At 75.1% G+C, this 46,242-nt stretch carries 25 protein-coding genes; 15 read left to right on the forward strand and 10 right to left on the reverse strand.

What is annotated here, in order from left to right; all coding sequences use genetic code 11:
- Positions 1 to 89 precede the first annotated feature (89 nt).
- Both B5D80_RS25000 and B5D80_RS25005 read left to right on the forward strand, forming a co-directional pair.
- Entirely contained in the window at positions 90 to 884 is a 795-nt protein-coding gene (locus tag B5D80_RS25000) for a dienelactone hydrolase family protein (protein WP_088646391.1), read from the forward strand.
- A gap of 102 nt (positions 885 to 986) precedes the next feature.
- Positions 987 to 1,256 carry a GlsB/YeaQ/YmgE family stress response membrane protein gene (locus tag B5D80_RS25005; protein ID WP_088646392.1) on the forward strand — a complete coding sequence of 90 codons (270 nt, stop codon included), beginning with the start codon at positions 987 to 989 and terminating at the stop codon, positions 1,254 to 1,256.
- Between the two features lie 68 nt (positions 1,257 to 1,324).
- Here the strand turns inward: B5D80_RS25005 and B5D80_RS25010 are convergent, their stop codons facing one another.
- The 3 genes from B5D80_RS25010 to B5D80_RS25020 all read right to left on the reverse strand — a co-directional run bounded on the left by B5D80_RS25010 (position 1,325) and on the right by B5D80_RS25020 (position 7,896).
- Positions 1,325 to 6,118, reverse strand: a complete 4,794-nt coding sequence (locus tag B5D80_RS25010; RefSeq protein WP_088646393.1) for a caspase family protein — start codon at positions 6,116 to 6,118, stop codon at positions 1,325 to 1,327.
- Positions 6,115 to 6,474 carry an effector-associated constant component EACC1 gene (locus tag B5D80_RS25015; protein WP_088646394.1) on the reverse strand — a complete coding sequence of 120 codons (360 nt, stop codon included), beginning with the start codon at positions 6,472 to 6,474 and terminating at the stop codon, positions 6,115 to 6,117. Before B5D80_RS25015 ends, B5D80_RS25010 begins: the two co-directional genes overlap by 4 nt.
- 180 nt (positions 6,475 to 6,654) lie before the next feature.
- Positions 6,655 to 7,896 carry an RsbRD N-terminal domain-containing protein gene (locus B5D80_RS25020; RefSeq protein ID WP_088646395.1) on the reverse strand — a complete coding sequence of 414 codons (1,242 nt, stop codon included), beginning with the start codon at positions 7,894 to 7,896 and terminating at the stop codon, positions 6,655 to 6,657.
- Positions 7,897 to 7,979: 83 nt separating this feature from the next.
- Here B5D80_RS25020 and B5D80_RS25025 point away from each other — a divergent pair, with 83 nt between their 5' ends.
- Positions 7,980 to 9,071: a ferredoxin reductase gene (locus B5D80_RS25025; RefSeq protein ID WP_088646396.1), complete on the forward strand. Its 1,092-nt coding sequence runs from the start codon at positions 7,980 to 7,982 to the stop codon at positions 9,069 to 9,071.
- Between the two features lie 14 nt (positions 9,072 to 9,085).
- Positions 9,086 to 10,231: a fatty acid desaturase family protein gene (locus tag B5D80_RS25030; RefSeq protein WP_088646397.1), complete on the forward strand. Its 1,146-nt coding sequence runs from the start codon at positions 9,086 to 9,088 to the stop codon at positions 10,229 to 10,231.
- A gap of 46 nt (positions 10,232 to 10,277) precedes the next feature.
- On the opposite strand, the gene B5D80_RS25035 is transcribed toward B5D80_RS25030, so the two are convergent.
- Both B5D80_RS25035 and B5D80_RS25040 read right to left on the reverse strand, forming a co-directional pair.
- Positions 10,278 to 11,282, reverse strand: coding sequence for an Acg family FMN-binding oxidoreductase (locus tag B5D80_RS25035; protein ID WP_088646398.1), 1,005 nt, complete (start codon positions 11,280 to 11,282; stop codon positions 10,278 to 10,280).
- 94 nt (positions 11,283 to 11,376) lie between these two features.
- Complete coding sequence (locus B5D80_RS25040; RefSeq protein ID WP_088646399.1) at positions 11,377 to 12,387, reverse strand: hypothetical protein; 1,011 nt, start codon at positions 12,385 to 12,387, stop codon at positions 11,377 to 11,379.
- Positions 12,388 to 12,676: 289 nt separating this feature from the next.
- Here B5D80_RS25040 and B5D80_RS25045 point away from each other — a divergent pair, with 289 nt between their 5' ends.
- Positions 12,677 to 12,997, forward strand: coding sequence for a DMT family transporter (locus B5D80_RS25045; protein WP_088646400.1), 321 nt, complete (start codon positions 12,677 to 12,679; stop codon positions 12,995 to 12,997).
- 44 nt (positions 12,998 to 13,041) lie between these two features.
- Here the strand turns inward: B5D80_RS25045 and B5D80_RS25050 are convergent, their stop codons facing one another.
- Positions 13,042 to 13,221 (reverse strand): hypothetical protein, encoded by a 180-nt coding sequence (locus B5D80_RS25050; RefSeq protein WP_088646401.1) that lies wholly within the window; start codon positions 13,219 to 13,221, stop codon positions 13,042 to 13,044.
- Positions 13,222 to 13,302: 81 nt separating this feature from the next.
- Positions 13,303 to 14,031 (reverse strand): polyamine aminopropyltransferase, encoded by a 729-nt coding sequence (locus tag B5D80_RS25055; protein WP_088646402.1) that lies wholly within the window; start codon positions 14,029 to 14,031, stop codon positions 13,303 to 13,305.
- A 202-nt stretch (positions 14,032 to 14,233) separates the two neighbouring features.
- On the opposite strand from B5D80_RS25055, the gene eccB reads away from it, so the two are divergent.
- A complete protein-coding gene (gene eccB / locus B5D80_RS25060) occupies positions 14,234 to 15,616 on the forward strand; it encodes a type VII secretion protein EccB (RefSeq protein WP_088646403.1) in 1,383 nt (460 codons plus the stop codon).
- A 35-nt stretch (positions 15,617 to 15,651) separates the two neighbouring features.
- On the opposite strand, the gene B5D80_RS25065 is transcribed toward eccB, so the two are convergent.
- The 3 genes from B5D80_RS25065 to B5D80_RS25075 all read right to left on the reverse strand — a co-directional run bounded on the left by B5D80_RS25065 (position 15,652) and on the right by B5D80_RS25075 (position 17,962).
- Positions 15,652 to 16,257: a class I SAM-dependent methyltransferase gene (locus B5D80_RS25065; RefSeq protein WP_088646404.1), complete on the reverse strand. Its 606-nt coding sequence runs from the start codon at positions 16,255 to 16,257 to the stop codon at positions 15,652 to 15,654.
- A gap of 107 nt (positions 16,258 to 16,364) precedes the next feature.
- Positions 16,365 to 16,979: a methyltransferase domain-containing protein gene (locus B5D80_RS25070; RefSeq protein WP_088646405.1), complete on the reverse strand. Its 615-nt coding sequence runs from the start codon at positions 16,977 to 16,979 to the stop codon at positions 16,365 to 16,367.
- A gap of 278 nt (positions 16,980 to 17,257) precedes the next feature.
- Positions 17,258 to 17,962 carry a CBS domain-containing protein gene (locus tag B5D80_RS25075; protein WP_088646406.1) on the reverse strand — a complete coding sequence of 235 codons (705 nt, stop codon included), beginning with the start codon at positions 17,960 to 17,962 and terminating at the stop codon, positions 17,258 to 17,260.
- A 449-nt stretch (positions 17,963 to 18,411) separates the two neighbouring features.
- On the opposite strand from B5D80_RS25075, the gene B5D80_RS25080 reads away from it, so the two are divergent.
- The 9 genes from B5D80_RS25080 to B5D80_RS25120 all read left to right on the forward strand — a co-directional run.
- Positions 18,412 to 21,915 (forward strand): AMP-binding protein, encoded by a 3,504-nt coding sequence (locus B5D80_RS25080; RefSeq protein ID WP_088646407.1) that lies wholly within the window; start codon positions 18,412 to 18,414, stop codon positions 21,913 to 21,915.
- Entirely contained in the window at positions 21,912 to 25,076 is a 3,165-nt protein-coding gene (locus B5D80_RS25085; RefSeq protein ID WP_088646408.1) for a thioesterase domain-containing protein, read from the forward strand. The genes B5D80_RS25080 and B5D80_RS25085 overlap by 4 nt, the downstream gene beginning before the upstream one ends.
- Positions 25,073 to 27,421 carry a lantibiotic dehydratase gene (locus B5D80_RS25090; RefSeq protein ID WP_088646409.1) on the forward strand — a complete coding sequence of 783 codons (2,349 nt, stop codon included), beginning with the start codon at positions 25,073 to 25,075 and terminating at the stop codon, positions 27,419 to 27,421. The genes B5D80_RS25085 and B5D80_RS25090 overlap by 4 nt, the downstream gene beginning before the upstream one ends.
- A complete protein-coding gene (locus tag B5D80_RS25095) occupies positions 27,418 to 30,963 on the forward strand; it encodes a non-ribosomal peptide synthetase (RefSeq protein ID WP_088646410.1) in 3,546 nt (1,181 codons plus the stop codon). The genes B5D80_RS25090 and B5D80_RS25095 overlap by 4 nt, the downstream gene beginning before the upstream one ends.
- A 56-nt stretch (positions 30,964 to 31,019) precedes the next feature.
- Positions 31,020 to 36,494 carry a type I polyketide synthase gene (locus tag B5D80_RS25100; RefSeq protein ID WP_088646411.1) on the forward strand — a complete coding sequence of 1,825 codons (5,475 nt, stop codon included), beginning with the start codon at positions 31,020 to 31,022 and terminating at the stop codon, positions 36,492 to 36,494.
- Positions 36,495 to 36,519: 25 nt separating this feature from the next.
- Positions 36,520 to 37,473, forward strand: a complete 954-nt coding sequence (locus tag B5D80_RS25105) for a TauD/TfdA family dioxygenase (protein WP_088646412.1) — start codon at positions 36,520 to 36,522, stop codon at positions 37,471 to 37,473.
- Positions 37,473 to 37,661 (forward strand): MbtH family protein, encoded by a 189-nt coding sequence (locus B5D80_RS25110; protein WP_088646413.1) that lies wholly within the window; start codon positions 37,473 to 37,475, stop codon positions 37,659 to 37,661. Before B5D80_RS25105 ends, B5D80_RS25110 begins: the two co-directional genes overlap by 1 nt.
- The gene (locus tag B5D80_RS25115) at positions 37,658 to 40,783 is read left to right on the forward strand and encodes a non-ribosomal peptide synthetase (protein ID WP_088646414.1); all 3,126 of its coding nucleotides are present in this window, start codon (positions 37,658 to 37,660) and stop codon (positions 40,781 to 40,783) included. Before B5D80_RS25110 ends, B5D80_RS25115 begins: the two co-directional genes overlap by 4 nt.
- A partial coding sequence (locus B5D80_RS25120; protein ID WP_088646415.1) for a non-ribosomal peptide synthetase/MFS transporter occupies positions 40,780 to 46,242 on the forward strand: 5,463 nt, incomplete at its 3' end. The genes B5D80_RS25115 and B5D80_RS25120, both read left to right, overlap by 4 nt.

A 46,242-nucleotide genomic window follows, 5' to 3' on the forward strand; every position in this document is an offset into this window, starting at 1 on the left:
CGGGACGCGCCTGTCACGGCCCACCGGCGGCCGCGGCAGCGGGTAGCGTTCCCGCGGTGGGTGCGCCGGCACCCGGGTGAGGAGACACCATGGCGGGCACGACGACGGTGGAGGTTCCGACCAGCGACGGCGCGGCGGATGCGTACCTGGCCCGGCCGGACGGGGACGGGCCGTTCCCGGCGGTGCTGTTCTTCATGGACGCCTTCGGGCTGCGTCCCCGGCTCGCCGAGATGGCCGAGCGGATCGCCGCGCAGGGTTACCTGGTGCTGGTGCCGAACCTGTTCCACCGCACCGGCCCGATGCCGCGCGTCGACGTCGCCGACCTGGCCGACCCGCAGCGGCGCGGCGAGCTGTTCGGCCGGATCGTGCCGTTGATCACCGCGCTCACCCCGGAGCTGGTGGCCCGCGACGCCGGGGCCTATCTGGACTTCCTCGCCGCCCGCGACGACGTCACGGACGGGCCGGTGGCGATCGTGGGGTACTGCATGGGCGGCACCAACGCGCTGCGCGCGATCGAGGCGCACCCGGACCGGATCGCGGCGCTGGCCAGCTTCCACGCCGGCCGGGTCGTCACCGACGAGCCGGACAGCCCGCACCGGGGCGTCGGCGCGGTCACCGGCGAGCTGTACTTCGCCCACGCCGACCGGGACGAGTCGATGACCGCCGACCAGATCGCCACGTTGGAGGGGGCGCTCGACGCCGCCGGGGTCACCTACCGCTCCGAGGTGTACGCCGGCGCCCCGCACGGCTTCACGATGGCCGACACCGCCATGTACGACGAGGGGGCCACCGAGCGGCACTGGGCGGCGCTGTTCGACCTGTTGGAGCGGACCCTGCGGGGCGCGGAGCGGCGGTCGGATGACGGTCCCCACGCGAGGTCATGACAGTCGCGTGACATTTGGCCCGCAGCGTCCCGCCGTGGTTTCACCGCCCGCCCACCCGGGGCAGAGTCCAGATCGACAGCGACTCGTGGAGGGACGACACACGTGGAAGTACAGGGCTTCTTCACCGCCATCATCATCGGTCTGATCATCGGTGCCCTGGGTCGCCTCGTGGTGCCCGGGAAGCAGAAGATCTCGATCCTGCTCACCCTGGCCATCGGCGTGGTGGCCGCGATCCTCGGCACCCTGCTCGCCGGCGCGCTCGGGGTGGACGACACCCCGGGCATCGACTGGATCGAGCTGTTCCTCCAGGTGGCCTTCGCGGCCGTCGGCGTCGCGCTCCTCGCCGGCACGTACGGCCGACGTCGGCACTGACCCGCACCCCCTCGCGTCGGCCCGCCCTCTCCCCGGGGCGGGCCGACGCGGCCGTTACGGGGCGTCGGTCACCGGGGGCGGCGCAGGTTACGCATCTTCTCCATGCCCTGCCGGACCCGGACCGCACGCAGCAGGGTGCTGGTCTCCTTGCGGAAGTGGCTGCACTGTTTGCCGAACTCGCCCACCGACTCGTCCTTGCTCGACTGGAGGAGCCGTTCGGCGTACTCCAGCCAGCTGCGGCCCTCCCACGGGCACGGCCCGGTGATCGGGTCGGCCGAGAAGGTCAGCTCGGCGGCCAGCAGGATCGCCCGGGCCATCAGGAAGTTGGTGACCGGGGTGACCCGGCCGCCCAGGTGGACCTGCTGGAACACCCGGCACCCGTCGAAGAAGTGGAACGCCCGCACCGCCTGGGCGGGGTCCCGGCGCAGCTCCGCCATCCGCAGGTAGACCGCGCCGAGGCCACGCAGGAGCTGCACCTCGGTGAAGTTCTCGCGGAGGAAGTCGGCGATCGTCGAGTGGGACTCGTCGGTCACCTCCCGGTCGGCCGGCGGACGCACCCGGGGCGTGCTGCCGAAGAACCTGTTGAGCTGCTCGGCGAACTCGCTGTTCTCGGGGATCCGCCACACCCCCGGGTCGGCCAGGCTGGTGACCACGGCGTCGCCGCTCCACCGCCGGTTGAGCATCGCCGCGACACCCTCGGTGTAGCCGCCGTCGCTCATGATCTCGGTGGCGACCCGCTCGACGTCGCTCCAGGCGATCTCCCGGTTCAGCTCCAGGTCGACCCGGGTCCGCAGGATCACCGACTGCTCCAGCAGTGGACCCTCCCGCTCCTCGGCGGCGAGCAGCTCGCCCGCCTCCAGCAGCAGCGGACGCGGATCGGGGTCGTTACGCGGCCAGGCGAACTGGGCGTACCCGACGACGGCCTCGACCATGGCCAGCCCGTGCCGCAACCGTCCCCGACCGTCCGACGCGGTCACGATCAGCCGCCGGTACGTCTCGATCGCCTGCCGGTACTCCCAGATGTAGCGGTGGAACTCCGCCCTGACCTCCAGCACCCCCGGATGGTCCGGCCAGCGCTGCTCGGCGGCCCGGATCAGCTCCCAGACCGCGCTGTTGTCGACGTCGTGACGCCGGTTCACCCCCTGCTCGTCCCGGTACGTCTCCAGCACCCCCAGCCAGCGCCGGTACTGCCGCTCCAGCCCCACCTCCATCTGGAGCAGCTCGATCGAGTGGCTGAACCGGCGCAGGTGCCCGTCGAGCTTGTCCCGGCGGACCCGGTAGAGCCGACGGATGTTGACCAGCCGTTCCGGCGGCGGCACGGTGCTGCTCTCCCGCCCCTCGGGGGTGGAGGCGGTCAGCAGGTTGCCCTCGCTGCTCCACCGGGCCCGGTGGCACCACAGGTCGAGTACCGCATGGTGCCAGGTGGTGTGCTCCTGCTCGGCCAGCCAGTTCTGCACCTCCCTGATCCGGCGCAGCAGTTTCTGGTCCCGTGGCCGGGCCCGGGGCGTCTCGCCGGCGCGCGGGGGCGCGTCGACCTCGGCCCGCCAGCCGCCCAGCTCCCGCTGGATGCGCAGCTCCCGCAGCAGCGACTGGGCGCCCGGACGGTCCTCGTGGGCCCGTTTCGCGCACTCCAGCGCGACCTCGGCCTCGGTCGTCGCCTCGGCGAACTGGTTGTTGCGGCGCAGGCAGTGCGCGACGAACAGGTGCACCTCCGCCTCGATCCCCGGGAACAGCGGGAACTCGCCGTCGGTCAGCACCAGGGTCATCGTCCGCCGGGCGGCGTCCAGTTGGCTGACCACGTCCGGGTCGCCCCGGTGGACGGCGTGCAGCAGCCGCCACACGTACATCCGGGTGTCGCCCGGCCACCGGGCCGGCGAACCCCAGGCCGCCGTCAGCTCCTCGACCACCCGCCGGCCCGTCGCCGCCTGGTCGGCGAAGGTCGGCTGCTCGGCGACGAGCAGCGTCGCCACCCCGCACAGCCGCATGCTCCACAGGCCACGGTCGCTGTCCGACCCGGACAGGGCCAACCCCTCGCTGACCGCCGCCGTCGCCTCGGACAGCGTCGCCACCCGTTCCGCCAGGGTGCGCTGCCCCCGGGCGCGACCGCACAGCAGCCGGTGGCGCATCTGCAACACCGCGAACCGGTCCCGCAGGGTGACCGGCTCGGGCATCAGGTCGAACAGTTCGAACGCGGTGCCGAGCGCGGCCCGCGCTTCGGGGACGCGGCCCGAGGTGAGTTGGAGGTCGACGGTGTTCAGCAGCCAGGAGATCGCGACGGTGATCAGGTCCGGGCGGCTGCCGCCGGCCACCCGGGCGTAGTCGGCCAGCACCGGCGCGGCCCGCTCCCGGGCCGGCAGCAGGCTCGTGCCCGCCCGCAGCCGGCGGCCACCGATGAACAGCGCGGTGTCGATCGACTTCAGCAGCCGGTGCGACAGCGCGTCCCGGTCGGCCTGCCCGATCGCCTCCGCCACGGCGTCGGCGGCGGCCACGAACGCCTCGCGTACCTGCTGGCTCTGCCCGGTGGCCCGCATCGCCTGGTTGAGCCGGGCGGCGCCCGCGACCACCGGGTAGCCGGTGGCCCGGACCGGCCGGCCGGCGGGGACGTCGACGACCGGTGGCCCGGCCTCGCCCGGCGTCGTGACCGGATCGGCGTCCGACGGCGTGGCCGTGGCCTCCAGCCGCACCGGGCTGAACGCCGCGTCGCCGGAGAACGCGGCGGCGAGCTTGGTCAGCGTTTCCCGCAGCCGGGGATACCCGCCCGCCACCGCCTCGTCGAGGCAGCCGATCGCCCGGTCGATGCCCTTCATGACGTGCCGGTCGGCGTTGTCGGGGTGCCGTTGCCGCTGCCGCAGCATCGCCGTGACCAGGGCGAACATCGCCTCGGCGACCGGCTCGTCGAGCTGGTCGGGGGTGAGTTCGGCACCGTCGACGAGGGCCCGGCCGTAGACGTTGTCGCCGCCGCTGCCGCGCAGGGTGGCGGTCAACGCGTTGCTCAGCGCGTGCCGGGTCGACCGGCCCAGGTCGTGCCAGAGGGTGCCGTCGTGCTCCTGCTGGGTGAGGATGCGCGCCTCGACCAGATGGTGGGTGGCCTGCGGGGTGAGCCCGCAGCCCATCGATTCGAGCAGCTCGGTGGACATCCACAGCCCGTCGGTGATCGCCCAGGCGGTCAGCACGGCCAGCGCGCCGGGTCGGTCCCGGTCGCCGTCGACGCCGGTCCACAGCGCGAAGCAGTCCACGTCCCGCAACCCCGCGCCGACCGTGGCGGCCGAGCGGCGCAGCAGCGCGTCGACGAGGTGTTCGACGCCCGGCTGCTCGATCCGCTTGTTCAACACGTCGTTGGCGAGTTCGTCGACCCCGTTGTGCAGCACCCCGGGCAGCCGGACGAGCTTGTCGTCCAGCTCCGTCCAGAGCCTGCCCTCGGCGAGCCCGGTGATGGTCAGGCCGCCGCCGTACACCGGGTCGGAGAGCACCTGGTCGACCAGCGTGGTGGCCTCGTCCTCGCTGAGTTCCCGCAGTTGGACCACCGGCAGGTAACGCAGCCGGTTGTCGCCGCTGACGTGGACCTCCGCCCGGGTGGCGATGATGACCAGCGCCCGGTCGAACACCGACAGCTCCAGCAGCCGGTCGAGCTGCGCCCGGACCGCCTCCGGTCGGGTGCCCAACCGGGAACCCTCGACGAACAGGATCAGCCGCCGGCGGTGCAACTGCCGCTGCAACTCCTCGACCAGGGTCGTCCGGACCGCCTCGGCGTAGTCCATGCCGTAGTCGGTGACGTCGTCGATGGTGACGTCGAGCTCCCTGGCGAGCACCCCGAGCACCGGCTCGGGTGCGCTGCTGTTCGGGATGTCCAGCCGCAGCAGCGCCACCTCGTCGAGCTGCCCGGCCTCCTCGGCGAAGCGGGCCAGCACCTCGTCGACGAAGTACCGCTTGCCGGCGTGCCGGGGCCCGACGACCGGCAGCACCGCCCCCTGCGGCAGGCGCAGGCTGGCCCCGCCCCGGGCCAGCTCCGGGACCCGGCCGGCGAACGGCACCTGCCGGGCCGGCCAGGCGCTCTCGAAGCCGGACCGTTCGCCCTGTTCGGTGGGGGAGCCGGCCGGCCGGCGGGGGAACGGCACCGCACGTCGCTGCGGCGGACGCCACGCCGGGTTACGCACCCAGCCCCGGTCGAACTCGACCGGGCTGTGGGCCGGCGCGGGATAGCCTTCGCCGGTCAGCAGTTCGCCGGCCTCCCGCAGCACGTCCGTCGGGCTCAGCCACTCGGGCGCGTCCGCCCGGCCGTGCTTGAAGACCTCCAGCAGGGCCCGGGTGAACGGGGTGTGCAGCTCGTCCGGGCCCGCGTCGCGCGCCGGCCCGCTGCGGACGGCCGCCATCAGTTGCCAGCCACGGTCCTCGTCGACGTGCAGCGCCTCCGACGGCAGGACCAGACTGGCGTTTCCCGCGTGACAGCAGTCGAGGATCAGCAGGCACCGCCGGGCGTCCCTGCCCCTGGCCGCCGCCACGAACCGCTCCACCGGGAACTCGGTGCCGGAGGTGTCCGGGGCCTCGCGGGGGAGCAGCCGCAGTGACCGGCCCACCAGGACCGCGTGACCGGCGAAGTAGACCACCAGCATGCCGTCCGGGCCGACCGAGTTGGCGGCGTTACGGACCCGTCCCTCCATCTCGGCGGAGGTGGGATCGTGCGCGCTCTGGATGCTCCAGCCCGGCAGACCCCAGACCTCGCGGGCGGCGAGGGCCGTGCCGAGAGCTTCGACGTTGTCGCGGGCGGCGGGGACGGTCAGCCCCAGATGGTCGTAGGTGCTGACCCCCAGCAGGACGGCCTGGGACTGGGCCGGGTCGAACCGTGGCTGGTGCGCAGCGGTCACCGCAGGCCCTGCTGGAGCACCGCGATGACGTCCTCGGCCGAGCCGCTGGCCTCGATCTTCACCTCCCGGGTGCCGTCCGGGCTGTCGGTGAGGGTGACCGTGACGGTGGTGTCGCCGCCCCGGCGGGCGCCGCGCCGGGCCTGGAACCAGTCGTACACCGCCTGGATCACCACTGGCAGCAGCACGTCCTGGCCGACGAACTCCAGCACCTCGGCGGCCCCGAGGGTGCCCGGCTCGGGTGCGCGGTGGACCACCCGGACCCGGGCGTCGCGCAGCTCCGGATCGGCCGCCAGCTCGTCGCGAAGGTCGTGCACCGGCGACTCGTCGGAGTCCGAGACCGAGAAGATCAGACGCATGCCGCCATCATGGCCCATGCCGTCACGCGGTGTCAGCCGCCGGACGCTCTCCTGTCGTCCTGTCGACACAGTCCCGCCGACCGTCCATGTCGGACCACCGCCCGACCGAGTCCGGTGGGAATTGCGCGGCCGGTGGACCGTCCGATGTGGGGGAGGGCTCGGTGGTGACGGAGTGCCGGCTCAGGAGCCGGCGGGCCCGGTGTCGTCGGCGGGTGGGAACGCGAGCGCCACGGTCAGGTCGAGCACCGTGCCGGGCTCGTTGAGCCGGTCGCCGTACAGCTCCCGCAGCCGGCCCATCCGGTACCGGACCGTCTGCGGGTGCACGAACAGGTCGGCGGCGACGTCGTCGCGGCGGCCCTGGTGCAGCAGCCAGGACCGCATCGTCTCGGCCAGCCGCGCGGCGGTCGCCGCCGGGAGCGTGGCCAGCGGCGCGAGCACCTGGGCGCGCAGGTCGGCCAGCGCCTCCGGATCGGTGTGCAGCACCAGCCGGGCAAGGTGCTGCTCGGTGTCCCACGCGGCGGCGTCCGCCGGTGACGGCAGGCCGAGGGCGAGCGCCTTCAGCACCCGCTCGTACGACCGGGCCACCGCGACCCACGGCCGGGCCGGGCCGAGCACCGCGTGGTGCCCGTGCAGCGCCGTGGCGAGCTGCCGCCGCCGCCCACCGTGCATGTCCGGTACGAGCAGCAGCGCCCCCTCCTCGGCCCACTGCGCCCCGGGCAGCTCCTCGCCGCTTTCCAGGGTGTGCCCCGGGAGCACGGCGAGCACGCCGCGCAGGCTGCTGCGGGGCAGCACCACCACGGTCAGGGTCTGCGGCGGGGGCCACTCGGCCCGTTCGGCACTGCGCCGCAGCACCTCCTCCGGTTCCCCGGCGAGCAGTTGGTGGGTGAGCCGGTCCAGGTCGCGCCGGCGGGCCCGGCCGACGTTGGCCAGCTCGTCGGAGTGGCCGGCGACGCTGGCGGCGGAGAGTTCGTCGATGTAGGCGAACATCAGCTCGGCGAACTCGGCGATCGTCTCGGCGGACAGCCCGCTGCGTACCGTGGTGGTGGAGACCTCCCGCCAGGCCACCCGGGCCCCCACCCGGTACGCGGCCAGCAGCGCGTCCATGCTCCGCCCCACCCGCGCCTCCCCGGCGCCCAGCGCGTACGCGGCCTCCAGCGCCCGGGCCAGCGGGGTGCTCGGGTCGGCCGCCGCGCCGGCCCGCTCGATGAGCTGGAGGAAGGTGCCCAACGCGATCCGTACCGCGTTCTCGATCTTCTCGCGCATCTGGCCGGTGAGGGTGCCGGAGTAGGCGGGGACCTCGGCGGTGATGGTGGTGACGGTGTGTGCGGCGACCATCGGCAGCCGGGCGCGTAACCGGGCGGCCACCGGCGCGTCGAGTTCCAGTCGACCACCCAGGTGACCGGTCGCCCCCGATTCCGACATGTTGTTCCCTTCGAACAAGTTCCCACCTCCGATTCACCTTCCCCGGTCAAGATGTTATGCGAAAGTGCGAGGACCCTGGGTTCATGACCACCACCGTCCCGCACCCTGCGGCGAAGACCACCGTCCGGGACCGGCTCCTGCGGTTGGCCGAGACGGTCACCACCCCGCTGCTGCCGGAGGACTACCTCGACCTGGTCGCGCCGCTGCGCGCCGGGGCCGCCCTGCGCGGGCGGATCGTCGCCGTCGAACCCGAGACCCGGGACGCGGCGACCCTCACCATCCGGCCCGGCCGCGACTGGCGCGGCCACACCCCCGGCCAGTACGTCCGCCTCGGCGTCGACGTCGACGGGGTACGCCAGTGGCGGGCCTACTCGCTGACCTCCGCCCCCGACCGCCCCGACCGTCTGATCAGCGTCACCGTCAAGGCCATTCCTGACGGCCGGGTCAGCAACCACCTGGTCCGGCGGACCCGGGTGGGCACCGTCGTCCAGCTCGACCAGGCGCTCGGTGACTTCGTCCTGCCCGACCCGGTCCCCGCCCGGGTGCTGTTCCTCACCGCCGGCAGCGGCATCACCCCCGTGATGGGCATGCTCCGCGCCGGCGTGCACACCCGCGCCGACGTGGTCGTGGTGCACTCCGCGCCGACCCCCGACGACGTCGTGTTCGGCGCTCACCTGCGGGCGCTGGCCGCGCAGGGCGGCATCCGCCTGGTCGAGCGGCACACCGACCGCGACGGCCTGCTCGGCGTCGCCGAGCTGGCCACCCTGGTCCCCGACCACCTCGACCGCCAGACCTGGGCGTGCGGCCCGGTCGGCCTGCTCGACGCCGCCGAGCAGCACTGGACGGCGGCCGGCGTCGCCGACCGGCTGCACACCGAACGGTTCCGGCCGACGGTGATCGCGCCCGGCGAGGGCGGCAGCGTCACCTTCACCCGGACCGGCCTCACCCTCGCCGCCGACGGCGGCACCCCGATCCTCGACGCCGGTGAGGCCGCCGGCGCGCTGATGCCGTCCGGCTGCCGGATGGGCATCTGCTACGGCTGCGTCCTGCCGCTGCGCCAGGGCGCGGTGCGGGACCTGCGCACCGGGGAACTCACCACCGCCGTCCCCGGTGACGGCGTGCTCATCCAGACCTGCGTGTCGGCGGCGGCCGGTACCTGCGACATCGATCTCTGACCAGGAGGCCGGACGTGACCGTCATCCAGCACAAGCCCGTCAACCCGATCGCCCACCTGAGCGCCGAGGACATCGAGACGCTCGGCAAGGAACTCGACGCCATCCGGGACCGGGTGCTCGCCGAGCGCGGCGCGAGCGACGCGGCCTACATCCGCAAGGTGATCAAGACGCAGCGGACCCTGGAGATGAGCAGCCGCGCGGTGCTGCTCTTCTCGCTGTTCCCGCCGGCCTGGGTGGTCGGCACCGCCGGCCTGGCGGTGGCCAAGATCCTGGAGAACATGGAGATCGGCCACAACATCCTGCACGGCCAGTACGACTTCATGCGCGACCCGAAGATCCACTCCACCACCTGGGAGTGGGACCACGTCTCCCCGGCCGACCAGTGGAAGCACTCGCACAACCAGCTGCACCACACGTACACCAACGTGCTGGGCAAGGACAACGACCTCGGGTACGGCATCATGCGCGTCGACGAGGACCAGAAGTGGTACCCGATGCATCTCGGCCAGCCGCTGTGGAACTTCGTCAACGCCTGCTTCTTCGAGTACGGCATCGCCGCGTACGACCTGGAGCTGGGCCGCAACCTGCGCAAGGGCCGGCACAAGGCCCCCGAGTTCCGGGCCCGGCTGCGCGCGGTCGGCCGCAAGATCCGTCGCCAGGTGCTCAAGGACTACGTCATCCACCCGCTGCTGTCCGGCCCGTCCTTCCTCACCACCCTGGCCGCCACCTTCACCGCGAACCTGATCCGCAACCTGTGGAGCCACTCGGTGATCATGTGCGGCCACTTCCCCAGCGGGGTGGAGACGTTCTCCAAGACCTCGATCGAGGGCGAGACCCGGGGCGAGTGGTACCTGCGGCAGATGCTCGGCTCGGCCAACATCAGCGGCAGCCGGCTGCTGCACATCATGACCGGCAACCTGTCCTTCCAGATCGAGCACCACCTCTTCCCCGACCTGCCCAGCAAGCGCTACCAGGAGATCGCCCCCCAGGTGCGGGCGCTGTTCGACAGGTACGGACTGACCTACACCACGGGCCCGCTGCCCAAGCAGGTCGCCTCCGCCTGGTGGAAGGTCATCCGGCTCTCCCTGCCCAACCGGGAGACCGCCCGGCCGGCCGCCGACGAACCCCCGGCCCGGGTGCTCGCCACCTCCGGCGTCTGAGCACCGCCCCGGTCCCGACGCCGGCCCTGCGGCCGGCGTCGGGCGGTCAGCCGTCCGGGTCGACCTGGACCACCTCGGCCACCGGGCGGCGCGGCACCGCCGGCAGCTCCGCCGCCGGTGGCCCCCACCCCACCCGGACCACCAGGTACGGCTCACCCACGTCGGCGAGCAGCTCCCGCATCATCCGGCGCGGCCAGGCCAGCTCGATGGTGTCGCTGATCGGGGCGGTGGACAGCCCCGCCGCGGTCGCGGTGAGCAGCAGCGCCGACAGCGCCTCGCCGCCGCGCAGCCACCCCGCCGGGTCGTCCCGGTCGCCGAACAGGATCACGTACGCCGCACCCCGGTCGAAGTCCGTGCCGGCGGCCAACCCGGCGGCACCGCCAGGCGCGTAGTCGCGCAGCGGCACCCGGCGCGGCGCCGGCCGTACCGCAGTGGCCGCCGGCACCCCGTCACCGCTGCCGGCCGGCCGGTGGGTCCACCGGTGCAGCTCCGCCCGGTAGCCGGGGTCGGCCAGTTCGGCGTCGGCCGCCCGGCCCGTCGACACCGCCAGCATCGGCATCTGGTCGGCCCGGACCACGTGCAGGTGCGCGCCCTCGGCCTCGACCGCCGCCCGCAACCCGGTCAGCACCTCGTCGGGCACCGGCCGGTCGCCGAAGGCCCGCCGGTCGGTACGCCGGCGGGGGATCGCCTCGGTCAACCGGGCGGCGCTCAGGTCCAGCCCGCCCGGCCCGGTGGCCCGCAGCCGGGCCAGCAGCCCCGGGTCGGCCGGGTCGGGCAGCCGGTCGACGTCGACCCGCCAGCCCGCGGCGGCCAGCGCCACCCGGGCGTGGTGCAGCACCGCGCCGCAGCTCAGCACGAGCAGCCGCCCGTCCGGGTCGGTGCCGGTCAGCTGCCGCGTCGGGTCGGCGTGCAGCTCCAACAGGCCCCGGGTGACCCGCCAGCGCCACGGTTGGGTGTTGAACACCGACGGGGCGTACCGGGACAGCTCGGCGGCGGCGGTCAGTTCGCGTACGGTCGGCACCGGGTCCGGACGGGTGGACGGCGAGGTCATCGCGGACACCTCCTGGTAGCTCTGCCCCCACCCTGCGCCGCCCGGCCGGACGCGACCAGGGCCGGACGACCCGACCGGGCGGGCCGGTGGCCCGTCAGCAGCCGGTCCAGCGCACCGGGGTGAGCCGGTCGGTGGTGGTCCAGCCGACCGCCGTGCCGGTGTCGGTGACCGCCCGCGCCTGCACGTCGGGGAACCCGGCGACCGCCCCCGGCAGCGGTGTCACCCCGTCGGCGTGCCACACCGCCCGCAGGCCGAGCAGCACCCCACCGGCGGTGACGTCCTGCACCGGTTCCACCGCCGGGTCGACGACGGTGGCCTTCCCGGTGTCCAGCCCCCACCGCACCGGGCTGCGGTCCCCGTCCGGGTCGTCGCCCGTGGTGCCGGCCGCCCACCCGCCCCGGGCCGCGAGCACCCAGGCGTTCGGCCTGCCGGGCACGGTGAGCCGGACGACCTGCCCGCCGGGGCGGCGTACCCAACCGGCGTAGGAGGACGAACCCGCCGACACCCGGGCGTTGCCGACCACGGTGCCGTCGTCCAGCACCGCGAGGGCGGCCCCGTCGGGCGGGGTGTCGATCGTCTCGACCGTGCCCGGCCGGTCCGCCGGCCAGCGCAACGCGATCGAGCTCCCGGTCGCCTCCACCGCGCCGTGCCCCACGATGTCCCCGCGCCCGTTGATGCCGGCGACCCAGGCGCCCGAGACGTTGCCCGGGACGGGCAGGTCGGTCAGCCGGCCGTCCTGGTAGCGCCACGGCCGCTGCATCGCGGTGACGTAGGCGTTGCCGATCACCACGCCGGCGCTGTTGACGCCCACGACGTCCTCGGCCAGCGCGGTGTCCACGGCGGTGACCCGGGCCCCCTGCCAGAGCAGCAGCACCGGCTCCCACACCCCGTCGGTGATCCGGGTGCCGATGCCGGCGACGTACCGGCCGGTCGGGTCGACGGCCGTGGCCCGGCCGTGGGTCACCCCGGCGGGCAGGGGCAGCGGATGCAGCGCGCACAGGCGCAGGCCGTCCCGGCGTGGTCCGGCGGGCGCGGTGCCGGGCAGGGCCGCTACGGCGGTCAGCAGGCCGACGGCGGCTGCGGCGAGCAGGCGGTGACGGATCATGATGGCTCCCATCGGACGTGGTGGTGGGGGACCGCGCCCCGGCCCGCCGTGTCCGGCCCGCCGGTGGGTGGGCGCGGGCAGGTCGTGCGGTGCGGCGGACCGGGCGTCGGTGACGCCTGTATGACGGTCGAGCCGGGCACCGGGTTACGCGCTGTCCGGAACGCGACCGCCCCGACGCCGCGCCGCCCGCGCCCCGGCATCCCGGCTGCGGATCGCGAGCGTGCCGGCCGGGACGACGGCGGGTGGCCCGCCCGTGCGGGATCATGGGGGACCCGGCGGAGGGAGTGCGATGGCCTACCTGTTCCTGCTGACCGCGATCGGTGCCGAGGTGGCCGGCACCAGCCTGCTCAAGGCGACGCAGGGGTTCACCCGGCTCTGGCCCACGGTCGGGCTGGCCGTGGCCTACCTGACGGCCTTCGGCATGCTGGCGCTGGCGGTCCGGGACATCCCGGTGGGGGTGGCGTACGCGGTGTGGTCCGGGCTCGGCACCGCCGCGATCGTCGCCGTCGGCGCGGCCTTCCTCGGTGAGCCGCTGAGCCTGACGAAGGTGGTCGGGGTGGGCCTGATCATCGGGGGAGTGGTCGTGCTCAACCTCGGTGGGGCGCACTGAGCCGGCCGCCCCGTCGCGGGGGGCGGCCGGCTGTGGCGCGGCTGCTAGCGGCGGCCGGCGGAATGCCTGTGCATCACCTGCCGCCCCCGTACGAACGCCAGCACGATCACCGCCAGCAGCGCGACGAGGCCGATGATGGCCAGCCAACGGACCGCCTCCAGCAGCAGCCCGAGCAGGATGAGCGCGCCGCCGACGACACCGACGACCCAGAGCATGGCCCGCATGTCCACCTCCCGTGACTCACTGACCGGGCAGCCTTCCCGTTCCGGGCCGCCGTATGCCCCCCAAGGTCACGGGGAGCGGGGTCAGTGCGGGTCGGGCCGCCGGTGGGCGACGTAGACGGTGTTGGCGGACTCCCCGCCGGTCAGCGGGTTGGCGAACGGGACGACGTGCGCCTGCCAGGTGGTGAACACCTCGGCCAGGACCCGGCCGAACGCGTCGTCCGGCGGATCGTCCGACCAGAGCGCGAACACCCCGTCGGGCAGCAGCAGGTCGGCCAGCCGGCGCAGTCCCTCGGGCGTGTAGAAGGCGGCGTGGCTGGGGTGCAGCACGTTACGCGGTGAGTGGTCGACGTCGAGCAGCACCGCGTGGAACCGGCGGCCCGGCTGGTCCGGGTCGAAACCGCTGCCGTCGGCGACCGCGGCGAAGAAGTCCGCCCGGACGAACCGGGTCCGGGGGTCCGGGGCGAGACCGGCGGCGAAGGGCAGCAACTGCCGGCGGTGCCAGTCGATGACGTCCTCGATCGTCTCCACCACCAGCACCGAACGCACCCGGGTGTCCTCCAGCGCGGTACGGGCCGTGTAGCCGAGGCCGAGACCGCCCACCACCACGTCGAGCGGCCCGTCGCCCAACGGGGCCAGCCCCAGCCGGGCCAGTTCGATCTCGGCGACCGGGAAGAGGCTGGACATCAGGTACTCGTCGTCGAGCTTCACCTCGTAGACGTCGACGTCGAGCGCGGGTTCCCGCCGCCGGCGCAGGCTGATGGCGCCGATCGGGGTCTCCCGCCAGGCCAGTTCCTCGAATCGCACGCCCACCCGGCCGTCCCTCCACCGTCGTCGTGCCGGGATGCTACCGGGACGACCGGTTCGCCCGCGGTAGCGGCACGCGGCGGCACGGGTCGGACGGCACGGGAAGGCGTCGCGGGGCGGTGGCGGCCCCCGGCGGGCCACCACGCAGGGCCACGGGACGTCGACGCAGCGCATATCCTGTCCGCCGAGGACTCGCGGAAGGGACGCCATGCCGTCGCGGCAGGACCAGCTCCACTCCTACCAGTTCACCGTGCAGCGGGCCGTCGCCGCCCTGGTCATGCGGGAGACCGACCCGGCACGGTCGCCGTTTCGCCGACTGGCGGGTGCCGGGCTGGCCAGCGTCCTGGTGGCGGCGATCGGGCTGGGCGGCTCCGCCCTCTACGGCCTGTTCGTCGGCGGCGGGTCGACGTGGCGCGACACCGGCGCGGTGATCGTCGAGAAGGAGTCCGGGGCCCGGTTCGTCTACCGCGACGGCCGGCTGCACCCGGTGCTCAACTACGCCTCCGCGCTGCTGATCGTCGGCGCGGACCGGTCCCGGACGGTGCTGGTGTCCCGCCGCTCCATCGAGGGGGTGCCGCGCGGGCTGCCGCTGGGCATCGCCGACGCCCCGGACTCGCTGCCGGCCGCCGGGCGGCTGTCCACCGCGCCGTGGACGGTCTGTTCGCGGGAGCCGGCCGACGCGGCGCGCGCAGTACCCCGTTCGGCGCTGCTGATCGGCCGGGAGGCGACCGGCGGGCGACGGCTCACCGAGGAGGCGGTGCTGGTCCGGCACCCCGACGGCGGACTGCACCTGATCTGGCACCAGCGTCGGCACCTGCTACGCGACACCGCCCGGGTGCTCGCCGCGCTGGCGACCACCCGGGAACGCGCGGTCCCCGCCGCCCCGGCCCTGCTCAACGCCCTGCCCGCGGGCGTCGACCTGGCCCCGCCGGCGCTGGCCGGGCTGGGCGAGCCGTCGTCCGGGGTCGCCGACGCCACGGTCGGCGACGTCTTCCTGGTCCGCAACTCCGGCGGCGGCCGGCAGTACGCGGTCGCCGGGCGCGACGGCCTGGCCGGCATCACCGAACTCCAGGCGGCCCTGCTGATGGCCCGCACCGGTCAGGACGAGCCGACCCCGATCAGCCTGGGCAGGTTCGCCGCCTCGCCCAAGCTGCCCGACCTGGTCCCGACCGGGCCGACCGCGCCGCCACCGGCCCCGCCCCGCCTGGCCGGCGTCGACGGCGGCGCGCTCTGCGCCCGGATCGGCGACGACGGCACGGTCGGCGAGGTACGCGTCGACCCGGTCGTGCCGGATCTCACCGCCGCCCGCAGCACCGACGCCGCGGGTGGGGTACGCGCCGACCAGGTGCTGGTGGAGCCGGGGCGCGGTGCGGTGGTCGAGTCGGTGGCCGCGCCGGGCGCCGACGGTGGGGCGGTGTCGGTGGTGACCGACCTGGGCCGGCGCTACGTGCTCGCCGACGAGGGGGTGCTCGGCATGCTCGGCTACCAGGGGGTCACCCCGGTCCGGCTCCCCGCCGGCCTGGTCAGCCTCGTTCCCGCCGGCAGCACCCTCGATCCGGCCGCCGCGCGGGCGGTCGCCGCCCCGTCCTGACCGGCACCGTCCGGCCCGCTCCCCGGGGAGGTGGGTCAGTCGGTGGGGCGGCGCAGCAGGCTGACGGCGAAGTCCGCCTCGTCCCGCCAGGGGCGCAGGTCCCAGGTGGCGAAGCGCTGTTCGAGCCGCAGGCCGGCGGCGGCCAGGTCGCTGTCGAAGTGGTCGAGCCGGTAGCCCCGGTCGAGGCCGAAACCGACAAGCACCACCCCGTCGGGGCGCAGGTGGGCGGCGATCCGGGTCAGCACGGCGGGTTCGGTGCCGGCGGCGACGAAGGCCATCACGTTGCCGGCCACCACGGCGGCGTCGAACGGCTCCGCCTCGCCGTCGGCGGCGAGGTCGAGCGTGGCGAGGTCGGCGACCAGCCAGCGGGGCCCGGGATGGTCGGTGCGGGCCGCCTCGACCAGGGCGGGGTCGGCGTCGACCCCGACCACCCGGTGTCCGCGCGCGGCGAGCGCGGCACCGACCCGTCCGGTGCCGCAGCCGGCGTCCAGGATGCGCGAGCCGGGGGCCACGACCGCGTCGACCAGGCGGGCCTCACCGGCCAGGTCGGCCCCCTCGGCGGCGAGCCGCCGGAACCGGTCGATGTACCACTGGGAGTGCTCGGGGCCGGTCTCGGTCGCCCACCGGGTCGGGTTGGTCATGCCGCCACCGTAACCGGCCGGCCCGGCGTGCCGCGGCGTCCCACGGCAGCGCCCACCGTGCCGTGCCCGGGGACCCGGAGCGGGACGCGGGCCGGTCGCGGCGGGGCTCAGGGCAGCCGGGCCACCGTGACGAACTCGTTGTAGGTGAAGACCTTGCCCATCGACCGGGGGAACGGGAAGGAGTACTGCCTGACCACCGTCATGCCGAGATCCCGGGCGGCCTGCGCGGCCTCGTCGAACCCGACGAACCGGACGTGGGTCGCGTCGCTGGCGTACCCCCGCTCCTGCGGGGTGATGAAGACCGCCGTGCCCCCGGAGCGCAGGAACGGCAGGTAGCTGGAGATGACCTCCAGGGCCGCCTCGGCGGGCAGGTGCTCCAGCAGGTGGGCGGCGAGCAGCGCGTCGAAGGCGCCGGGCCGGGCGTGCGGGGACTGGTGGAACTCCTCGATCGTGTACGCCTCCAGCCCGGCGGCCCGCGCGTGCGCCACGGAGGTGGGGTTGTGGTCCACCCCGACCGCGCCCTCGCCCAGGTTGGCCAGGTTACGGCCGAGGCCGCAGCCGACGTCGAGGGTGCGGCCCAGGTCGAGTCGCTGGAGGTTCCACCGGTAGGGCGCCTGCACGTCGAGCACCTGCTTCCAGCGCGCGCCACCGAGGCGTTGCAACCGCTGGGTGTAGTCCTCGCCCTCGGTGCCCGCCGCGGTGTCCTGCTCTGCTCGACTCATCGCCGGCCTCTCTGCCCGTCGCGGAAACGTCGCCACCCGGCGCGCGTGCGGAGGCACGCCGCCGGCCGTCGGGTGTCCGCGCCGACGCGGACACCCGACAGATGCTACGGACCCGGGCGGACATCGTCAGCCCCCACGGGCGGCGGGTCGGCCCTGGTGACACAGGGTGGTACAGGTGTCGACCCTGGGTGCCCGCCGGGGTCGGGAGGGCCCGTCGGCGGCGTCGGCGTGGCCCCCGGGCCGGGCGACGCCGGCCGGGGTGACGCCGTTGCCGGAGGTCAGGCGACGCCGGCCCGGGTGACGCCGCCGGCCCGCAGCGCGGCCAGCGGTGCGTCGTCGACCGCGTAGCCGAGCGCGTCGACCACCTCGACCACCCCGCTGACCTGGGCGCTGAGGCGCAGCGCCAGGTGCACGGTGGACCAGCGGTCGAGCTGGCCGGTGAGGGTGACCACACCGCCGTGCACGGTCACGTCGACCGTGCCGTCGGGCACCCCGAGCACCCGGCGCAGCACGTCGGTGACGACGTCGCGGCGGATGTCGGCGTCCGGCCGCAGGTGGACCCGCAGCAGGTCGCCCCGGGTGACGATGCCGACGAGGCGGCCCAGGTCGTCGACGACGGGCAGCCGCTTGACGCCCCGCCGGTCCATGGTCCGGGCGGCCTGTGCCAGGGTCGCGCCGGGGGAGACGGTGACCGCCGGTGCGGTCATCAGGTCCCCGGCCAGGGTCGCGGCGGCCTTGGCCCAGGCGGTGCGGGTCCGGCGACCGGGGAGGATCCGCCGCTCGTGCGGCTGCCCGAGCCGTTCCACCTTGTGCAGCAGGTCGGCCTGGGAGACCACGCCGAGCACCCGCCGGGCGTCGTCGACCACCGGCACCGCCGTGACGTGCCGGGCGGTGAGCAGGTCCACCACCGTCCGGTAGCCGGTGTCCTCGTCCACCGTGAGCACGTCGACCGTCATCACGTCCTGCACCTGCCACGTCCGCATGGCGTCCTCCTCGGTCCCGCCTGCGACGCTAGGCGGCGGGCGGGGCGCGGGGCAGGGGCGCAGGACCGGATCGGGGCGGGCCGGAGGTCCCGGGTCGTCGGGCGACCCTAGAATGGCGGGGGCGTACGGCTGCGGCAACCCACCTGACCTGGCGTTAAGGTGCCGTCCATGATGGAAAAAAGCCGGTTTGCAAGCCCTTTCACCGCAAAATTACTTGTCGGTAGACACTTAGGCTGAAACTCCTTTTCGCGCTAGGGGGATGATCGGCCGATTTTCGCCGTCCGATCTTCAGGGGGTGGTGGGCCCTTCGGTCCGACTCCGATCGATGATCTTTCCTCGGCCGGATGTCGTCCTATTCTGCTTCCATTGTGAAGTCCTGGGGGGGATCATGATCACAATTGGCTGTTCCTGCGCGGCTGCCCACAGTGGAGCCGAGCCGATCCGCTGACATGGCGCAACCGACGATCATCCAACAGTTCGCCGAGGTCTCGGCCACCCGTACCGACCACCCGGCGATCCTCGGCGAGACCCACGAGGTCAGCTACGCCGCCCTGGCCGCCACCGCCGGCGGGCACGCCGTCGCGCTCGTCGCGGCCGGCGTCCGCCCCGGCGACCGGGTCGCCCTGCTCACCGGGCACGGCACCGCCACCATCGCCGCCGTCCTCGGCACCCTCGCCGCCGGTGGCGTGTACGTGCCGCTGGACCCCGGCTTCCCGGCCGACCGGCTCCGGCACATGCTCGCCGCCGCCGACGTGCGCGTCGTCGCCTGCGTCCCCGACCACCGCGACCTCGCCGACGCCCTGTGCGCCACCCGACCCGGCACCGCCGTGGTGGTCCTCGACCCGACCGCCACCGCCGCGCTGCGCCCCCTCCCGGTCGACCCCGACAGCCCGGCCTACGTGCTGTTCACCTCCGGCTCCACCGGCACCCCCAAGGCCGTCGCGCAGACCCACCGCAACCTGCGGCACGTCGTCGACAACCAGATCCGCACCCTGGCGATCGGCCCGGCCGACCGGCTCAGCCTGCTCGCCTCGTTCAGCTTCGACGCGGCCATCCCCGACCTCTACCCGGCGCTGCTCACCGGGGCCGCCGTCGTCCCGGTCGACCTGCGGCGGCACGGCCTGGCGTACGCCGTCGGGCAGCTCGCCCGGCACCGGGTCACCGTCTACCACTCCACCCCGACGGTCTACCGGTTCCTGCTCGACACCCTCGGCGAGCGGCGGCTGGACAGCATCCGGGTGGTGCTGCTCGGCGGCGAGCAGGCCACCCACGCCGACGCCGCCCGGGGCCGGGACCGGTTCGCCCCGGGATGCGTGCTGGTCAACGGCTACGGCGCCACCGAGATGACGTTCGCCGCCCGGTACGCGCTGCCGCTGGCCGACGCCGACCCGACCCGCACCGGCCCGCTGCCGGTCGGCACGGCGCTGCCCGGCTACACGCTGCGGCTCACCGACTCCGGTGAGATCGTGGTGCGCAGCCCGCACCTCGCCCCCGGCTACCTCGGCCAGCACAGCGACCGGTTCGGCGTCGACCCCGACGGGACGCCCACCTACGCCACCGGCGACCTGGGCGCGTGGCTGCCCGGCGGGGACCTGGTCTGCCTCGGCCGGCTCGACCGCCAGGTCAAGGTCCGTGGATTCCGGGTCGAGCTGACCGAGGTCGAGGCCGTACTCGCCGCGCAGCCAGGCGTCGCCGCCGTCCGCGCCATCGCCCGCGACGGGGCACTGCTCGCGTACGCCGTGCCGGCCGACGGCGACCTCGACCCGGCGGCGCTGCGTGCCGCCCTCGCCCGACAGCTGCCCGACTATGCGCTGCCCCGCGCCGTGCTGGTTCTCGACGCGTTCCCGCTCACCGTCACCGGCAAGATCGACGAACTGGCGCTGCCCGACCCGCCCTGGGCGGTACCCGCCGGACAGGAGCCGGCCACCGACACCGAGCGGGCCGTGCACGACATCTGGTGCGCGGTGCTCGGCCGCGACGCCGTCGGCCGGCAGGAGAGCTTCTTCGACGCCGGTGGGCAGTCCCTCCTGCTCGGCCAGGTGCAGCAGCGCATCGCCGACCGGTTCGGCACGACGCTGCCCATGGTGCGGCTGTTCGCCCATCCGACGATCGCCGCCCAGGCCCGGCTGCTCGACCCGGGCGTCGACGGCCCGCCGGCCGGGACGACGCGCACCGGGCCGCTCCCCGCGCCGACACTGCCCACCCCGACCGCGCCGCCGGTCGCCGCCCGCGAGTACACCGGCGACGAGATCGTGGTGGTGGGGCTCGCCGGCCGGTTCCCCGGCGCACCCGACGCCGCCACCTTCTGGTGGAACGTCTGCGCCGGCGTCGACTCGGTGCACGACCACTCCGACGCCGAGCTGACCGCCCTGGGCATCGGGCCCCGGCTGCGCGCCGACCCCCGGCACGTGCGGGCCACCGGCCGGCTCGACGGGGTCACCGACTTCGACGCCGAGTTCTTCGCCATGGGCGACGAGGAGGCCGCCCGCACCGACCCCCAGCACCGGCTCTTCCTGGAGACCGCGTGGGAGGCGCTGGAGGACGCCGGGCACGACCCGACCCGCTTCCCCGGCCTGGTCGGCGTCTACTCCGCCACCTCCGCCAACCGCTACTTCCTGTTCCACCTGATGGACAACCCGGCAGTGGTCGGTGACGTCGACCCGGACGACTGGGAGGCCAGGCTGATCGGCCGGCAGGCCACCGACCACCTGCCCGGTCAGGTGGCGTACCGGCTCGGGTTGACCGGGCCGGCGGTGGCCGTGCAGAGCGCCTGCTCCAGCTCCCTGGTCGCGGTCTGCGTCGCCGCCCAGAGCCTCGCCGACTACCAGTGCGACATCGCCCTCGCCGGCGGGGTCAACGTCACCTGGCCCCGCTACCGGGCCACCCCCGGCGGGCTGGCCTCCCCCGACGGCCGCTGCCGTGCCTTCGACGAGGCCGCCGAGGGTTCCGGCTTCGGCTCCGGGGTCGGCGTGGTCGCGCTGCGCCGGCTCGCCGACGCCCAGGCCGACGGGGACCGGATCTACGCCGTCCTGCCCGGCTGGGCGGTCACCAACGACGGCCCCGACCGGGCCGGCTTCGCGGTGCCCGGCCCCGCCGGCCAGGCCGCCGCCGTCGCGAACGCCCTGGCCGCCGCCGAGGTCGCCCCCGGCGAGGTCCGCTTCATCGAGGCCCACGGCAGCGGTACGCCGCTGGGCGACGCCATCGAGGTCGCCGCCCTGCACGAGGTGTACGGCGGGGCCGCCCCCGCCGAGTCCTGCGCGCTCGGCGCGGTCAAGACCAACATCGGTCACCTCGACGCCGGTGCCGGCATCGCCGGGCTGATCAAGACGGTGCTCGCCGTCCAGCACGGGGTGATCCCGCCGAACCTGCACTTCACCCGCCCGCACCCGGAGATCGACCTGGCCGGCGGCCCGTTCTACGTGCCCACCAAGGCGCGGGACTGGCCGGACGCGCCCCGCCGGGTGGCCGGGGTCAGCGCGTTCGGGCTCGGCGGCACCAACGCGCACGTGGTCGTGGAGCAGCCGCCACCTGCCGTACCGGCCGAGCCGTCGCCCCCACGGGCCTGGTTGCTGCCGGTGTCGGCGCGTACCCCGCAGGCGTTGCGGGCGGCGTTGGCCCGGCTGCGGCACCACCTGGCCGGCGTCGGACCGGCGCTGCCCGAGGTGGCCGCCACTCTGGCGCTGGGCCGGCGGTCCTTCGCCCGGCGGGCCGCCGTCGTCGCGTCCGACCTGGCCGGGGCGGTCGCCGGACTGGACGAACTGCTCGCCACCGACGCCACCGTGGCCGGTGCGCCGGGGGCGCTGCGTGACCTGGCCGTCGGCTGGGTGGCCGGCCGCGACGTCGACTGGGCCGCGCTGCACCCCGAGGGCGCCGTCCGGCGCACCGGACTGCCCGGCTACCCCTTCCAGCGCCGGCGGCACTGGATCGACCCACCGCAGAGAGGCGCACGGTGAACTGGTTCGTCTCGCCCGGAAGCCGACCCCAGGCACCGGCGCAGTTGTTCTGCCTGCCGTACGCCGGGGGCGGAGCCAGCGCGTTCCGCCGCTGGCAGGCAGCGGCCGGCCCGGACGTGGAGGTGCTGCCGGTGCAGCTGCCCGGCCGGGAGAACCGGATCGGCGACGACCCGGACTTCACCGTCGCGGAACTGGCCACCGTCATCGCCGACCGGGCCGACCGCCCGTACGCGGTCTACGGGCACTCGATGGGCGGCCGGCTCGGCTTCGAGGTGGTGCGGGAGCTGCGCCGGACCGGCCGGGAACTGCCGGTGCGGCTGTACGTCGGCGGCGCGCGCGCCCCGCACGTCACCGCCGCGAGCTTCTTCGACGGGCTGTCCCGGGTGGACGACGACGAACTGCTGCGCCGGCTCGCCGCCGGCGGGGGCCTGCCCGACGGCCTGCTGGACCACCCGGAACTGGTGGAACTGCTGCTGCCGTTGCTGCGCGCCGACTTCGGCCGGGTCGACAGCTACCGGTACCTGCCCGAGGCGCCGCTGCCGGTGCCGGTGGTGGCGTTCGCCGGGCGGGACGACCGGGCGGTCAGCCGGGAGCAGAGCGCCGCCTGGGCCGAGCACACCGCCGCCGGCTTCACCCTGCACGAACTCGACGGCGGCCACTTCTTCCTGCACGACCGGCTGCCCGAGCTGCTGCGGCTGATCCGTGCCGACCTGACCGCCGCCGTCGACAGCCGCATCCCCGCCGACGCGGCCCCCGCCCCTGCCTGCGCCGACGCGGCCCCGGCCGCCGACCGGGCCTCGGCTGTCGACCCGGCTCCGGCTGTCGACCCGGCTCCGGCCGGGACCGGCGGACACCGGGTGCCGCTGGGCGACACCGGCTGGTCGGTGTGGCGCGACGCGATCCTGCGCGGCACCGGCTTCCCCGCCGACGGGCTGACCCGCTTCGCCGCGCCGCAGGTCGCCGCGGCCGCCGACGACCTGCTCGACGGCGACGCCCCAGCGGACCGGTTCGACAAGGAGTTCACCGAGGCCGTCCGCGCCGCCGCGCACCGGTGCAGCGAACTGGCCGCCGACCCGCTGCTGCGGGAGGCGGTCACCTGGCAGAACCGGGGCGCGCTGGTCGCCCTGGACGGGCTGGCCCGCAGCGGCGGCGACGCGGCCCGCAACGTGCGTCGCCGCGACCGCGAGCGGGCGCTGCTCAAGTACTGGCAGCGCTACGCCGGCAAGAACGAGACGGTCGGCTTCTTCGGACCGAGCTGCTGGGTCACCGTCGACCCGCGACAGCCGGAGGTGGCCCGGGTCGAGCACGGCGCGGCGCTGACCCGTCGCCGGTGGGTCTGGTTCGAGTCGTGGGCGCTGTCGGCCTACGCCGACCGGATCGGCACCGACCCGGCGGTCCGCCGCTGGTGGCCGCCCCGGCTCTGCGCCCAGCTCAGCGTCCGGGACCGGGAGGTGTGGCGGCCCGGCCGGCCGCCGGTCCCGCTGTCCCCGGTGGAGGCCGCGCTGCTCGCCGCCGTCGACGGCCACCGGCCGGCGTACGACCTGGTGGCCGACCCGGCCGTCGGGCTGCGCCGGCCCGAGGACGGCTACGCCCTGCTGGACCGCCTGGTGGCCCGGGAACTGCTCACCTGGGACGCCGCCCTGCCGGTCAGCCCCGACGCCGAGGCGGTGCTCTCCACCCGGATCGCCGCGATCGGTGACGAACCCGCCCGGCTGGCCGCACAGGCCGGCTGGGACCGGCTGCGGGCGGCCCGCGACGCCGTCGCCGCGGCCGCCGGCGACCCCGACCGGCTACGGGTCGCCCTCGACGAACTGGACGACACCTTCACCGCGCTGACCGGGGCCGCCCCCCGCCGCCGGGAAGGCCAGATGTACGCCGGCCGGACCATCTGTTACGAGGACACCAGCCGCGACCTCGACGCGGTCTTCGGCGCGCCCCTGCTGGCCGACCTCGCCGCCCCGCTCGACGTGCTGCTGCGCGCCGCGCGTTGGCTGGTACAGGCGCTGGCGCAGGCGTACGACGCGGTGTTCCGCTCGCTCTACGAGGAGCTGCGCGCCGAGGCCGGCGACGGCCCGGTCGCCCTGTCCGACCTGTGGTTCCTGGTCCAGGGCCTGTTCTGGGGCGAGGGGGAGCGGCCGGTCGACGCGGTGGCCGCCGAGTTCGCGGGCCGCTGGGCCGGACTGTTCGGGTTGGACACCCGACCCGCCGACGCCGGGCCGGTCCGGCTGCGGGTCGCCGACCTCGCCGACCGGGTCGACGCGACCTTCCCCGCCACCCGACCGACCTGGTCCAACGCCCTGCTGCACAGCCCCGACCTGCAGATCTGCGCCACCGACGTGGACGCCCTGCGGCGCGGGGAGTACACCGTCGTGCTGGGCGAACTGCACGCCGGCTGGTCGTCGTTCGACTGCTCGGTGTTCACCCCCGCGCACCCGGACGTCGAGCGGCTGCGCGCCGCGCTCGCCGAGGACCTCGGCGCCCGGCGGGTCCGGCTGCTGTTCCCGACCGACTGGCCGCGCCGGACCAGTCGTACCGCCGAGGCGCTGACCGGCCCGACCGACCGGCACCTGACGTTCCTGCCGGCGCCCGGCGGCGACCCGGCCCGGCTGCTGCCCACGGTGGACCTCACCGTCACCGACGAGCGGGGCGACCTGGTCGCGACCGCCACCGACGGTCAGCGCTGGCCGCTGGTGGAGATCTTCGCCGAACTGCTCAGCGCGCACGCCGTCGACGGGTTCAAGCTGGTCGCCGCCGCCCCCCGCACGCCCCGGATCGTGCTGGACAACCTGGTGGTGGCCCGCGAGACGTGGCGGACCACCGTCGGTGAGTGCGGGTTCGCCGACGCGCGCGGGGAACGCGACCGCTACCTCGCCGTCCGGGCCTGGCGGCGGCAGTTGGGCCTGCCCGAGCAGGTGTACGTGAAGCTCGGCACCGAGACCAAGCCCTGCTTCGTCGACCTGAGCAGCCCCGCCTTCGCCAACATGCTCTGCGCCATGGTCCGGGCCGCCCGGGTCGACGGCGGCGACGCGGTCTCCCTGGTGGTCAGCGAGATGCTGCCCACCCCCGACCAGGCGTGGGTGCCCGACGCCGCCGGCCGGCGCTACTTCAGCGAGCTGCGGTTGCAGATCGTCGACGCCCCCGCCGGGGAGGCCACCCGATGAGCCACCTGGTACCCCTGGGCGGCACCGGCTGGTCGGTGTGGCGGGACGTGGTGCTGCGCAGCGCCGGCTTCCCCGCCGCCGGGCTCGACCGGTTCGCCGCCCCCGGCGCGGCCGCCGCCGCCGACGGTGTGCTCGCCGGGGAGGTCCCGCCGGAGGTCTTCGGCAAGGTCCTCGGCGCGGCCTTCCTGGAGTCCTCGACGGCCGCCGGGGAGATCGCCGCCGACCCGCTGCTGCGGGAGGCGATCACCTGGCAGAACCCGGACATGCTGGCGGCGTTGGACGGGCTGCTGCGCACCGACCCGGCGGTGCGCAACGTCCGCCGCCGCAAGCGCGAGTCGAGCCTGCTGCGCTACTGGCAGCGGTACTGCGGCAAGGCCGAGACGATCGGCTTCTTCGGCCCGGTCTGCTGGGGCGTGTTCGACCCCGCCCACCCGGGCGTCGAGCTGCGTCCCGGCCCGGCCCTGGTCACCCGCCGGCAGGTGTTCTTCGAGGCGTGGGCGCTGACCGAGTACGCCGACCGGCTCGCCGACGACCTCGCCGTACGCCGGTGGTGGGCCCCGATGCGGCAACCGCACCTGACCGTCGAGGACCGCCGGCTGCGCCGGCCCCTGCACCCGCCGATCGCGCTGACCGCCACCGAGGCCCGGCTGCTGGCCGACTGCGACGGCCGGACCCCCGCCGTCGAACTGGTCCGGCGGCTGCACGCCGACGGGCTGGTGCACCGCGTCGACGACGGCTACCTGCTGCTGGACCGGTGGGTCGAGCGGGGACACCTCTCCTGGGGGGCCAACCTGCCGGTCAGCCCGGACGCCGAACGGGTGCTCGCCGACCGGATCGCCGCGATCGGCGACGACACGGCCCGCGCCGGGGCCGCCGCCGGGTTCGACCGGCTGCGGACCGCCCGCGACGAGGTCGCCGCCGCCGCCGGTGACCCGGACCGGCTCGCCGCCGCGCTGGCCGCCCTCAACGCCGAGTTCACCGCCGTCACCGGCCGGCCCGCCACCCGCCACCGTGGCCAGATGTACGCCGGCCGCACGGTCTGCTACGAGGACTCCGCCCGGGACCTGGAGTTCCGCCTCGGCGCGCCGGTCCTCGACGCGCTGGCCGCCCCGCTGGCGGTGGTGTTGCAGGCCGCCCGCTGGCTGACCACCGAGATCGGCGTCGGGGTCACCGCCCTGCTGGCCGAACTGCACGACGAACTGGCCGCCGACGGGCCGGTCCGGCTGGCCGACATCTGGTCGCTGGCCCAGGGCACGCTTGTCGCCCCGCACGGGCCGGTCGCCACCGCGGGGGCCGAACTCACCGAGCGGTGGGCGCGGCTGTTCGGCCTGCGGGACCTGCCGGCCGACTGCGTCGAGCTGCGGCTGTCCGCCGCCGACCTGGCCGGGCAGGTGCACACCGTCTTCCCCGCCGACCGGCCCGGCTGGCCGTCGGCCCGGCTGCACAACCCCGACGTGCAGATCGCCGCCGCCTCCCCGCAGGCGCTCGCGCGGGGGGAGTTCCTGCTGGTCCTCGGCGAGCTGCACCCGGCCGCGATCGCGTTCGACAGCGCGGTGCTCAGCATGTTCCACCCCGACCCGGCGGCGCTGCGGGCGGACTTCGACACCGACCTCGGCCCGACCCGGCTGCGGGTGCTGTGGCCGGAGAGCTTCCCCCGGCGGGCCACCCGCACCACCTACGGACTGCCCGCGCCCACCGACCGTGAGCTGGGCATCGACACCGCGCAGGGGGCGGATGTCGACCGGCTGGTGGCGTCCACCGCCGTCACCGTCGGCTACGACGGCGACGAGCTGGTCGCGGTCTTCCCCGACGGTGCCCGCTGGCCACTGGTGGAGGTCTTCGCCCAGGTCCTCGGCGCGCTGATGCTGGACGCGTTCAAGCTGCTCGACCCGGCCCCGCACACGCCCCGGATCATCATCGACCGGCTGGTGGTGGCCCGCCGCACCTGGCGGACCACGGTGGGGTCCAGCGGCCTGGCCGGGCACCCCGACGAGACGGCCCGCTACCTCGCGGTGCGCCGCTTCCGGGCCGAAGCCGACCTGCCCGAGCGGGTGTTCGTCAAGGTCGGCACCGAGGTCAAGCCCTGCTACGTCGACCTGACCGGCCCGCTGTACGCCCAGTCGCTGTGCGCCATGGTCGACGCCGCCGCCCGGACCGGCCCGGACGTCCCGCTGGTCGTCACCGAGCTGCTGCCCACCCCGGCCGACACCTGGGTGCCCGACGCGGCGGGTCGGGGCCACGTCAGCGAACTGCGCCTGCTGATCACCGACCCGGCCACCTATCCGGGCGTCGAACCCGCCAGCCACCGGGGAGCCGACCCCGCCACCGTACGGGGAGTGCAGTGACCGACATCCTGACCGTCAGCGCCGTCGCCGGGCAGGCACTGCCCTGGCCGGACGGCACGCTCGCCGACCTGATCGTCGACCGGGCGGCCCGCTGCCCGGACGCGGTGGCGGTGCGCCAGTGGGACGACCGGCTCACCTACCGGGAGCTGGTCGGCCGGGCGGCCGGCCTGGCCGCCGCGCTGCGGGCCCGCGGGGTGGGCCGGCAGACCCGGGTGGGCATCTGCGCCCACCGCCGCCCCGACCTCGTGGTCGACGTCCTCGGCGTGCTGCTCGCCGGGGGCTGCTACGTGCCGCTGGAGCCCGGTGGCCCCCGGCAGCGGCTGCGGGAGATCGCCGCCGACGCCGGGGTGACGGTCGTGGTCGGCGACGCGGCGGCAGTCGAGTTCGCCGACACCCCCGGCGTCGAGGTGGTCACCGCCACCGGCCCGGCCCCGCTGGCGCCCTGCCCGGCGCGGGCCGGCGACCCGGCGTACGTGCTGTTCACCTCGGGCTCCACCGGACGGCCCAAGGGGGTGCTGACCACCCACCGCAACGTGGTGGAGTTCGTCACCGGCTGCGCCGCGCTCAGCGACGCCGACGCCGGGGTCCGCAGCCTCGGCATCGCCTCGCTCGGCTTCGACGCGGCCAGCATCGACCTGTTCGTCCCGCTGCTGCTCGGCGGCAGCGTGCAACTGCTCGGCGGCGACGACCGCTCCGATGCGGACCGGCTGGCCCGGTTCATCGTCGCCCACGACGTGAACTGGGGTTTCATCACCCCGACCGTGCTGTCCATGCTGGACCCGGCCCGGGTGCCCGGCTGGCGCACGGTGCTCTGCGGCGGCGAGGCCGTCCCCGCCGACCTGGTCGCCCGCTGGGCGCCGGGACGACGGCTGCTCAACGGCTACGGCCCCACCGAGACCACCGTGCTGGCGGTCAGCGGCGACCTGACCGCCGCCGACACCGACCCGGTGCCGATCGGGCTGCCCCTGCCCAACCACCGCGCGTACGTGGTGGACGAGGCGCTGCGGGCGGTGCCGCCGGGGCAGACCGGTGAGCTGCTGATCGGCGGGCCGGGGCTGGCCGACGGCTACCTCAACCGGCCCGGCCTGACCGCCGACCGGTTCGTCCCCGACCCGTTCTCCGGGCTGCCCGGCGAGCGGCTCTACCGCACCGGCGACCTCGTCCGGCAGGCCGACGACGGGCGGATCGTCTACCTCGGCCGGGCCGACCGGCAGGTCAAGATCCGGGGCCAGCGGATCGAACTGGGCGAGGTGGAGGCCGGGCTGGCCGCCGTGCCCGGCGTCGACCGGGTGGCCGTGGAGGCGGTGCCCGGCCCGGCCGGGACCGAACTGGTCGCCTTCCTCACCCCGGCCACCGCGCCCGACGACGACGCCGTCCGGGCGTACGCCGGGGGGCGGTTGACCGCCGCGATGCTGCCGGCGCGGCTGCTGCGCCGCGACGACCTGCCGGTCAGCGCCACCACCGGCAAGCTGGACCGGCCGGCGCTGCGCGCGCTGGCCGACGCCGCCCTGACCGCCGCCCGCGCCGACGGGCCGACCGACGAGCCGACCGACCCGGTCGAGCGGGCCGTGCGACGGGCCTGGACCCGGCTGCTCGGCGCGGCGCCCACCCCGGACACCGACTTCCTCGTCGCCGGCGGCAACTCCATCGCCGCGATGCGGCTGGTCGCCGCGCTCCGCGCCGAACTGGGCCGGCACGTCGACACCCGGGACGTGCTGGCCGGGCGTACCCCGGCCGCGCTGGCCGCCCGGCTGCGGGCCGCCGCGCCCGCCGACGCCGACGGGCTGACCACCGGCAACCCGCCGACGCTGTCCCCGCCGCAGCGCCGGCTGTGGTTCGTCGACCAGCTCGCCCCCTCCAGCGCCCCCTACAACATCGCCGTCGCGCACCGGCTGCGCGGCCCGCTTCACACCGGGGCGCTCGGCGCGGCGCTGCGGGCCGTGGCCACCCGGCACGACGTGTTGCGCTGGCGCATCCCGCAGACCGCCGGGGTGCCCTACGCGGTGTGCGAGGAACCGACCGACGTGGCGGTGCCGGTGGTCGACCTGACCGGCCGCGTCGACGCCGAGGCCGAACTGGCCGGGATGCTCGCCGCCGGTGCCGCGCACGCGTTCGACCTGGCCACCGGCCCACCCTGGCAGGTGACCGTCTACCGGCTCGGCCCCGACGAGCACGTGCTGGCGATGACCATGCACCACGCGGTCTTCGACGGCTGGTCCGAGGCGGTCCTCTACGCCGACCTGGCCACCGGGTACGCGCACGCCGTCGCCGGCACGTCGCCGGCCCTGCCGCCGCTCACCGCCTCGTACGCCGACTACGCGGTGTGGCGCGACGAGCGGGACCGCCGGCAGGGCCCCGCCGACCTCACCTGGTGGGCGGAGCACCTGCGGGGCGTGCCGACCGTGCTGGACCTGCCCCGCGACCGTCCCCGCCCGGCCGTGCAGACGTACGCGGGCGCGGAGGCGGCGGTGACGCTGACCGCCACCGCCGACCGGGCGGTGCGGGACCTGGCCGAGCGGCGCGGCAGCACCGTCGCGGCGGTGCTGCTGGCCGGGTTCGCCGAGCTGCTGCGCCGGCTCACCGGCGGCGACGACCACGTGGTCGGTGCGATCGTCGCCGACCGCCGGCTGGCCGCCTTCGACGACGTGGTCGGCTTCTTCATCGACACCGTGCCGGTGCGGCTGCGCACCGGCCCCGACGGCACGGCCGGCGGCACCGGCGGGGTCGGGTTCGCCGAACTGGTCGACAGGTGCGCCGCCGAACTGCACGAGGCGACCGCCCACCCGGGCGCGCCGCTGGAGAAGCTCGTCGAGACCCTCGGCGTGGGCCGGGACACCTCCCGGGCACCGCTGGTGCAGGTGCTGTTCAACGTGCTCAACTTCACCGCGCCCCGGCTGACGCTGACCGGGCTGACCGCCGAGGCGCTGCCGGTGCCCAAGCCCGGCTCCCCGTTCGACGTCACCGTCTACGTGGTGCAGCGCGACGGCCGGTGCGGGGTGGACGTGGTCTACAACCCGGACCTGTTCGACGCCGACCGGATCGACGCGCTCCTGGCCGACCTCGCCGACCTGGTCGGCGCGCTCGCCGCCGACCCCGACACCCCGGCCGACGCGGTCGCCGTGGCACTGCCCCGGCCGACCGTACGGGTGGCGGCGCTGGGTGCGATGACCGTGGCCGCCGCCGCACCGGCCCCGGTCGCGCCGGTGCCGACCGGGCCGGACGAGCTGACCGAGACCGAGGAGCTGATCGCCGGCATCTGGCGGCAGGTGCTGGAACGCGACCGGGTCGGGGTCGCCGACAACTTCTTCGACATCGGCGGGCACTCGCTGGCCTTGGCGGCGGTGCACGCCCGGCTCACCGCCGCGACCGGCCGGTCGATCACCATGCTCGACCTGTTCCGGCACCCCACCGTCCGGGCGCTCGCCGCCAGCCTCGACGGGGCCGCCGACCGACCCGAGTTGGCCCGCGCCGCGTTGCGTGCCGCCGCCCGGCGCGGCCGGACCCGTCGTACCCCGCCACCCCGCCGACCGCACCAACCGTGACGACGCCTCCCTCCCCACCGCCCGCGGGCGGCACCTCGCGACAAAGGACAACCCCGATGCAGAACGAGATCGCCACCGCGCCGCCCACCGACGACGGCATCGAACCCATCGCCATCGTCGGGCTCGCCGCCCGGCTGCCCGGCGCCGCCGACGTCGACGAGTTCTGGCGCAACCTGGTCGACGGCGTCGAGTCGGTCACCGAGCTGAGCCGTGACGAGCAGCTCGCCCGGGGCGCGACCGCCGAGGAGGTCGACGACCCGGGCTGGGTGAACCGGGCCCCGCTGATCGACGGGTACGACACCTTCGACGCCGGGCTGTTCGGGATGACCAGCCGCGAGGCCGAGATGACCGACCCGCAGCACCGGCTGTTCCTGGAGAGCTGCTACACGGCGTTGCAGGACGCCGGCTACGACCCGGCCCGCTACCCCGGGGCGGTCGGCGTGTACGCCGGCACCGGCGGCAACACCTACCTGCACCGGTACGTGCTGCGCAACAAGCGCGTCGGCGGCAACCCGCACGGCGCGGTGTCGCTGGCCACCGGCAACTCGCCCAACTACGTGGCGACCAACGTGTCGTACCGGCTGGACCTGCGCGGGCCGAGCCTGACCGTGCACACCGCCTGCTCCACCTCGCTCGTCGCCTTCCACCTGGCCTGCGAGGCGCTGCGCAACCACGAGTGCGACATGGCGTTGGCCGGCGGGGTCAACGTGGAGCTGCCGCACGTCGGCTACCTGGGCATGGACGGCTTCACCTCGCCCGACGGCAGGTGCCGGCCGTTCGACGCCGGGGCCAACGGCACGGTCTGGGGCAGCGGCGTCGGCGTGACCCTGCTCAAGCGGCTGTCCGACGCGGTCGCCGACGGCGACACGATCCGCGCGGTGGTGCTGGGCAACGCGATCAACAACGACGGCGCGGGGAAGGTCGGCTTCACCGCCCCCAGCGTCGACGGGCAGGTCGAGGCGATCGCCCAGGCGGTAGGGATGGCCGGGATCGACCCGCGCAGCATCAGCTACGTCGAGGCGCACGGCACCGGCACCGCACTGGGCGACCCGATCGAGGTGGCCGCCCTGTCGGCGGTGTTCACCCGGGACACCGACGAGCGGGGCTGGTGCGGCATCGGCTCGGTGAAGTCCAACATCGGGCACCTGAGCCAGCCGTCCGGCATCGTCAGCGTGATCAAGACGGTGCTGGCGATGGAGCACGGGCTGATCCCCCCGACGATCAACTACGAGACCCCCAACCCGGGCATCGACTTCGCCGACACCCCGTTCTACGTGGCGAACACCCTGACCAAGTGGGACACCGACGGCGGGCCGCGCCGGGCCGGGGTCAGCTCGTTCGGCATCGGCGGCACCAACGCGCACGTGGTGCTCGAGGAGGCCCCGGCCGCCGACCGCGCGGACCGGCGGGTCCGCCCGGCGCACCTGCTGACGGTGTCGGCGAAGACCGCGTCGGCGCTGGACAGCGCCGTCACCCGGCTCGCCGACCACCTGGCGGCCGCCACCGACGGCGGGCCGGAACTGCTCGCCGACGTGGCGCACACGCTGCGGGTGGGCCGGCAGGAGTACCCGCACCGGGTGGCCGTGGTCGCCACCGACCTGGCCGAGGCGGTGACCGCGCTGCGCACCCCGCGCCGCCGTCAGTCCGGGGTGGTCGACGCCGCCGCGCCGCGCACCGCGTTCCTCTTCTCCGGCCAGGGCGCCCAGTACGCCGGGATGGGCGCGCAGCTCTACGCCGAGGAGCCGGCCTTCGCCGCCACCGTCGACGAGTGCGCCGCGCTGCTCCGGCCCGAGCTGGGCCTGGACCTGCGGGACCTGATCCTGGGCCGGGACCCGCAGGCGGCGGAGAAGCTCACCGAGACCCGCTACACCCAGCCGGCCCTGTTCGTCGTCGAGTACGCCCTGGCGCTGCACTGGCAGCGGGCCGGCGTACGCCCGGCGGCGATGATCGGCCACTCGATCGGCGAGTACGTCGCCGCCACCGTCGCCGGGGTGCTGACCCTGCCCGACGCGCTGCGCGTGGTCGCCGCCCGGGGCCGGCTGATGCAGTCGCTGCCGGCGGGGGCGATGCTGGCCGTGTCGCTCGACGAGACGCAGGTCGCCGCCCGGCTGCCCGAGGGGCTGTCCATCGCCACCGTCAACGGGCCCGGCACCTGCGTGGTGGCCGGCGAGAGCGAGGCCGTCGCCGCGTTCGCCGACAGCCTCGGCGGCAAGAAGAGCAAGCCGCTGCGCACCTCGCACGCGTTCCACTCGCCGATGATGGACCCGATCCTGGCCGAGTTCACCGCGCTGATGGCGACGGTGCCGCTGCACGCCCCGACCATCCCGTTCCTGTCCAACGTGACGGGCACCTGGATCACCGCCGAACAGGCCACCGACCCGGCGTACTGGGCGGCGCACCTGCGCCAACCGGTGCGGTTCGGTGACTGCGTGGCGACCCTGCTCGGCGCGGGCACCTGGGCGCTGCTGGAGTGCGGTCCGGGCCGGCAGTTGGCCAACCTGGCCCGGATGCAGGTCGCCAAGGGCTCCCCGGCGCAGCGGGCACTGACCCCGCTGGGCAGCCTGCCCGGACCGGGTGAGCCCACCGGCGACCTGGCCACCCTGCTCACCAGCGCCGCCGCCCTGTGGTGCGCCGGGACCGGGGTGCGGCTCGACGCCGACCCGGCCGCCCGGCGGGTGCCGCTGCCGACGTACCCGTTCGAGCGGCTGCGCTACTGGGCCGATCCGGACCCGGTGGCCGCGGTGCCCGACGCCCCGGTCGACGCCGGCCCGCAGCCGCTGCAACGGTGGTTCGCGGTGCCGGTGTGGCGGCAGGCCGCCGCCGACCCGGCGACCGTGCCCGGCGGCCGCTGCCTGGTGCTCGCCGCCGGTCCGCGCGCCGAGGCGCTGGTCGACGCGCTGCGGGCCGCCGGCGACGACCCGGTCGTGGTACGCCCCGGCACGGCGTTCGCGGCGACCGACGACGGGTACCGGCTGCGCCCCGGCCACCGGGAGGACCACGACGCGCTGGTCGCGGCGTTGACCGCGGGCGGGGTGCCGGACCGGCTGGTGCACGCCTTCGCCCTGGACGGCACGCCGGCCGGCCTCGACGCGACCGCCGCCTGGGACGCCCAGCAGCGCGGCTTCTTCGACGCCCTGCACCTGGTGCAGGCGCTCGCCGGGGCGGGGGCGACCGCCGAGGAGCGGCCGCTCACCCTCGACCTGGTCACCGCGGGCGTCGGCGACGTCACGGGTGCCGACCTGGTCCGCCCCGAGCACGCCACCCTCGCCGGCCTGGCCCGGGTGCTGCCGGCCGAACTGCCCGGCCTGGCCGTCCGGCTGGTCGACGCCGACCCGTCCGGCGACGGGGTCGACGCGCTCGCCGCCGAACTGCGCCGCCCGGTCGACCCGGAGCGGGCCGAGGTGACGCTGCGCGGCACCCGCCGCTGGGTGACCGGCTACGAGCAGGTCACCGTCGCCGCCGAGACCGGGTCGGGGGCGCTGCGCGACGGCGGCCGGTACCTGGTCACCGGTGGCCTGGGCGGCATCGGCGTCACCCTCGCCGAGGACTTCGCCCGGCGGGCCGGAGCGAAGCTGGCGCTGCTGGCCCGCTCCGGGCTGCCGCCGCGCGAGCGGTGGGACGACTACCTGGCGGTGCACGGCGGCGCGGACCGGGCCGGCCGGGCCATCGCGGCGATCCGTCGGATGGAGGCGGCCGGCGCGACGGTGCTGGTGCTCGCCGCCGACGTCACCGACCCGGCCGACCTGCGCCGGGTCCGGGCCACCGTGGAGGCCGAGTTCGGCGGGCTGGACGGCATCGTGCACGCCGCCGGCCTGCCCGGCGGCGGGATGGCCGAGGTGAAGGAGCGGGCCGAGGCCGAACGGGTGCTCGCCCCGAAGCTCACCGGCACCCTCGCCCTGGCCGAGGTCTTCGGTGACCTGCCGCTGGACTTCGTGGCGCTGTGCTCGTCGATCACGTCGGTGATCGGCGGCTTCGGTCAGGTCGACTACTGCGCGGCGAACGCCTTCCTCGACGCGTTCGCCCGTTCCGGCGCGGGTTTCCGGGCCCCGGTGCTGTCGCAGAACTGGGGTGGCTGGGCGGAGGTCGGCATGGCGGTGGAGACCGCCGCGCCCGCCGCGTTCCGGGCCGCCGGCCGGGACACCGTCACCACGCCGGTGGAGCACCCGGTGCTCACCACGAAGGTGGTCGGCCCGGAGTCGACGGTGCTGCACGGCCTGGTCTCCGCCGACACCCACTGGCTGCTCGACGAGCACCGCATCGGCGGGGTGCCGGTGGTGCCCGGCACCGCCCACCTGGAGTCGGTGCGGGCGGCGGTGACCGCTGCCGTGCCCGGCCCCGCGCCCCAGGCCGCGGTGGAGCTGCGCGACGTGGTGTTCCTGGAGCCGTTCGCGGTGCCGCAGGGCACCGTCGCCCAGTACCGGGTCGAGCTGACCGCCGCCGAGGACGGCGTCGACTTCGCCGTCCGCAGCCTGGCCGCCGGCCAGCTCCGCACCCACGTGCGCGGCTCGGCCGGCTGGACCGTGGAGGCCGCCCCGCCGGCCCGGGTGCCGGTGGTCGACGGCCGGCGGGTCGACGACGACGCCTCGTTCGGTCGGGGCCGCACCAGCATGCTGACCTTCGGCCCGCGCTGGGCGTCGCTGGCCGAGCACCGGCTCGGCGACGGCGAGGAACTGGCCCGCATCGAGGCCCCGGAGCCGGTCCGGGCCGACCTGCCGGCGTGGGGCCTGCACCCGGCGCTGCTGGACGTGGCCACCGCGTTCGGCCGGGGCCAGGGCGACGGCACCTACCTGCCGCTGTCGTACGGGCGGATCGTGGTGCGCGGGCCGCTGCCTGCGGTGTTCCACAGCCACCTGCGGCACCGGGCCAGCGCCACCGACGAGGTGGTCGCCGCCGACCTGTCGCTGACCGACCCGCAGGGGCGGGAACTCGTCGCGATCGGCGACTTCGTGCTGCGCCGGGTCGACCAGGGCGCGGTCACCGGCGGGTTGACCGGCACCTCCGACGCGGCCCCGGCCGAACCGGCTGCCGGGGCGCTCACCGAGGACATCCGCCCGGTCGACGGGGCGGAGGCGTTCCGGCGTAGCCTCACCGCCGGCCTCGGCCCGCAGGTGGTGATCGCCACCCGGACGGTGGCGGACATCCGGCGGCGGGCCTCCCGGGTCACCACCGACAGCCTGGAGCAGGACCCGGAGCCGTCGACCGCCGCCGCGACGGCGACCGGTGGCGGCTCGGCGGCCCCGCGTACCGAGCTGGAGGTCACCATCGCCGGGGTGTGGCGGGACGGGCTGGGGGTGGCCGAGGTCGGGGTGGACGACGACTTCTTCGCCCTCGGCGGCAACTCGTTGGTCGCGGTGCAGCTGATCGCCGCGATGCGCAAGGCGACCGGGGTCCGGCTGCCGATGCGCAGCCTCTTCGAGACCCCCACCGTGGCCGGCCTGGCCGAGCGCATCACCCAGCTGCGGGCCGCCGCCGCCGACGAACCGGCCGCGCCGGCCCCCATCCCCGCCATCCCGCGGCTACCCCGCGCCTGACGTCGAGAAAACAGGAGACCACGCAATGAGCGACACGATCGCCACGCTGCCGGTCGTCGTCGAGAACGACGGCACCGCCCTGACCGAGCTGATCGACCGCCGCCGGGCCGAGTTGCGCGCCACCCTCGTCGCGCACGGCGGGCTGCTGTTCCGCGGCTTCGACGTGGGCGGGGTGGACGGCTTCGACGCGGTGGTGCGGGCGTTCTCCGGCGAGCCGCTCACCTACACCGAGCGGTCCTCGCCCCGGCACGCCATCAAGGGGAAGGTCTACACCTCGACCGACTACCCGCCGGACGAGGAGATCTTCCTGCACAACGAGAACTCGTACCAGGCGCGCTGGCCGCTGACGCTGTTCTTCTACTGCCTGACCGCGCCGCAGACCCTCGGCGCGACCCCGCTGGCCGACGTGCGCCGGGTGTACGCCGAGATCGACCCGGCGGTCCGCGAGGAGTTCGTCAGGCGGCGCTGGCTGCTGGTGCGCAACTTCCACGCCGACTTCGGCACCCGCTGGCAGGACGTCTTCGGCACGGACGACCGGGCGCAGGTGCAGGCGTACGCGGCGGCGAACCGGATCGAGCTGGAATGGGTGGGTAGGGACGGGCTGCGCACCCGGGCGGTGCGCGACGTGGTGCACCACCGGCCCGGCTCGGACACCCCGCGCTGGTTCAACCACGCCACCTTCTTCCACCTGAGCACCCTGCCGAAGGACTACCAGGAGGGGCTGCTGGCGATGTTCGGCCCCGAGGGTCTGCCGGCGAACACCTACTACGGCGACGGCGGCGAGATCCCCGCCGACGTGATGGACCACCTGCGGGCCGCGTACCGGGCCGCCAGCGTCCGCTTCGACTACCGGCGCGACGACGTGCTGGTGGTCGACAACATGACCGCCGCGCACGGACGGGAGCCGTTCACCGGACCCCGCAAGATCGCCGTCGCGATGGCCGAACCGCACACCCCCGACACCGCTGGAGCGAACTGATGGCCGACACCCGATTCCTGGTCGTGCGCAACGACGAGGAGCAGTACTCGATCTGGGCGGCCGACCGCGACCTGCCCGCCGGCTGGCACGACGCGGGCTTCACCGGCAGCCGCGAGGAGTGCCTGGCCCACGTGGACGAGGTCTGGACCGACATGCGCCCGCGTTCGGTACGGGAGCAGACGGCATGACCCGCGAGTGGACCTTCCCCGCCTCGTTCGCCCAGGAACGGGTCTGGATCGCCAACCAGCTCGACCCGTCATCCCCGGTCTACAACGTGTCCGTGCCGTGCCGGCTGCCCGCCGACCTGGACGCCGAGGCGGCGACCGAGGTGTTCGGCCAGGTCGTCGCCCGGCACGAGGCGCTGCGCACCCACCTGCGGGTCGACGACGGCACCCTGGTGCAGGTGGTCCGGGAGCACGAGCCGCCCCGGCTGCCCGTCGACGACCTGCGCGGGTTGCCCGATCCGGAGCGCCTGCGGCGGTCCGACGCGCTGCGCGCCGAGCTGGCCCGGACCCCGATCCCGTTGGATACACCGCCGCTGTGGCGGGCCCGGCTGATCCGCTTCGACGACGGGTGGACGCTGCTGCTGGTGGTGCACCACGCCGTCTTCGACAGCCACTCGGCGGTGCTGTTCGGCGCCGAGATCGCCGCGTTCGCGCGGGCCGCGTCGACCGGCGCGCCGGCCGCCGTGCCGGAGCTGCCCATCCAGTACGCCGACTTCGCGGTGTGGCAGCGCGACCAGCTCACCGGCGCGGAGCGGGACCGGCAGCTCGCCTTCTGGACCGGTCACCTGGCTGGCGCTCCGAAGGCCACCGGCCTGCCGCTGGACCGGCCCCGCCCCGCGCAGCTCGGCTTCGCCGGTGACGAGGTGCGCTTCGACCTGCCCGCCGGGCTGCTCGACCGGATCACCCGGCTGGCGGCCGGGTCGGCGGCGACGCCGTACATGGTGCTGCTTGCCGGTTTCGCGGCGCTGCTGTCGCGGATCTCCGGCGACACCGACGTGGTGGTCGGGGTCTCCACCGCCGGCCGGGAGACCGCCGAGCTGACCCCGCTGATCGGCATGTTCGTCAATCCGGTGGCGCTGCGCTGCGACATCGGCGGCGACCCGCGCTTCACCGATCTGCTCGGCCGGGTCCGCGACGGGCTGGTCGACGCCCTGGAGCACGGGCAGACCCCGTTCCAGGCGATCGTCGAGGCGGTCGCCCCGGAGCGTGACCCGTCGGTGCAGCCGATCTTCCAGACCGCGCTGAACTTCATCCCCGACTCGGGGCTGGACCCGGTGGAGCTGGGCACCACCAAGGACGACCTGGCGTTCGACATCACCACCGGCGAGAGCCGGCTGGTCTACCGGACCGACCTGTTCGACAGGTCCACCGCCGAGGCGGTCGTGGCCCGCTACGTCCGGCTGCTCGACGCGGCCGTGGCCGACCCGGGGCAGCCGGTCTCCGCGCTGCCGTTGCTCGCCGACGCCGAACGGGACCTGGTGCTCGGCGGGTGGGCCGGGACGGCCGCGGCCGGCCCGTCGGCCACCGTGGTCGACGAGGTACAGCGGCAGGTGGCGGCCACCCCGGACGCCACCGCCCTGGTCTGCGAGGACGTCACGTTGACGTACGCGCAGCTCAACGCCGCCGCGAACCGGCTGGCCCGGGTGCTGGTGGGGCGGGGCGTCGGCCCGGAGACCCGGGTGGCGCTGGCCCTGCCGCGCGGCCCGGAGCTGCTGGTGGCGATCCTCGCCGTGCTCAAGGCGGGGGCGGCGTACGTGCCGGTGGACACCGGCTACCCGGCGGGCCGGATCGGCTACCTGCTCACCGACGCCGCGCCGGCGCTGGTGCTGGCCGTGACGGAGACCGCCGCCCTGGTGCCGGCCGACGCGCTGCTGGTCGACGGTGCCGCCCGGCCCGCCGACGACGCCGACGGGGTGGACCTCACCGACGCCGACCGGGTCGCCCCGTTGCGCCCGGAGCACCCCGGATACGTGCTCTACACCTCCGGCTCGACCGGCCGCCCCAAGGGCGTGGTGGTGGAGCACCGGGCGATCGTCGCGTACCTGGCCTGGGCCCGGGACGTCTACCCGGGGCTGGCCGGCACCGCCCTGCTGCACTCGCCTGTCTCGTTCGACCTGACGGTCACCGGGCTGCTCGGCCCGCTCACCGCCGGGGGCACCGTGCGGCTGGCCGGGATCGACTCCCCGGCGGCCCGGGTGGGTGGGCGGCCGACCTTCCTCAAGGTCACCCCGAGCCACCTGCCGCTGCTGGAGGAGGCCCTGTCGCCCACCACCGACCTGGTGATCGGCGGCGAGGCGCTCACCGGGGAGCAGCTCGCCGACTGGCGGGCCGCGCATCCGGACGTGGCGGTGGTCAACGAGTACGGCCCGACCGAGGCCACCGTCGGCTGTGTCGCCGCCCGGCTCGCCCCCGGGCAGCCGGTGCCCGCCGGCCCGGTGCCGATCGGCCGGCCCACCGCCACCAGCCGGGTGTACCTGCTCGACGCCGCGTTCCAGCCGGTCCCGCCGGGGGTGGTCGGCGAGCTGTACGTCGCCGGTGACCAGCTCGCCCGGGGCTACCTGGGCCGGCCCGGCCTGACCGCCGAGCGGTTCCTGCCCTGCCCGTACGGCCCGCCGGGGCAGCGGATGTACCGCACCGGCGACCTGGCCCGGTGGCGGGCCGACGGCACCCTCGACTACCTGGGCCGACGCGACGACCAGGTCAAGGTGCGGGGGATGCGGATCGAGCTGGGCGAGATCGAGGCGGCGATGCGGGAGCACCCCGAGGTGCACCAGGCGGCGGTGGCCGTACGCACCGACTCGGGGGAGCCGACCCTGGTCGGCTACCACGTCGGCACCGCCGAGGAGGCGCACCTCGCCGCCGAGCTGGCCCGTGAGCTGCCGGCGCACCTGGTGCCTGCCGCGTTCGTCCGGCTCGACGCGTTGCCGTTGACCCCGAACGGCAAGCTGGACCGGGCCGCGCTGCCCGCCCCGCCGGAGTCCGTGGCCGGCGACGGCTACGTCCCGCCCCGCACCGACGCCGAGACCCTGGTCGCCGAGGTGTACGCCGACATCCTGCAGGTGGAGAAGGTCGGCGCGCTCGACGACTTCTTCGCCCTCGGCGGCAACTCGCTGCGCGGCATGCGGGCGATGGCCCGGATCCGGGCCGAGGTGGACGTCGACCTGCCGATGCGGGCGCTGTTCGGCAGCCCCGTGGTGGCCGACCTGGCCGCCCAGATCGAGGCGCAGATCGCCGCCGAACTGGACGACCTTTCCGAGACCGAGGTCGCCGCGTTGCTGGCGGCGGAGAAGGACACCCCCGCATGACGGACCTGAAGGATTCCCGGGAGGCCGCCCGGGCGGCGTTGATCGCCCAACGGTTGCGCCGACGGCAGGCCACCCCCGCCGCCCGCATCACGCCACGGCCCGACGACGTCGAGGTGCCGCTGTCGTACGCCCAGGAGCGGGTCTGGTTCATGGACCAGCTCGCTCCGGGCGAGGCGGCGTACCACATCGCGGTGCCGTTGCGGGTGCGTGGCCCGCTCGACGTCACGGCGCTGCGCGCCGCCCTGGCCGCGCTGACCGCCCGGCACGAGTCGCTGCGCAGCCGGTTCCCCGCCGACGCCGACGGCAAGCCGACCGTGGTGATCGCCGACGCGGTCGAGGTGCCGTTGACCGTGGTCGACGCCCCGGACGAGCGGGCCGCGCAGGAACTGGTGGAGGCCGCCTCGCTCGCGCCGTTCGACCTGGCGGCCGGGCCGCTGCTGCGGGCGCTGCTGATCCGGCTGGCATCCGACGACCACGTGCTGTTCCTCAGCAAGCACCACATCGTCGGTGACGGCTGGTCGGTCGACGTGCTGCTGCGCGACCTGATCACCGCCTACCGGGGCGGCGAGCTGCCCACCCTGCCGGTGCAGTACGGCGACTTCGCCGTCTGGGAGGCCCGGGAGCTGGGCGGCCCGGCGGCCCGGTCGCACCTGGACTGGTGGAAGTCCCGGCTGGCCGGGATCACCCCGCTGGAGCTGCCGCTGGACCGGCCCCGCCCGGCCACCCAGACCTACCGGGGCGACTTCGTCGAGTTCCGGCTCGACCCGGCGGAGACGGGACGGCTGACGGCGCTGACCCGGGAGTCCGGCGGCACCCTGTTCATGACGCTGCTCGCCGCGTACCAGGTGTTCCTGGCCCGGCACGCCGGCCAGGAGGACTTCGCGGTCGGCGCGTCGGTGGCCGGCCGGTCCGCCCCGGAGCTGGAGAACGTCGTCGGCATGTTCATCAACATGCTGCCGTTGCGCGCCGAGCTGGCCGGTGACCCGACCTTCACCGAGCTGCTGGAACGCACCAGGCGCAGCGTGCTGGACGGCTTCGAGCACGCCGAGGTGCCGTTCGCGAAGGTGGTCCACGAGCTGGGCCTGCCCCGCGACGTCAGCCGCTCGCCGGTGTTCCAGGCGATGTTCGTGTTGCAGAACTACGAGATGGGCCGGTTCACCGGGGTCTCCGACGCCACCGACGTGACGTTCGACTGGACCCCGATGGAGCTGCGGGCCACCCGGTTCGACTTCGAGCTGCACGCCGTGGAGACCGTCGACGGGCTCTGGGGCAAGCTGGTGTTCAACACCGACCTGTTCGACCGGGACACGGTGACCCGGATGGCCGACCGCTGGTGCGCCCTGCTGCGGGCGGTGGCGGCCACCCCGGACGTGGCGGTCTCGGCGCTGGACCTGCTTCCCGCCGGGGAGCGGGCGCTGCTGGCGTCCTGGAACGACACCACCGCCGACTTCCCGACCGCGGAGACGCTGCACGGCCCGATCGAGGCGGCGGCGGCCGCCACCCCGGACGCGGTGGCGGTCACCATCGAGGGCGTCTCGACGACGTACGCGCAGCTCAACGCGGCGGCGAACCGGGTGGCGCACCGGCTGCGGGCGGCCGGCGTCGGCCCGGAGACCCTGGTCGGGGTCTGCGCGGAACGCTCCGTGGAGCTGGTCGCCGGCCTGCTCGGGGTGCTCAAGGCCGGCGGGGCGTACCTGCCGCTGGACCCGGAGTACCCGGCCGACCGGTTGGCCTTCATGCTGACCGACGCGGCAGCGCCGGTGGTGCTGGTGCAGGAGCAGTTGCGTGACGTGCTGCCCACCGTCGACGCGACGGTGCTGGCCCTGGACGACCCGACCCTCTGGGCCGACCAGCCGCAGACCGACCCGACGCCGCTGGCCGGCCCGGAACACCTGGCGTACGTGATCTACACGTCGGGGTCGACGGGCCGCCCGAAGGGGGTGCCGAACACCCACCGGGGCATCGTCAACCGGCTCGACTGGATGCAGAAGACCTACCGGCTCGACGCCGACGACGCGGTGTTGCAGAAGACCCCGGCCAGCTTCGACGTGTCGGTGTGGGAGTTCTTCTGGCCGCTGCGCACCGGCGCCCGGCTGGTGCTGGCCAGGCCCGGCGGCCACAAGGACGCCGGCTACCTGCGCGACGTGCTGGTGGCCGAGCGGGTCACCACCGCCCACTTCGTGCCGTCGATGCTGACGGTGTTCCTGGCCGAGGAGGGGGTGGAGGCGGCCACCGCGCTGCGGCGGGTGATCTGCTCCGGCGAGGAGCTGCCGCTGGCCTCGGCGGTCGACTTCACCGCCCGGCTGCCGCACTGCGAGCTGCACAACCTGTACGGCCCGACCGAGGCCGCGATCGACGTCAGCGCCTGGCACTGCGACCCGGCGCTGCTGGCCGGGTTGACCGGCGTGCCGATCGGTGGGCCGATCGCCAACCTGCGGCTGCACGTGCTCGACCCGGCCGGCCGGGAGTGCCCGGTCGGGGTGGCCGGTGAGCTGCACATCGGCGGGGTGGGGCTGGCCCGTGGCTACCACCTGCGGCCGGCGCTGACCGCCGAACGGTTCGTGCCGGACCCGTTCTCCGGCGAGCCGGGTGCCCGGTTGTACCGCACCGGTGACCTGGCCCGCTGGGTGCCCGACCCGGCGGGGCCGACGGCCGGGGCCGACCCGGCCGGGGTGATCGAGTTCCTGGGCCGGATCGACCACCAGGTCAAGCTGCGCGGCCTGCGCATCGAGCTGGGCGAGATCGAGAGCGCCCTGCGCGAGCAGCCCGGGGTGGCCGAGGCGGCGGTGATCGTCCGCGAGGACAGCCCCGGCGACAAGCGGCTCACCGCCTACCTGGTGGGCGTCGCCGAGCACGCCGCGTTGAAGGCGGCGCTGAAGGAGACCCTGCCGGAGTACATGGTGCCGGCGGCGTTCGTCACCCTGGACGCGTTGCCGTTGACCCCGAACGGCAAGCTCGACCGTCGGGCGCTGCCCGCGCCGGTGGTCACCCGTGAGGCGTCGGTGGCCCTGGTGGAGCCGCGCGACGACACCGAGCGGCTGCTCGCCGGGATCTGGTCGGAGGTGCTGGGCGTGCCGACGCTCGGCATCGACGACGACTTCTTCGACCTGGGCGGGCACTCGATGCTCGCCACGCAGGTGGTGGCGAAGATCCGCCGGGCCGAGCACGGCGGCCGGGCGGTCGGCGTGATGGACCTGTTCCAGCAGCGCACCATCCGGGAGCTGGCCGCGTTCATGACCGGGGACGCCGAGGCGGCCGGCCCGCGTCGGCTGCTCTACGAGCTGACCAAGCCGATCCCGGCCGGCAGGCGGGTGCTCAGCTACGTCTGTGTCCCGTACGGCGGCGGCAGCGCCATCGTCTACCAGCCGCTGGCCGACGCGCTGCCCGCCGGGCACGCGCTGTGGTCGCTGGCCATCCCCGGCCACGACGTCGGGCTGACCGAGGACGCCCTGCCGTTCGACGAGCTGACCAGCCGGGTGGCCGCCGAGATCGTGGAGCGGATCGAGGGCCCGCTGGCCCTCTACGGCCACTGCGGGGTGGGCAGCGCGATCATCGCCGAGGTGGCCCGCAAGGTGGAAGCCGCCGGGCGGGAGCTGGAGGTCGTCTACATCGGGGCGATGTTCCCGTTCGCCCGGCCGAAGGGCGCGTTCGCGGCGTTGCGCAACCGGCTGGAGCAGTTGAGCAGCAACCGGCACTACGCGAGCTGGCTCAAGAGCATGGGGGTGGACACCGACGAGCTGGAGCCGGAGCAGGCCGACCGGATTATCAGCAACATGCGGGCCGACTCCCGCGCGTCGGAGGAGTACTTCACCGGGCTGCTCGACCGGGGCGCGGCGAAGCTGCGTGCGCCGATCGTCTCGGTGGTCGGCTCCGAGGACCCGGTGACCGACTACCACACCGAGCGGTACGCGGAGTGGCAGTTCCTCAGCGACACCCTCGGCCTGGTGGTGCTCGACCAGGCCGGCCACTTCTTCCTCAAGTACCGGGCCGAGGAGCTGGCCGAGATCGTCACCCAGGTGCACCCGGCCGTGCGGGCCGGGGACGTCTCGGCGCTCGGCCCGGCGGCCCGGGGTGAGGACGCCGGCTGGGTGGTCGCCGACCACCAGCGCATCGGTGCCGCCGACCGGCCGGCCCCGCCGGTGGTGAAGCCGAGCATGGCCCGGTTCGTCGCGGTCACCGCCGGGCAACTCGTCTCCACCACCGGCTCGGCGTTGACCGCGTTCGCCCTGCCGATCTGGCTGTTCACCCGGACCGGGTCGGTGGCCGACCTGGGCCTGCTGTGGGCGTTGGCGCTGATCTGCGGGGTGCTGATGCTGCCGGTGGCCGGCGCGCTCACCGACCGGGTCAGCAGGCGGCGGATCATGATGATCGCGAGCTGCGTGTCCGGCTCCATCCAGCTCGTCCTGGCCGCCCTGCTCTGGACCGACAACCTCGCCCTGTGGCACATCTACGGGCTGGTGGCGTTGAGCCAGGTGGCCGGGTCGTTCCAGCGGATCGCCTTCCAGTCGGCGGTGCCGCAGCTGGTGCCGAAGCGCTACCTGGGGCACGCGATGGGCATCACCCAGCTCTCCAGCGGTTTCGCGATGCTGCTGATGCCGGTCTTCGCGGCCGGTCTGCTCGCCGCGATCGGCCTCAAGGGCATCCTGCTGATCGACGTGGCGAGCTACCTGGTGGCGGTGCTGACGCTGGCCGTGGTCCGCTTCCCCGACCTGCTCGGCTGGCGGCCCCGGGAACGGCTGCTGGTGGCGATCGCCAACGGCCTGCGCTACTCGTGGCGGCACAAGGGTTTCCGGCTGATGCTCGGCTACTTCGCGCTGGGCAACATCTTCCTGGCCCCGGCGCTGGTGCTCACCACCCCGCTGGTGCTGTCGTTCGGCACCGCCACCCAGGTGGCGCAGGTGGCGCTGGCCGAGGCGATCGGCGCGGTGACCGGCGGGGTGCTGATGTCGCTGTGGGGCGGGCCCCGGCAGCGGCGGATGATCGGGGTGCTGATCGGCAACCTGGGCACCGCCGTCGGCTGTGTGCTGATCGGCCTGGACGCCTCCGTCGTCATGATCGCCTTCGGGGCGTTCTGGCTGGCCATGGCGATGACCACCGCCCAGTCGATCTACGCCACGATCGTCCAGGTGAAGGTGCCGCAGCGGTTCCACGGCCGGGTGTTCAGCCTGAACCAGACGATCTCCTGGTCGACCCTGCCGATCGGGTTCGCGCTGCTCGCCCCGGGCGCGACCGCGCTGTTCGAGCCGATGCTCGCCGACGGCGGGGCGCTCGCCGGTTCGGTGGGCGCGGTGATCGGCACCGGTCCGGGCCGGGGCATCGGCTTCGCGTACGTCTGCTTCGGGCTGGCCCTGGTGCTGATCACGCTCGGCGGGTTCGCGATCCGGATGCTGCGCCGGTTCGACATCGAGGTGCCCGACTCGCTCCCCGACGACCTGATCGGGGCGCAGGAGCGGCAGCGG

The organism is Micromonospora wenchangensis, from assembly GCF_002210435.1.
Classification (GTDB): Bacteria; Actinomycetota; Actinomycetes; order Mycobacteriales; family Micromonosporaceae; genus Micromonospora; species Micromonospora wenchangensis.

What these genes read in the sequence shown, in the direction of transcription:
- B5D80_RS25015 (WP_088646394.1), bottom strand. Translation starts at nt 6,474, where the DNA reads ATGCGTCTGATCTTCTCGGTCTCGGACTCCGACGAGTCGCCGGTGCAC.
- B5D80_RS25080 (WP_088646407.1), top strand. Translation starts at nt 18,412, where the DNA reads ATGGCGCAACCGACGATCATCCAACAGTTCGCCGAGGTCTCGGCCACC.
- B5D80_RS25115 (WP_088646414.1), top strand. Translation starts at nt 37,658, where the DNA reads ATGACCCGCGAGTGGACCTTCCCCGCCTCGTTCGCCCAGGAACGGGTC.
- B5D80_RS25000 (WP_088646391.1), top strand. Translation starts at nt 90, where the DNA reads ATGGCGGGCACGACGACGGTGGAGGTTCCGACCAGCGACGGCGCGGCG.
- B5D80_RS25020 (WP_088646395.1), bottom strand. Translation starts at nt 7,896, where the DNA reads ATGTCGGAATCGGGGGCGACCGGTCACCTGGGTGGTCGACTGGAACTC.
- B5D80_RS25090 (WP_088646409.1), top strand. Translation starts at nt 25,073, where the DNA reads ATGAGCCACCTGGTACCCCTGGGCGGCACCGGCTGGTCGGTGTGGCGG.
- eccB (WP_088646403.1), top strand. Translation starts at nt 14,234, where the DNA reads ATGCCGTCGCGGCAGGACCAGCTCCACTCCTACCAGTTCACCGTGCAG.
- B5D80_RS25070 (WP_088646405.1), bottom strand. Translation starts at nt 16,979, where the DNA reads ATGAGTCGAGCAGAGCAGGACACCGCGGCGGGCACCGAGGGCGAGGAC.
- B5D80_RS25110 (WP_088646413.1), top strand. Translation starts at nt 37,473, where the DNA reads ATGGCCGACACCCGATTCCTGGTCGTGCGCAACGACGAGGAGCAGTAC.
- B5D80_RS25100 (WP_088646411.1), top strand. Translation starts at nt 31,020, where the DNA reads ATGCAGAACGAGATCGCCACCGCGCCGCCCACCGACGACGGCATCGAA.
- B5D80_RS25045 (WP_088646400.1), top strand. Translation starts at nt 12,677, where the DNA reads ATGGCCTACCTGTTCCTGCTGACCGCGATCGGTGCCGAGGTGGCCGGC.
- B5D80_RS25040 (WP_088646399.1), bottom strand. Translation starts at nt 12,387, where the DNA reads ATGATCCGTCACCGCCTGCTCGCCGCAGCCGCCGTCGGCCTGCTGACC.
- B5D80_RS25025 (WP_088646396.1), top strand. Translation starts at nt 7,980, where the DNA reads ATGACCACCACCGTCCCGCACCCTGCGGCGAAGACCACCGTCCGGGAC.
- B5D80_RS25105 (WP_088646412.1), top strand. Translation starts at nt 36,520, where the DNA reads ATGAGCGACACGATCGCCACGCTGCCGGTCGTCGTCGAGAACGACGGC.
- B5D80_RS25035 (WP_088646398.1), bottom strand. Translation starts at nt 11,282, where the DNA reads ATGACCTCGCCGTCCACCCGTCCGGACCCGGTGCCGACCGTACGCGAA.
- B5D80_RS25065 (WP_088646404.1), bottom strand. Translation starts at nt 16,257, where the DNA reads ATGACCAACCCGACCCGGTGGGCGACCGAGACCGGCCCCGAGCACTCC.
- B5D80_RS25050 (WP_088646401.1), bottom strand. Translation starts at nt 13,221, where the DNA reads ATGCGGGCCATGCTCTGGGTCGTCGGTGTCGTCGGCGGCGCGCTCATC.
- B5D80_RS25075 (WP_088646406.1), bottom strand. Translation starts at nt 17,962, where the DNA reads ATGCGGACGTGGCAGGTGCAGGACGTGATGACGGTCGACGTGCTCACG.